The sequence below is a fragment of the Arthrobacter sp. P1_D4 genome, assembly GCF_056406115.1.
Genome location: NZ_JBFUAU010000018.1, coordinates 57,672 through 111,940 on the forward strand (window position 1 = coordinate 57,672; position 54,269 = coordinate 111,940).

Genomic DNA, 54,269 nt, shown 5'->3' on the forward strand with positions numbered 1-54,269 from the left:
CGGTGCCGCGGACAACCAGCGGCGCGGCAACGCTGGAGCCTGCCAGCGACGTCACGGCGTCCGGGGCAGCACGGGGCACACCCGATGGCCAGAGCCGGAGCGAGATAGTGGAGTCGCCGCAGCGGATCGAGGACGCCGTGGTCACCGGGGCCTTTCGCACGCTCCGGCCATCGACGCTGGTGCCGTTCGCACTGCCGAGGTCCATGATCGTGACGTCCGAGTCCGCCACGTCCAGGCGCGCGTGCTCCCGGGAGAGCGCGGCATCAGGGATCACGACCTCGGTGCCGGCGCGTCCGATCCGGAACCTTCCCCGCCGCAGGGCGACAAGCGTGCCCGCGCCGGGACCGCTGTCCACGGCGAGCAGCAACGTGGCAGCGTGCCGTTGGCCCGGCCCGGAGCGGAATGCCGCGCCCGATCCCGTCACGAGCCCAGCACCCTCAACCGGCACAGCACCCTCAACCGGCCCAGCACCCTCAACCAGCACAGCACCCTGGACCAGGGGAGGCACGCCAACGGTCATGACGGCGACCGGAGCTCCCCGGACCGACAGCTCACCGGTCCCGTAGCGCCGGGCGACGGCAGCCTCCAGGTCCGCGCCCGGGCAAGGGTCGGGGACCTCGACGGAGAGCTCAATGAGCTGCCCGTCCGGCGTCGTACCGGCTGCGGGGGCGCGCTGCATCAGGCTGCTGGGCGCGAGAGTGCAGTGGTAAATCATCCGCGGCATCCTTTCCGAGCGGCCGTCCGGTTCCACGGGTCCTGTTCCACGGGTCCGGTTCCACAGTAGGGAGACTCCGGCCCGGCAGTGCCGGGGAAAATGATCCATGTGGAAAACGCTTCGGAGCGGCGCCGCTGCCCCCGCCATGCGGGGCTCCCGGACCCGTGACGGGGGTGGCATCTGATCGCTGGGCCAGCCGCGATTCGCCGGTACCCACAGGGTCTCAGGTAGGCTAGACCAGCAGACAATGCACAACATTGCGCTGCCCGCATTCGAACCAGGAGAGTTTGTGACCGCTGACCTCGTCATCGTAGGGTCGGGCTTTTTCGGCCTGACAATCGCAGAACAGGCCGCCACTGAGCTGGGCTTGAAGGTAGTCGTCATCGACCGCCGGCACCACATTGGCGGCAACGCCTACAGCGAAAAGGAAGAGCAGACCGGCATTGAGGTGCACCGCTACGGTGCCCACCTCTTCCACACGTCCAACGACCGCGTGTGGGAGTACGTGAACCGCTTCACGACGTTCACGAACTACGTCCACAAGGTCTACGGCGTGCACAAGGGCGAGGTCTACTCCCTGCCCATCAACCTGGCCACGATCAACCAGTTCTTCCGGGCCAACCTCACCCCCGGGCAGGCCCAGGAACTGATCAAGGAGCAGGCCGGCGAACTGGCCGGCACCGATCCGCAGAACCTGAACGACAAGGGCATCCAGCTGATCGGCCGCCCGCTCTACGAGGCGTTCATCAAGCACTACACCGGCAAGCAGTGGCAGACGGATCCGAAGGACCTGCCCGCGGGCATCATCTCCCGCCTTCCGGTGCGCTACAACTACGACAACCGGTACTTCAACGACAAATACGAGGGCCTTCCGACCAACGGCTACACGGCGTGGATCGAGAAGATGGCCGAACACCCCAACATCGAGGTGCGGCTCAACACGGACTTCTTCGATGAGTCCCACGAGTACAGCAAGGGCAAGGTGGTCGGCAACGTCCCGGTCGTCTACACCGGACCTGTTGACCGCTACTTCGACTACGCCGAAGGCGATCTGTCCTGGCGCACCATCGACTTCGAAGAAGAAGTGCTCGACGTCGGGGACTTCCAGGGCACGTCGGTAGTGAACTACAACGACGAAGACGTTGCGTACACCCGCATTATCGAGCCGCGCCATTTCCACCCGGAGCGCGACTACCAGACGGAGAAGACCGTCATTATGCGCGAGTTCTCCCGTGCCGCGGAGAAGGGCGACGAGCCCTACTACCCGATCAACACGCCCACGGACCGCGATCGGCTCCTGAAGTACCGCGACCTGGCCGCGGCCGAGCAGGATGTCCTCTTCGGCGGCCGCCTCGGTACCTATAAGTACCTGGACATGCACATGGCGATCGGCTCGGCCCTGACCATGTTCGACAACAAGATCCGCCCGCATTTCGAAGGCGGCGCAAAGATTGAAAGCGGAGGAGTGGACGCATGAGCGCCGCAACCGACACCCAGGTAGATTCCGCCCAGCAGTGGGACACCCTGCAGCGGGTCATCCTGCCCAACGCCAGCCAGATGGACACGGTTCCCCTGTACATGGACATGGGTACCGCGACCGGCATCCAGCTTCCTACGGTCGGCAGCGGCGACGGCAAGAAGGCCCGGGCACAGTCCTTCAGCAGCTCCACCAAGGAAGCCCACGTTGAAGACTTCCTGTCCCGCAGCTCCACCAAGGTCCGTTCGGGGGAGCGGGTATCGTTCGGCAGCTACTTCAACGCCTTCCCGGCGAGCTACTGGCGGCGCTGGACGTCGGTGGACAAGGTCCGGCTTCAGGTCCGCACCCAGGGCGCCGGATCCGTCATCGTCTACAAGTCCAACGCCCGCGGGTCCCTGCAGCGCGTCGACACGCGGCGCGTCGAGGGCTCGGCGGAGAACACCTTTGAGCTGTCCCTTGCGCCCTTCGGCGACGGCGGCTGGTACTGGTTCGACCTCGTGGCGGGCTCCGAACCGCTTGTCATGGTCGACGCCGAATGGCAGGGCCCCGCTGTTGAGAGCACGCCCGGGTCTGTCACCTTGCAGATCACGACGCTGAACAAGACCGACTTCTGCCTCAACAATCTTCGGCTGCTGGCCGAGAACCCCGATGCCCTCAAGCATGTCCAGGAGATCCTGCTGGTTGACCAGGGCACGCAGAAGGTTGAGGACGCGGACGGTTTCGCCGAGGTCCGTGAATCTCTTGGCGGCAAGCTGCGGATCATCAACCAGTCGAACCTCGGCGGCTCCGGCGGCTTTGCCCGGGGCATGTTCGAGGCCGTCGAAAACGGCAGTGACTACGTCCTGCTCATGGACGACGACATCGTGGTTGAGCCTGAAAGCATCATCCGCCTGCTCACGTTCGCGGACCGCTGCAAGACGCCGACGATCGTCGGCGGCCACATGTTCGACCTCTACAACCGGACGGTTCTCCACACGTTCGGCGAGGTGGTCAACCCCTACCGCTTCCAGCCGTCATTGCCGAGCGAGGACATGGTCCTTGGGCATGATTTCCTGTCCTCGAACCTGCGCCAGACCTCCTGGCTGCATCGCCGCTGCGATGTGGACTACAACGGCTGGTGGATGTGTCTGATCCCGACCTCGGTTATCCGGGAAATCGGCCTCTCGCTTCCGCTCTTCATCAAGTGGGACGACTCGGAATACGGGCTGCGCGCCAAGGCGCACGGCTTCCCGACAGTTTCCCTGCCGGGTTCGGCCGTATGGCATGTTTCCTGGATCGACAAGGACGACCTCGTGGGCTGGCAGGCCTACTTCCACGCCCGCAACCGGATCGTGGCGGCGTTGCTCCACAGCCCCTACGAGCACGGCGGCCGCGTGGTGCGCGAATCGCAGTATGCGGACATCAAGCACCTCGTGTCGATGCAGTACGCGACCGCGCACGGCCGCGGCTGGGCGCTTGAGGATGTCCTCAAGGGCCCGACCGACCTGCCGGACCTGCTGCCCTCGAAGCTGCCCGAGATCCGGAAGATGATGGCCGGCTACTCGGACTCGATTTTCCAGGCCGACGCGGACGATTTCCCGACGCCCAAGATGGACAAGCCGCCGCGCCGCGGGCACGGCGTGTCGCAGCCGTCCAGGGTCACCCTCCTTCCCTGGGCCGCCAAGACGGTCGCACGCCAGTTGTTCCGCCCGGTCACCAAGACGAGTGCGGAACGCCCGCAGACCAACATTGCGCACCAGGACAACCGCTGGTGGCGGATCGCGCAGTTCGACAGCGCCATCGTCTCCAACGCCGAGGGAACCGGCGCTTCCTGGTACAAGCGGGACCCCAAGCGCGTGAGGGAAATGCTCACCGAGAGCAGCCGCCTGCACGCTGCCCTGCTCAAGGACTGGCAGTCGCTGAGCAAGCAGTACAAGGCGGCGATGCCGGAGCTCACGTCCCTGGATTCCTGGAAGAAGATCTTCGAAGAACACACCCAGAGCGAAGTGAAATAGCGTGACAACCACGATTTCCGGGGAATTGACCCGCCCGGGGCTCGGTGGTGGATTTCGGGATCTTCGCCAGTCCAGTTTTCTGCTGAAACTGCTGGTCCGCAAGGAACTGAAAGTCCGCTACCGCGGCTCCGTTCTGGGACTCCTCTGGTCCTATGTGAAGCCCGCTGTGCAGTTCCTCGTGTTCTATGTGGCCCTGGGCGTCTTCCTGGGCCTGGAACGCAGTGCACGGAACCCGGACGGCCTCTCGAACTATGCCGTGTATCTCTTCTCCGGAATCGTGCTGATCAACTTCTTCTCTGAAGCCCTCGGGAACTCCGCGCGATCGATCGTGAACAACGGCAACCTGATTAAGAAGATCTATCTTCCCCGGGAGCTGTTTCCGGTGGCGTCGGTCTGGGTCTCGGCCGTGCATTTCTTCCCCCAGCTCGTTGTCCTGGTGATCGGATGCGTCGTCGCCGGGTGGCACCCGGACGCCTTCCAGCTCCTGGCGGCGGTAGGCGGATTCGCCATTGTTGGCTTCCTGGCCACCGGGCTCGGGCTGTTGTTCGGGGCCGCCAACGTGTACTTCCGTGATTCGGAAAACCTCGTTGACATGCTCCTGATGGTGGCGACCTGGGCATCGCCCGTCATGTACTCCTGGACCATGGTGGAAGCAAAGCTGGGACCCGGGCTCTTCGCCCTCTACCAGGCAAACCCCATCACGGTCGGCGTCGAGTTGTTCCACTATGCCTTCTGGTACCCCACAACTGACGGTTCCGCCGCGATGCCGCCGAACCTGTTCAGCCTGTGGCTGCCGGTCGGCATGATCATGTCGCTGGTGGTCCTGGCACTGGGACAGCTAACTTTTCGGCGGCTTGAAGGCCGCTTTGCCCAGGAGCTCTAAATGGCCAACGCGATTGAAGTGTCCAATGTCAGCAAGGAGTTCGTGCTCCGCCACACCCGTTCCATCAAGGAGGCGGTTGTCTGGCTCGTGAAGGGCCGCAAGGGTGATCTTTCCAAGAAGTTCCACGCCCTGAAGGACGTCTCCCTGATGGTGGAGACGGGGGAGACCGTGGCGCTGCTCGGCCTCAACGGCTCCGGCAAGTCCACCCTGCTCAAGCACATCTCCGGCGTGATGCTCCCGGATTCCGGCAGCGTCTATACACGCGGCCGCGTGGCCGGGCTGATCGAGGTCGGGGCGGGTTTCCATCCTGACCTGTCCGGCCGCGACAATGTGTACCTCAATGGAGCGATCCTGGGGATGACGGAGAAGCAGATCAACGAACGCTTCGACGCGATCATCGAATTCTCCGAGATCGGCGAATTCATCGACACGGAAGTCAAGTTCTATTCGTCCGGCATGTACCTGCGCCTGGCGTTTTCCGTGGCAGTCCACACTGATCCCGAGGTCTTCCTGATCGACGAAATCCTCGCCGTCGGTGATGAGCCGTTCCAGCGCAAGTGCATAGCCAAGATTCAGGAACTGGCCCAGCAGGGCAAGACGCTGGTGGTTGTCAGCCACGACCTTGACCTGGTGTCGCGCATCTGTTCCCGGGGTGTCTATCTCGAGCATGGCAACGTATTATTCGACGGACCTATTCATGAGGCCGTTGCCCGCCTCCGGGCGTAGGCGGTACCGCAACCGGTAACGGCAGCGCATCTGTTGGGACCATGTCCACTGGACATGGTCCCAACAGGTTCCGGGCAAGCGCACCCAGTGCAAATTAACGATGACGTTGTTTGAAAACCGAAAGAGAACCGTGACCTCTGAGCCGTCGGCGGCTGTCCTGCCCCAGCCCCAGGGCTCCCCCGAGCGGCCCAGACCCGCCAGCAACAAGGGTGTTACCAGCGCGGGAAGGAACGGCCGGCGACTGGACATCCAGGGGCTGCGCACCCTGGCGGTGGGCATGGTGATCATCTATCACGTCTGGCCCGGTATTCTCCCCGGCGGTTTTGTCGGGGTCGACGTCTTTTTCGTCATCTCCGGCTTCCTGATCGTGGGATCGCTCGTCCAGGAACTGGCGCGTACCGGACACATCCGGCTCTCTAACTTCTACGCGAAACGGATCAGGCGCCTGTTGCCGGCTGCCACCACGGTTCTGCTGGCGACCATGCTGGGCGTCGTGGTCCTGCTGCCGCAGAACCGTTGGCAGTCCATTTCCCTGGACGTCATCATGTCCGCCCTGCAAGTGCAGAACTGGAACCAGGCCTTCAGCGTGGACAGTTACGCCGCGGCGACCGCCCTGGTGTCTCCGGTGCAGCACTTCTGGTCCCTGGCCGTGGAAGAGCAGTTCTACCTGATCATTCCCGTCATCCTGCTGGCGGGAGTGGCCGTCACTGTGAAACGGCGCTTACGGATCGAAACCGTCTCCTTGTGGATCCTGGCGGTGGTGTCGCTGGCGTCCTTCGTCCACAGCGTCGCCTTCTCGTCCTCCCAGCACGACATGGCGTACTTTGCGACCACCACGCGGATCTGGGAGCTGGGCGCCGGGGGCATCGGCGCCTTGCTGATTCCCAAATTGTGCCTGGGCCCGGTGCGGGCGTGGCTTTCGGGTTGGATCGGCCTTGGTGTGATCGTCTTTTCCGCGATGGCACTCTCCGTTGCGATGGACTTCCCGGGCAGCATCGCCCTCCTGCCCGTCGCGGGGACATTGCTGCTGCTCGCCGCCGGTTCGCCGGCGGCCGAACCGGCCACTCCGGGCAGCCCTGCCGGTTACTCGGCAAGCCGGGTCCTCAGCCTGCGGCCAGTGACCTACATCGGCGATCTCTCATATTCCCTGTACCTGTGGCATTGGCCCGTCGTCGTGATCTACGTCTTCCACCTCGGGCGGGTTCCGGGCGTCATCCAGGGAACCGCCATGGTGGCCATCAGCCTGGCCCTGGCGGTCGCCTCCTACCACCTCGTCGAGCAGAAGTTCCGGCACGGAACCCCATCCGCCCAAGGATCGCCGCCCGGACGGTGGGGATTGCTGCGCCGGAATGCCTTCGTCCTGGCAGCAGGACTGATCGTGGCGTCGACGCTGGCAGCGGCGGTGCCGTGGGGCGTCGTGGAAGCCAAGTCGCAGCAGCTGAACGCGGCCATGAACCTGCGCGACTATCCCGGCGCGACGGCGTTTGATCCCGTCCGGCCCGCCGCCGTCCCCGACGGCCTGCCCGTCCGGCCCGATCCCGCCGTCGCCGTGAAGGATGTGCCACTGACCTGGACGGAGACGTGCGGAAAGTTCAACCCGGCCGTCACCGGGGTTGACCAATGCGTTTTCGGCGCGCCGGACGCCACCCAGACGGTGGTCGTCGTCGGGGACTCACACGCCGCGCAGTATGTGGATCCGCTCGTGATTGCCGGCGCAGGCGGGGGCTGGAAAGTACAGGCCATGGTCCGGAACGGATGCCCCTTCACGGCAGCGCCGGCCGCCAATGGCACCACTGTGTACCGCGGTTGCTCCGAACAGAACAAAGCCACGTTGCAGCGCATCCTGACGCTGCGTCCACAGTTGGTGGTGGTATCGGGAATGGCGCCGGCCGGCTACCGCGAAGCCCTCAAATGGACGTGGGCCAGCCCGGAAGAACTCGTCAACGGCTATGTCCAGCTCCTGAAGCCGCTCCGGGAAGCCGGGATCCGTGTGGCCGTCGTGCCCGACACGCCGTATCCGGAATTTTCGGTACCGGACTGCGTCCAGGCCAATGGACCGGGCTCGCCCGCGTGCCAGTTCACCGTATCCGACGCCGGCACCGCCGCAGACCCCCTGCAGCTGGCCGGAGCGCGGGTGCCCGGCGTCGAGGTTCTGGATATGTCCGCCTATTTTTGCCGGCAGGGGATCTGCCCGGCCGTGATCGGCAACGTGCTCGTATACCGGGACAACCATATGACCAACACCTTCGCCAAGACGCTGGCACCGGCGCTGGCCCGGCAGCTCAGCTTTTAGGCAGCGGCTGCGGAACCTGTCCCGCGGGCCGCGGGCCCACGGCCCAGGGACCGGAGCAGCCTTCGGGCAAGGTGCCGCTGCAGGCTGCGGCACCTTGCCCCGCAGCCTGCGGCACGCCGGGGGTTCAGTTCCCGCAGGCGGTGACCTTGTAGAGCTTCGCCTCGCCCTGGCTGTCAATGAGCTGCACGCCGGGGTTCGCTGCGAGGTTGCGCAGCCCGGGGGGAGTGTGGTCTCCGCCGTGGACTTCGACCGGACCGAAGTCCAGGATGTAGAAGGCATTCGCCGCGCGGACTGCCTGGCAGACGCTGGCGTCCGTCGTCACGTTGCCCATCGAATCGTAGATCCGCTTCACATCCGGGGAGACGTAGCTCATGACATGCAGCTGGGCCGACTTCCGCTCACCCAGCGCGTAGGACAGCGCCGCACCGGTATAGGGATTGTCGATCAGCAGGGCATTATCGGGGACAGTCTGGGGCAGGCGCTTCATGAGCTGGAGCTCGTCGGTGGAGACCAGCGGCGAATCGGCGGCGAGCCTGTAGTTCCTCGAGCCCTGCTCAACCTCCAACTCCAGGCCGCCCTGCTGTCCCAGGGCGATAGCGGCCAGCACGACGGCGGCGATGCCTACGGTCCGGTAGGCCGCGGTTCCGGCGCGCCCCCAGCGCGGAGAGCCGTCAAGGGCCACCGCGAGGGCCTTGGACCGGCCGCGCATCGCCAGGACGCGGCGCCCTGCCCAGTCAATGCCGACGGCGACCAGCAGGACCGCAACCAGCGGCAGCAGGGCGGCAATCCGGTAGCTGTCGTTGTACCAGACGCCGGTGAGGACGTCCCGGGTTTCTGACTTGGTAAAGCCGGAGACCACAACGAACAGATAGGTGAACAAGGCGAAGACGGCAGCGATCCACACGCGCTGCCAGCGGTCCTGGAAGCACGCCCAGAGGCCGAGGAATACCAGGGGGGCGACGAGCCAGGCCAGTGCCAGGCCATCGGGGGAGATGGTGACGGCTTCGCCAATGGCCTTAGGAATGCTCTGGTACGGGCCCCAGAACGAAGCCTCGGGGGGTGGGCGCAGATTGGTCCACAGCAGGTCGAATGCGACGGCGTACCCGGCGACCGGCAACGCCAGCCTCAAGACGTACGAGCGGGCGCGGGCCTGCTTCCGCCGAAGGGCGGCGGCAGAGCGCCACACCAGCGTCACCACCATGGGCAGCGTCCACGTCAGCCAGGCCATGAACGTCGTGGGATGGGCGACAATCAGGCCGGTGAGCGCCAGCAGCAGGGCAAGTATCGAGGCGAGATCGCGGCGGACAAGTCCGGGCGTCAACCCGGCACACGCCGCTGCCAGGGCGACGCTGGAGGGCAACACGCTAATGGCCAGCAGGTTGGGATACAGGACCCCAAAGTCCATCATGAGCAGCGGGAAGGCACCCAGCGACGCCGCCGCAATGCCTGCGGCGACCAGCGCGGCCGGGCGTCCTCCCACCACTGACCGCGCCAACAGGAGGCATCCCAACGGCCAGAACACGGCCGCAAGGACGATGCTGGTGATATTGACGGCGAGCGGGACGCTCGCGCCCGTTGCCATGGCGACGAGGGTGGCTACAGCGTTCCAGCCGGCCGGGTAGGCCCCGCCGCCGGTCATCGCACCCAGGGTCAATGACGACGCCTGGCCGGTATCCAGGGCAAACCTGACCGAATTCAGGTGGAAGACGGCGTCATAAGTCTGGGAAATTGCCTGCGGGCTGCCGATCAGATGGACGGTGTGGACGGCGAGGAGCCCGCCGGCGATGACGGCTCCGGCCAGCGCCGCGAGGTCGCCGCGGACGTCCGGCACCCGCAACGGATTCAGACCGGTTGCGGCCGGGCCGGAGGGACGGAACCGCGCCGCCCACAAACCGAGCAGGGACAGAGCCACCGCCACCACGGCCACGGGGAGCAGCCCGAACCTCACCTTCAGGAACGGGGCCAACGTGGAGGTGATGACCACAACACCCACGCTCAAAGCGGGGGCAAGCGCCAGGGCGCTGAAGCCCCTGAATCGCAGTGCAACGGAGATGATCAGCCCGGGCAGGACCAGGACAGCGCAGGCGATCAGGACCTGCGGTAAGACGGACATCCACATGAAGGGTTACGGCTCCAGGAGTTCGAGGAGGTACGCGCCGTACCCGCTCTTGACCAGCGGCTCGGCGCGCTGGCGGAGTTCATCGTCGCTCAGGAAGCCCTGGCGCCAGGCGATCTCCTCCGGGGCGCCGATCTTCAGGCCCTGCCGGTTCTCGACCGTCCGGATGAAGTTCGACGCGTCGTTGAGGTCATCGAAGGTTCCGGTGTCCAGCCAGGCCGTGCCGCGGGGCAGGATTTCGACGCGGAGCTTGCCCCTCTCGAGGTAGGTCCGGTTGACGTCGGTGATTTCCAGCTCGCCGCGGGGCGAGGGCTTCAGGTCCTTGGCGATCCCGACGACGTCGTTGTCGTAGAAGTACAGGCCGGGCACGGCGTAGTGGGACTTGGGCCGCTCCGGCTTTTCCTCCAGCGAGACGGCCTGGCCGGCGTCGTCGAACTCCACGACACCGTAGGCTTTGGGGTTCTTGACCCAGTAGCCGAAGACGGCACCGCCGTCGATGTTTTCATGCTTGCGCAGCTGGGTGCCCATCCCCTGGCCGTAGAAGATGTTGTCACCCAGCACCAGGGCAACGGTCTCGTTGCCGATGTGCTCCTCGCCGAGGATGAAGGCCTGCGCCAGGCCGTCGGGGGAGGCCTGCTGGACGTAGCTGAGGTTGACGCCGAACTGCGAACCGTCGCCGAGGAGGCGCTTGAACTGCTCGGCGTCATGCGGGGTGGTGATGATCAGGATGTCCCGGATGCCGGCCAGGATCAGCGTCGACAGCGGGTAGTAGATCATCGGCTTGTCGTATACCGGGACGAGCTGCTTGCTGATGCCGTGGGTGATGGGATGGAGACGAGAGCCGGTCCCACCGGCAAGAATTATTCCGCGCATGGTATACATCCTCTCCTACCGGTCTGCACTCGGCCAAACCCGTGGACGGCCTGCTGGCCCGCGTGCCCGGTGGTGTCAGGCCGAGTGCCGGCGCCCGGTCCGGCCGCGGAGGCCGTCGGCGGTGCCGCGGAGCGCCGAGCCGAGCCGGGCGGTGCGGCCGGGCGCCAGCAGGGTCACGATCAGCAGGTGCCGCAGATCGCCCCATACCCCGCCAGCCACCCAGGCGGGATACCGGACAGCGTACCGGCGGCCCGTGACGAGGCGGTTCCTGAAGATGTAGTAGTAGCGCCAGGTCGCGGCGGTGCGAACCTGCAGCGGGCGGCCGCCCGCCGGGACTGGCCGGCCAAACACCTTGGCCTCCACCATCGTTCCCAGGGAGTGGTCGAACTCCGCCGCCGCGAGGACGGTGGGCAGGCCCGCGGCGAGTGCGCGGTAATAGTACTCGGTGTCGACCAGGTCGATGAAGAGCTCTTCCCAGAACCCGCCAAGGACGTCCAGCGTGCCGGCCGGGATCAGGAGGCCCGACTGGATCGGCTCCCGGCCCAGGGCGACGCCGTTCCGGGTCCCGGCGCGCAGCACCGGGTTTCCGTGGATCCTGGACGGGGAGATGAGGCCGGGTTCGACGCCGGCGGCCCGCGCGTCCGCGGCGGCACGGCGCAGCGCCTGCACATAACCGGCGGGCAGCAGGGAGTCCTGGTCCACGGTCAGGACGTATTCCGGGTTGCCGTGCCGGCGTGCCGTGCGGATGCCGGCGTTCAGGGCGGCGCCGATACCGGCGTTCTCCGGGAGGCGCACCACTTCTGCGCCGGCCGCGGCCAGCGCGGCGAAGATCGGCTCGAAGCCGGGGCCGCCGCCGTCGTCAACCACCACGACGGCGTCCACCTGCTCCCGCAGCGATTCGACGTTGCCGATCAGCGCAGCCGTCGGCCGGAACGCGGTGACGACGCCGGTGACGCCGGTGGCGCCCGTGGCAGGGACGGGGGATTCGCCGGTCACGTGGGGTTCGCTCACTTTCCGAAGGAATGCCGCAGGAGGATGCCGAGCGTTCCGGAGGCACTTTGCCGGAGCGTGCCGGCGAGGATCAGGAGTGCGTGCGCCCGGGACGTGAGCCGCAGCCGGGCGGCCCGGGCCGCCTTGCGCCAGCCCTTCGCCGTGCACAGCGCCGCGGCCAGGTCGAAGAAGTCGCGTTCACCGACGAACCGGGACCCGTCGACGAGTTTCGCGGACGACGCGCTGTGAGTGTGCCGGCGGTATTCGAAGCAGATATCCGGGACGATCAGCAGCTCGGCCCCGCCAAGCACCATGTCCATGACGAGGGCGAGATCCTGGATGACGGGGAAACCGTCACGGAAGTCGTAGTCCCGGATCCGGTCGCGGCGGAAGGCCAGGGAGGGCCAGTAGAGCCAGTCGCCGTGCAGGAGGCTGACCGCCAGCCGCTCGCCGCCCACGAGCCGGGACCCGGTGCCGCGCGGTTTGACCAGCCGCTGCTTGACGATGTCCACCAGGGGAACGGAGGGTTTGCCGTCCTCGTCGATGATCTGGACGCCGGGCTGGATAATCCAGGCGTCGGGGAATTCGGCGTGGGCGCGCAGCACGACGTCCACGAAGTTCGGCAGCAGAAGGTCGTCGCATCCCATGACCACCAGGACGTCCTGGCTGGCCAGCGAGACGCAGGTCCTGAAGTTCTCGGTGATGCCCTCGTTCTTATCCTTGCGGATATACGTGATCCGGGGATCGTCCGCGGCCTCGACGTAGCGTCTGACGTCGTCGCCCGGGTAGGCGTCGTCAACCACCGTCAGGCGCCAGTCCGGGCTGGTCTGGGCCAGGACGCTGTCGACGGCCAGTTTCATGTAGTTAACGTCGCCCCAATAGGGGATAAAGATGTCCAGTGCCACCGGGGCCTCCTACTTCGTCGTCGGCGTCGCCGGAGCGTCGCCGTCCCGGGAGGACATGTCCTCGACCATGGTCCGGAGGATGGCCACTTCCTCCGCGAGGGTGCGGGTCTCGTCCTCGACCACGGACAGCTCCCAGGACAAGTGCAGGCAGACACCGAGCAGCAGCAGGATGCTGATGATGAACAGCAGATTGGACGGCAGCTGGACGCCGACGCGTTCGGCCACGATCGTCAGCAGACTCGGAAACGCGGCCAGAACCAGCGTGCCGATGCCCACGAAGAGCCAGAGTGCTGCGTATTTCTCGCGAAGCTTCTTTCGGCGGAGCATCTCGAAGACGACGCCGACGATCGCCAGGGCAAGGAAAAAGGCGGGCCAGTTGCCCATTAGACGGCTCCTTTGGGGGCCAGCGCGGGGTCGGAAATGGTGGACCGCTTACGGGTCAGCGCGAACATGAGGGCGAAGACGGACCGGCCCAGGTAGACGGCGGACTTGACGGGGTTGTGGCTGGGAGTCCCGCCTTGGCGCGGGCGCATTTCGACCGGGACCTGGGTCACCCGGCAGCCGGAGCGGATCGCCACCACCAGGGAGTCGATGGTGTCACCCAGATACTCCGCAGGGTAGTGGTCCAGATACTGGTTGATGGCGCGCCCGTTCGCGGCCCGGAAGCCGCTGGTCACGTCCGTGAGCCGGGTCTTGGCCAGTCCTGAGATGACCTTGGCGAGGAGCTGCATGGCCCACTTGCGCGGGCCGCTGACCGAATAATCGCCGCGGTCGGCAAAGCGGGCACCGATGGAGATGTCCGCGTGCTCCAGGCCTGCCAGGACCTCGTGGATATTGCGGGGATCGTGCTGTCCGTCGGCGTCCACCTGGATCACGCGCTGGTAACCGAGGCGCTGGGCGTACTTGAAGCCTGCCCTCATGGCACCGCCGACCCCCAGGTTGAACGGCAGTGTCAGGACGGTGGCGCCAGCGTCTTTCGCGACCGCGGCGGTGGCATCCGCAGAGCCATCATTGACCACCAGGACATCGTAGGGCCGGCCGACGCTCAGCACTTCCCGGACGGTATTCCCCACGGACTCGGCTTCGTTCCACGCCGGCATTATGACCAGCACACGGGTCGAGTCAAGAATTTTCATAGTTCTCCAATATATCAACGGCGCGGAGGCGGCTGACGGAGTGGGCGGCGTCCAGTTCGGGATTCGTGATCATCCGGGGGAATGCGGTGATGACGGCGGCGATCGGCCGTGGGCATCTGGCGATCACGCTGCTGATCCTACCTTCCGGCCCCGGCCGCGGGCGCCCGCGGGCAGGATCCGGAGGGAAGGGCGCAGCAGGCCCAGGAACAGGAGGGCCTCGCTCACGGCCATGCCCAGGGCGATGCCGGGAACGTTGGCCGCCAGCCCGGCCGCCACCATGAGCAGCACGCCGACGACGGCGGAAACCGCGGTCCACATCAGCACCGACTTCTGGCGCTGGGCGGGGATCAGCACATTCCGGATCAGGGGCGTTGATGAAGAGATGAAGAAGAAGGACACCCCGTAGAACAGGCAGGTCAGGGTGTCCGCGCGGACAGCTTCGCCGAACATCACGCCGGAGACCCACGGGCCGAACAGTGTGAGGAAGATCCCGCCCGCGAGCCCCAGGGCCGCGTGGGCAGCCATGGCCGCGAAGTGGCGGCGGCGCGGGTTGGCGGCATCGTGTTCCAGGGTCCAGCCCTGGAACGTGTTGCCGAGCGCCACAATCGTGAAGAGCCCCAGGCGGTAGATGGCGTCCGCCGAGGCGAAACCGGCCGTGGCAGCGGCCGATGGCACCGTCGCGGTGGCGATCGGAACCGGGGACGAGCCGTAGGCGCTTCCCGTGAAGTTGATGCCGGCCGTGCCCGCGGTGGGCACGATCTCCCGCACGACGGTCCGCGGGCTCCGGGGCAGCCAGGTCCGGGGTTCGCCGAACCGGCGGTGGAATGCGATCAATGCCACGAGCGTCGTAAGGACCGAGACCAGCCCGTACGTCCAGACTTGTCCGGTGAGCAGGATGACCGGGGCGCTGATGATGGCCGCAAAGAAGCGGGGGAGGGTGTCGTAGACGGCGAGGATCCGGGGCTGGCCGGTGCCGATGCCGTACCACGCGGGCGAGAAACCGGTCAGCGCCGTGGCCCAGGCCATGGTGATGGCATCGAGGCGGAAACCCTCCCGGGCCACGAGCGCGACGATCACGCTCATGACGGGCAGGACGAGGACCGCGAGCAGGATCCGGGAACGGACGCTCCTGGAATAAAGTGCCGCCCGCAGCGGGAAGGCGCCGGCACGGGCAATCTCGACCGGGCCCGAGATGTTCCAGCTCCAGAGAATGATGGTCGACGCAAAGATGCCAATGGCTTGGCCGGAGGTGATGCTGGACCAGCCGGCGGCCCCCACCACCCGCGAAACGACCGGGAGGAGCAGGAACGGCAGGACCAGCGCCAGCAGCGGCAACAGGGTGAAGCCTGCAAGCCTGAACAGAACGGGTCTCATGCGGTACGGTCCTCGTGCTGGGGGGCTTGACCTAACGATGATACGCGATTGCCCCGCACCGGCCCCTGGCCCGGGAGTCGCCTAGAGTGGTTCGCATGAACGACGAGAATGGCCCCGGCGTGCCGAAGATCAGGGCCAGCGTGTGCATGGCCACCTACAAGGGTGCGGCCTTTGTCCGGGAGCAGATAGCGTCCATCCTCGCCGAGTTGGGTCCCGACGACGAGCTCGTCGTGGTCGATGATGCGTCCCCCGACGAGACTGCCGCGATCGTGGAGGGGATCGAGGATCCGCGGATCCGGCTCGTCCGCTCGCCTGTCAACCGGGGGTACGTGCGCAGCTTCGAGGAAGCGATCCGGCTGAGCCGGGGGGAGTACGTGTTCCTGTCCGACCAGGACGATGTCTGGATTCCGGGCCGGCTGGAGCTGATGCTCGCTGCCTTGTCCGGTTCTATGGTGGTCGCCAGCAATTTCGACATGCTGGGCGGCGGAAACCGGCCCTGGATTCCGCGGCTGAAGTCCGCGGACTCGCGGCGGCACGTGGCAAACTTGTTCGCCATCCTGATCGGGTACCGGGCGTACTACGGCTGCGGCATGGCCTTCCGCCGGGAGGCTGCCCGCTGCTTCACCCCGATTCCTGCTTACGTCCGGGAATCACACGATCTCTGGCTGGCCATCTGCGGCAATGTCGCCGGATCGATAACCCACCTTGACGAGTCGACCATTTACCGCCGGATCCACGAATCGAACCAGACGCCGGCCGGCCTGCGGTCGCTGCCGAAGATCGTCGCGGCCCGCGTGATGCTGGTCCGGCTCATGGTCGAAGCCCTCCGGAGGACCCGCCGGCGGGTCTGAGCAGGCAACGGCCTTTCGGTAAGCTGGCCTCATGCAGAAACTCCTCGTCACCGGCGGCGCCGGCTTCATCGGCTCCAATTTCGTCCACTACGTACTGGAGAACACCGACCACCACGTCACGGTCCTCGACAAGCTCACCTACGCGGGCAATGTGGAGTCGCTGGCGGGCCTGCCTGCAGACCGGTTCACGCTGGTGCAGGGCGACATCTGCGACGCCGCCGTGGTGGAGCGCCTGGTTGCCGGGTCCGACGTCGTGGTGCACTACGCCGCGGAATCCCACAACGACAACTCGCTGCACGATCCGCGCCCGTTCCTGGACACCAACATCATCGGGACCTACACCCTGATCGAGGCCGCGCGGAAGCACAACAAGCGCTTCCACCACATCTCCACCGACGAGGTCTACGGCGATCTCGAACTCGATGACCCGGAGCGGTTCACCGAGAGCACGCCCTACAACCCCTCCAGCCCGTATTCCTCCACCAAAGCGGGCTCGGATCTGCTGGTCCGCGCCTGGGTGCGGTCCTTCGGCCTGCAGGCAACCATCAGCAACTGCTCCAACAACTACGGTCCGTACCAGCATGTGGAGAAGTTCATCCCGCGCCAGATCACCAACGTGATCGACGGCATCCGTCCCAAGCTGTACGGAAAGGGCGAGAACGTCCGTGACTGGATCCACGCCAACGACCACTCGTCCGCTGTCCTGGCGATCATCGCCGGGGGCCGGATCGGGGAGACCTACCTGATCGGCGCCGACGGCGAGAAGAACAACAAGGACGTCGTCGAACTGATCCTCAAGCACATGGGCCAGGCGCCGGACGCGTACGAGCACGTGGTGGACCGGCCCGGCCACGACATGCGGTACGCCATCGACTCCTCCAAGCTGCGCGAGGAACTCGGCTGGAAGCCGCAGTTCTCCAACTTCGAGGCCGGCATCGAAGACACCATCGCCTGGTACCGGAACAACGAGGACTGGTGGCGGCCCCAGAAGGCCGCCAGCTCACAGCGCACGAAACCCCGATCCCCGGCGTTGTCCTCTACGACCTTCCGGTCCACGGTGACAACCGGGGCTGGTTCAAGGAGAACTGGCAGCGGGAAAAGATGGTGGCGCTTGGCCTGCCCGACTTCCGTCCGGTGCAGAACAACATCTCGTTCAACGAATCCGCCGGCACCACCCGCGGCATCCATGCCGAGCCGTGGGACAAGTTCATCTCCGTGGCCACCGGCAGGATTTTCGGCGCCTGGGTGGACCTGCGCGAAGGCCCGACTTTCGGCGCCGTGTTCACCGCCGAGATGGACCCCAGCCAGGCCATCTTCATTCCCCGCGGGGTGGGGAACGCCTTCCAGACGCTGGAGGACAACACTGCCTACACGTACCTCGTCAATGACCACTGGTCCGCCGACGCCCAGGGCCAGTACACGTTCCTGAACCTCGCCGACGAGACCGCGGCCATCAGCTGGCCGGTGCCGCTGGGCCAGGCCGAGCTCTCGGACAAGGACAAGGCGCACCCGCGCCTGGCGGACGTCACGCCGATGCCGCCGAAGAAGGTCCTCGTGGTCGGCGCCAACGGCCAGCTCGGCAAGGCGCTGCGCCGGCAGTACGACGGCGACCCGTCCGTTGAGTTTGCCGGCCGGGACGAGTTTGACCTCGGCAGCGAGGACGCCTTCGCCGGACGGAACTGGAAGGTCTACTCCACGATCATCAACTCTGCGGCCTACACCGCCGTGGATGCCGCCGAGTCGGCCGAGGGCCGCGCGGCCGCCTGGGGGGTCAACGTCACGGCCGTGGCGCGGCTGGCCCGCACCGCCGTCGAACACGACCTCACCCTGGTGCACGTGTCCTCGGACTATGTCTTCGACGGCACGCGCGCCACGCACGACGAATCGGAGCCGGTGGCGCCGCTGGGCGTCTATGGCCAGACCAAAGCCGCGGGCGACGCCGTCGTCAGTGTGGTGCCCCGGCACTACATTGTGCGCACGAGCTGGGTGATCGGCGAGGGCAACAACTTTGTCCGCACCATGGCCTCGCTGGCCGAGCGCGGCATCGAACCGTCGGTGGTTGATGACCAGATCGGGCGGCTGAGCTTCACCGAAGACATCGCCGCCGGCATCCGGCATCTGCTGGAATCGGGCGCCGAGTACGGCGTCTACAACCTCAGCAACGACGGCGAGCAGCAGTCCTGGGCGGACATCGCCGCGGACGTCTACGAACTCTCCGGCAAGCCGCGGGAAGCCGTGACCGGTGTGAGCACCGAGGAGTACTTCAAGGGCAAGGCCGTCTCGCCGCGGCCGCTGAACAGCGCCCTTAACCTGGACAAGATCAAGGCGACCGGGTTCACCGTTCCTTCCGCGGCGGAGCGGCTGAGCGACTACCTCGGTTCCTGATTTAACGGTCCTTAACGGTCAGCCCCAGGCACCACAACGCAGACCGGCCCCCGCAYRTGCGGGGTTGGCACCCCAGCAGGGAATTGTTCAGGCTCAGCATCGAGACCGCGACGCCGTAGGCGCACACCCGGTACTGGCCGCGCTGGGTGATGGGGACCGATGACGTGAAGCCGTGGTTTCCGACCGTGTCGAGGGCCCGGTTGACGTCCGGGCGCTTCTGGTCGGCCATGAAGGCGTACCCCTTCCGGATCCCGTCAGGCGAGGTCACGTAGACGTGGTCCGGGATCGATGAGGCGGGGAAGGACGGATCCAGGGTCCAGCCGGAGGCCTTGATGGAGGCTTTGCCGCTGGCGACCTGGATCGAGGCCGCATCCAGGTAACCCATGGTGGCGGGGGTCGGGGCCGCGCTGATGGACTTGCAGCCCAGCAGGGTGTTGCCGGCCGTGACCGGGGCGATGCCGATGGCATAGGCGCACACGGTGTACTTCCCGGCCCGGGTCAGCGGGACCGAGACCTGGAATCCGTGGTCACCGACCGTCTGCAGCGCGGCGTTGACGTCCGGACGCGGGCGGTTCGCGGTGAAGGCGTAGCCGGGGTTGGTTCCGTTCGGCGACTGGACGTAGACGTGCACGGGCACGCTCTTGCCTGGCTGCACCGGATCCAGTGCCCACCCGCTCACCTGGAAGTTCGCGGCGTTGGGCGCCTGGGTGAGGGACGCCGAATCGTAGGAGCCGAAGGGTGCGGGGTTGGCCTCGACGTTTGTGGTCTTGCAGGACAGCAGCACGTTGGCGTTTCGCCCGATCCCGTAGACGCACGCACGGTACGATCCCGGAACGGTGGCTTTGACCTGGTAGTCGAAGCCGTGGGCCAGCCCCAGGCCCGTCGCGTCCGCGACATCCTTCCGTGCGACGTTGGCCGTCATCCGGTACCCGGTGGTTTTCCCGGCCGGGTCGGTGACGTAGGCGTCGGCATAGCTGGAGGCCGAGGGGTTGGCGAGGTCGGCTGCCCAGCCCTTGAGCTGCAGGGTGACCTTGTCTGCCGTGCGGACCTGGCCGAAGCTGTCGAAGGACCCCGTCGGTGCCTCCACCCCGGTGGCCCGGATGGACTTGCAGTCCAGGAGTGTGTTGCCGAAGGACCCGATGGCGTAGGCACAGACCTTGTACGTGCCCGAAGCCGTGATCCGGACCGTGCCGTCGAAGCCGTGCAACGGACCGTAGCCGAGGGCCTGGTCAACATCGGGCCGGGGCTGGTTGGCCTGCCAGGCGTAGCCTTTCGTGGTCCCGGACGGATCAGTCACGTAAATGTGGGTCTGGATCGAGGAGGACGTCCTCGCCAGGTCTGCCGACCAGCCCCGGGCGCGCAGGGAGACCGCGGCGCCGTCGCGGGTTACGGAGAGGTCGTCGAAGGACCCGGTGGGCAGCGGCGTCCCGGCGAAGCGCTGGAGTGAGGCATAGTCGCCGTTCCAGATATTGGAGTCACCCACGAACGGCCCGGTGCTGCTGTATTGCCACATGCTGAAAACGCTCCAGCTGGAGGGGACGGGCCCGGCGTTGTCCGTGGCGGAGAGCGGGTAGGACGCGACCCACAGCGGGTAGTCGCCGAAGCCCGCCGCGTTGGCCGTGCACTGGTTCCACCACGACGTGTTGGTGTAGATGACGGGAAGGCGGCCCGTGAGGGCCCGCATGGTGTTCCCGAAGTCGCGCACCCAGGACGTCAGCTGCGAAGGGGACATGCCGTAGCAGGTGTTGCCGAAGTAGAAGCCGTTGATGGTTCGGCCGGCGTAAGGGTTGAATTCGAAGTCGAGGACCGGGGGCATGGTCCGGCCGTCGGCACTCCAGCCGCCGCCGTTCTGGACGAAGAAGCGTGCCTGGTCGGCTCCCGATGACCAGTTCGGGATCGCGAAGTGGTAGGCGCCCCGGATCATCCCGACGCTGCGGGCGCCGTCGTACTGGGCGCCGAAGGAATCATTGGTGAAGTAGTTTCCTTCGCTGGCCTTGACGTAGGCGAAGCGGGCCCCCATGTTCCACTGGCTTTGCCAGTTGACGCTGGTCTGGTGGCCGCTGACGTCCAGGCCTTTGACCCCGTACGACGGCGACCACGTGCCCTGCGTGGTGAGCGATTCAATGGCGGCGGACTCGGTGGTCGCCTTCAGAAGTGGCGACGGAACGCTGACCCGGGCGGAGCGCTGGCCCATCTCGGCGCCACCGGGGCCGACCGCCGCGGCCATGGCCGCCCGGTCCTTGACGCCGCCTGCCGGCGCCGCGGACTGTGCCGCCGCCTGGGTTGCGGTCGGTGCCTGCGTTGCGGTCGGTGCCGGCGCCGGGGCGGCCGGTGCAGGTGCCGTGGCGGCCGGGCGGGCCGTTGCGGATGCCGCCGGCACGGTGCTCGTGGCCGTCGGCGACGGGCTGGCAGAAGGGGTGGCAGACGCCGGGGGCGTGGCCGGCTGCTCGACGGCGGTTGCCGGCGACGGAACGCCGGTGATGGCCAGCAGGGTGGCGGCGAGGAGAATGGCCCCTGCCCGGCGGCATCGGTGGCTGGTGGGGGGATAAAGGGTGCGCTTCATGTTCCGCTCCGGGGCAATGGCACGCTGTGGGAGCCGCGCCACACGGTCTCGCGCCCGAGGGGCTACGAAGAGAGCTGGCCGGGCTGAGAGAATGTCTGACTTAACGCGCTCACCCTAACATCGGCCGACATCTGAGACCAGTGATTCAAGAGTTACCAAAGTGAAAGTTGTCATGTTGAAACCAAGCGGTTATCCACATGCACCCACGGCACCCCTTGCCGGACCGGTTGCCCGCCCCTAGTTTTAACCCCATCGCGCCGGCACCGGGGCGGCAGTCATATGGGGGTCTAGGTGGAGGCTGTACGCATTGTTGAGGACGAGGTCCGTGAGCTGATCCGCCGGCGGGGCCTTGACCCCCTGCGGGAGTCCGGCGAAGTCCGGCGCCTGGTCGAGGCGGCTGTCAGCGACTACGACGAACGGGCCCTCCTGGCGCCTTTGCCCCCGCTGGGCCCGTTGGAGTCGGCCCGGAGATTCGTCTTCGACGCTGTGGCGGGCTTTGGTGCGCTCCAGCCGCTCCTGGACGATCCGGGCATCGAGGAAATCTGGCTCAACGCGCCGGTCAACCACGGCGGCGCGAACAACGTAATTTGCCGCATCACAGTGGACGGCGCAGTCATAAGCGTGAACTCGGCAAGCGGTTATGGTTTGGCGTCATGCAAGGGGACTGCGTAGCCAGTTCGCCACGCAGCCCCCTGCCTGCCTGCGATTTGTAGGGTGCCACAGAGAACCCCGTCAGCTATCCATGCGGGCGGGGTTCCTCTTTGCGCCGCTGGGCTCGTGTTGCTTTAGTCGCGTCCTCACGGATGCCAGCCGCATAGTCAGCGACGGTCCTAGGATGGACTCCCACCTGATCGGCGATCTGCTTTTGACTCAGGCCCAAAGCCAGCAAACGAGCTGTTTCGTCCACCCGCGCTTTTCGTTCCAGGGCACTTGTCATGACAACATCCCTTCTTCAATTTCCCCGGCTGTGATCTTTTCTGCTGTGACCCGGTAGGCGTCGGCGATGTAGCACTCTAGGTCAGTGGCGGCGACGCGCCACAGACCGCGCCCACCAATCTGGATCCCTCGCAACTCGCCGGACTTCAATAGCATCCGTACGGTGGGGAGGCCGACGTTCAGGTCTTCGGCTACCTGTTCAACAGTCAGAAACCGGGGCCGTTTGGGCGCTTCCTTAGCTGCACTCATGCGTAGTTTTTCTTCCAGTTAGGAAAAATTTTTGAGTATCGCGCCGAAGTTCGAATGGAGTTCCTTCAGCGCTTCCATATCTAGGTGCAGTGTGGAATTTGGTTCGTCTCCTTCAGTCTCGTAGAACTGGAGGTCCATTACGGGTTGTTCGTCTTCTTCATCTTGAGCTGCGACAAAAGCGATCCACGAGATATCTACAGGCAAACCGCCGAACGCTTTGAATTGAGCGGCTAAGGATCCTTCGGTGGGCTCCGCTTTTTCTTCATCGCCTTTGTCGTAGATCACGAAACGGGTGTAACACTCATCGGCGCCTTGATGGTCGGTACACCACGGCTTGCAGTTCGACGTAGCGGTCATGCGTTTCCCCCTCGTGGACTGTTCTTTAGTGCATAGACTAATGGCTTGCGCTGCCATGTCAGAGCTTCGGTCTAGTGTCCGCTGTGTGGTGACGAGAGACGCGGTCGCTGTGGGCCGGATGCTCACAGGCGGCAGATATGTTTACAGCATGGCAGCGTTCACGCTCGACGGCGAAACGTCCGAGTACTTGAAACCGGATCCGGGACACCCGCCCGAAGAAACCAAATCGTGGGAGTACGGGAACTACTCGAAGGTCATTGCAAGCCCCCCCCTGGCTGACGGCGACACGGTGAGTGTCTACGGCGTCGCGGAACGCTGGAACCCCTCATACACCCTTGTGGGGTGGGCAGGCGAAGCGCGGCACGGGCATTGGGCCTGGATCCCCCCCCGGCGACGTGGAGCGTGTGAGCGATTCGGAATGGGACATCGAGGAGTTTCGACGCTGCCCGGAACACCTACGCGGCATCCGCTGGGCCAACAGGTTGCCGGGATTCCTGCCCGCGTGTCGTCATTCGCGTTGAGACACTGGAGCCGCGTTTCTTAGGGATTGGCGTTGAGATGGTTCGGATGCTATCGGGGGTTGCCTTTGCATCTGAGAAATGATCGGGCGGACAGCATGAGAACATTTGATGATTGCAAAGGTTTTGCGGCGTGAATTTCCCAGGGGGACAATTGAAAAMACGACTCGTTCTATTGGCCATTCCGGCTATGGCGTTGGCGTCCTGCTCGGCACCCTCCGAACCGAGGCCGAGCGGCTCCGCAGCATCGGAGTCCACTGCATCAGAGTCCGCGTCGATAGCGACGAACGACAGAGGTAACATCCCGAAGAAGACAGGGGAAACGGCTGCTATCGGAGGGGATACGGTCGAAGCGTCCGCGGTGCACTTCAAGGTCATGGGGATCAAGCCGTTCAAGTGCACCTATCCAGTCGACGTTCCAGGGAACGGCCAGATGATGGCGGTTACCGTGGCCGTGGAAACCGGAAAGGATCTGCCCGGGCAGATGGGGAGGGACCAGGTGTCCTTCAATGCGTCCGGATGGCGGGGTTACGCTGCCGACGGTACACGTATGAACACTGTGTCTTCTGACTTGGTTTATAACTGCGCGACAGATAGGTCTGTCCTGCTTCCCGACATCGGTCCCGGGGAAAAGGCCTCGGGCATCGTATTGCTCGACGCACCCAAATGGCCCAAGAGCATTTCTTTCAGCTTCCCTCAACAGGAAGGTGGCTGGGAGTGGGAGGTTCCTGCCAAGTAAGAGTTCTCTCGCACTCCCATCTATTGACGATGTGAAAACCCCCGTCAGTCATCACGACTGGCGGGGGTTTCTCTGCGTTGTGGTCAAGCTGGTTGGAACCTGCATTTCAGGGCGGGGCAGAGCTGGCAAGACTCACAACCGGCCTTGGAAATTTCGGCAAAGTGGGAGGCGCTAGCAGTCGGACTTTGAGAAACCTATATCAAATCTTTCCCGAATGAAATCTATGTGGCGCGCAACGGCGAATCGGAACTGACCTCCGTTTCGCTGACGGACCAGCAGGTCCGGGACCTTGTGGAACGGATGCTGAAGAGCTCAGGCCGGCTCCTTGACATTTCCTCCCCATTCGTGGCGGTGGCGCTCCCGGACGGCTCCAGGCTGCACGTCTTGATCCCGGACGTCACCCGGCGTGACTGGGCCATCAATATCCGCAAGTTCGTCGTCAAAGCCAGCCGGCTCGAGCACCGGGTGGAGCTCGGAAAGCTCACCCCGCAGGCGGCCAGGTTCCTCGGCGCGGCCGTCGCCAGCGGCCTCATCATCCTGGTCTCGGGCGCCACGCAGGCGGGCAAGCCCTCTAATCCTGAAAGCACCGTCACGAACTGGGACATTCGTCTGAGGCCTCGTCCGAAGCGTCCCAGCTCCGTTGCTTGGACTTTCGTTCAGACCAGCGCTTCTGCGGGCATGATCTGAGCAGAGGTTCTATTCAAGCTGCAAGCGAGATAGCGCGGAGTCCATTAAGTCCGCCGACAAGTCGTAGGGTAGTGGAGCTATACCTTTCAGGTTGGTGATTGGGGTCTCGATAGAGACTGTGATTCTAGGACCACGACTTTCGTCTGATCCGTGATGTAGGGGGAGTAATGATCGAGATCCCAGATGAGCTTATAGCGTTGGCTGCAGAGCGTCGTCTCATTCCATTCGTCGGGGCGGGCTTTTCTGCAGCTTTGGATCTTCCAAGTTGGGAGACGATGCTGCGTGAGCTATGTGCTGAGATCGATGGGTCTCTAACTTTTGAGGAACTAGAGCTAGCGACTGGGGGTGACTATCTGCAAATAGCTGAGTATCTATTCCTAAAGTGTGACAAGCGAATTGGCCCAATCCGCAGCCAGTTGGAGCGAAGTCTATCGGTTCACAAAAATCCGCTAACTTCAGGTCCGCATGTTGAGCTAGTGAACCTGGGAGCAGCTCAGATATACACCACTAATTATGATGATCTTATTGAGTCAACTTATAAGGCTCTTGATCGCCCCATAAGCACGGTCGTGCTGCCAAAAGATGTAGCTCTGGCAGATACGGAACGAACTCAGATAGTTAAATATCATGGCGACCTAAAGCATGAGAACACGCTCGTGCTTACTGAGTCGGCTTATTATAAGCGCCTCGACTTCGAGTCGCCGATGGACTTGAAGTTTAGATCCGACCTGCTCGGCAAGTCGGTGCTTTTCATGGGCTATAGCTTTCGGGATGTGAACATCCGCATCATCTGGTTCAAGCTGATGCAGATGATGCGCGACATTCCAGAAGCGGACCGTAGGCCCTCCTACATTGTGCGGCTAGAACCGAATCCAGCTTTGGACCAGCTAAACGCTGCCGTTGGGCTCAAGACTATAGTTCTGAACCCAGACGGTCCGGTGGATGACCCTAAGAAGAGAGTCGCGTTATTGGGAGAGTTCCTGCTGGAGCTTGCAAACAAGGCTGCGGAACTGAGACCGCAGCCGCCCGCATTCAAACGACCAGTCGTCTCAGCAGCATTGATCCAGTCTGTTCAGAAACACTACCGGGAAATGGGTGAGTTCTATCCCAAATCGATGAGGTGGCGTCGAGGCTTTAATGTTTTTCAGGCAAGCTCCTCGCAGCTGGACAACTTTCTTCATGGGCTGGTACCTACTCCGTTGAAAACACTTTGGCAACGAGCTTTTCGAGAACTGATTCCGTTCATTGGACTTCCTCAAGATTTTAGCTTTCAGGACTTGGTAGATAAATCTGGTGCGGCCCCCACCCTTACGTCGCTGGTTGTCCAACTGCTTGCAAGCCAGGGCGATAGTGACGCGCGGAAGATGAAGTCTCGCCTGCTATCTGAATTGAATGAAGGAAGTTGGAAGACTGTTTGGGCTTCATCTATTAAACAAGAGGACGTGGAAATGATCCTATTGTTGCTCTCGTCCGAGGTTAATTACCAAGCGACGAAAGGTGCGGACGAGGATATTGCCTTCCTGGCGGAACTTGCCAAGCGCATCGTGCTGGGGCAGCTCGGTCCAGTAGAAAAGGCTGAGGACGTAGAGCGATTGACGGCCCTTCTTGGTCAGGCGGAGGAAATATATCCATCGATTGGCAAGCTCAAACCCAGCAGCTCGCATCCGCCCCAGGTCGATGCGGTCCTCAAAGAAGTGGAGGAGCGAAAGCTGAACTGGGCCCCCGCTCGGCCATCCAAGCAGTTCAAGGGTGGATCGGGCGCTCCACGGAATAGCTGACGTACCGGTGTGTGCGCCTGAGGCACTTCGGCGGTCTAGCCTGACTAGGCCGCCGAAGGCGGCCTAGACTTCACTTGGACTAGCAACATAACTCGGAGGCTGGCTCCGGCTCGGAAGTTGCCGTCCTTAGGTAGTGACAAGCGTGTAATTCATGTTTCAGCCTTAAACGTCGGGGGCCCGACATACTGTTGGTCTCATATACGACAAAAGGGGAACACAGTGGCTTCGACGACCTGCGCTTGGTGTGGCGCTCTAGCAACAATGACCCCGGTGACATCCGGCCATGAGGGACAACGGAAGTCTGGATACAGGTGGGTTCAGGCGGCTTTCAAATGTAATAACTGCGAGAAGATGAGTGTCGGTACCGTTTCCGCGCACCAAAGCGTCGATGCCCCTGTACAAACGTTCGCTACTTGGTGGAACGACAAGGACGTGTCATGGATGCCCGAAAGTGTCGGCGGGCGGGAATTTCCCGATGTCCCGACGCACGTGGCATCTGCTGGCGACGAAGCCTTTAGGTGCCGGAGTATCGGCGCAAATCGCGCGGCGATACTGCTGGCCCGCTCAGTGATTGAAGCCACGTGCAAGGACCACGACATCGAAAAAGGGACTCTGGCTGCCAAGATCGACGCCATGACGACAAAGGGCTACATTCGAGGATTCACCCAGGAAGCCGCGCATGAGTTGCGTCACCTCGGTAACGGCATGGCCCATGGGGATTTCGTTGAGGACGTGGACGGTGATGATGCCAATGCGGTTCTTGAAGTTATGGCGGAAATACTCAATGAGGTTTATCAGGGACCGGCTCGCGTGAGCCGTATGCGGGAGAAACGCCAGGTGCCGGCCGCCCGTTAGCCCTGAAGCTAACTACTGCTGCCGGCGAGTGCTAACGGTCAGTGGCTCCGGCCACGGCGATGGGTGCAGATGTCAAGAGAGGGACATTTCATCCCGCGATGTGCATCGTCGCATGCACCTTCTGTGATTGACTTACCCAACACGTCAGCAAATATGGGGAAATCAATGACAATGACCGTCACTCACACAGTGCCATATGGGTCTCGTCCACAGCACCCAGCTCACTAGCCGCGAAGCGCCAAGCCAGTAAGGCGCTCCACGAACGGAAGGTCCGCGAGCGCCGGACGTCCGCTCACCCAGACAACAACATCCCGCTTCCAGAGGACTACGAGCGGTTAGCCGCTCAGCCGGCCACCGAATCCTGTGGCCGTAGGGAATACGAAGAAGCCCGTGAGCGCGGGGAAGGTTTCCCAGGAGGGGCAAGATGACTGAGACCGATGTAACAATAAATCAGGCACCAGCAGCGTCGAGGCCCCGAGGTGAACTGTTTGACGCCTTCGAGAGTTGTGCTCGAACAGTCCGTGCAGCAAACAGGGAGTTGGACATTCTTCTTGCCCCGGTGGCCGAGAGCGACGGGTTCTCTCCGGACGAGTACCGGTTCTATCTGTTTGCGTGGAACCAGATCCTTCATTCTCCCGGCATGACGCACTACATGCAGGAGGCGTCCAAAGCCAGTCATGCCGGTCGATTCTGGCTCGGCGTACCGATTCTCGTCTCCGTCGAGAGGCTGGTGGAACGCTCCACCGAGACGCTTCGATCGCTGAATCAGCTCGAATCAGTCAGGGGGGATGCCGACCGACTGGGGAATCTCCTGGAATCTGCATTGAGTCAGGCTGGAGAAAGTTTCTTCCATTCCAGTAATGATGAGTTCAATGACTTCGTCATGGAACGAATTGAGAGCGCGGCTGACTCTTTGATGCAGCATCGTTCGGTTAGCTCCATGAAGGAGCGAGCGGCCGTGGAACTCGACGCCATCAAGGGTCTCAAGGTGGAAGCCGAGGACGTTCTTGACGCGAGGAAGGATGTAACGGCCCACGAAGGGGAAGTAGAGCTTTCCAAGCACTACGCCGAGCTGGCCGGCGTCGAAAGCGCCCAGGCCAATGTATTCCGCAGGTATGCGGTAGGTACTCTCATAGTTGCCGTCTCTGCGACGACATTTTTTGTAGGAGTCCAACTCGTCGACGCGCATCTCCTTATCTCGCCGACCACAGACTACGTTTCATTCCTGCAGCGACTGGCGTTCCTCGCCGGCCTCTTTGGTCTTGCAGGGTACCTCGCCAGGCAGGCACATCAACACAGGTCCATGGCAAATTGGGCGGGCGCCCTCGCAGTCCAGCTCAAGACGTTCAATGCGTACATCGCGCCCGTCAGAGACCAAGAAGCCAAGGACCAGTTGCGAAAAGACTTTGCAGCTCGCGTCTTCGGTGACCACCCGGCTATGAAGGGTGAGCCGTCTTTGACGCCTTCTGCTGCGGCGATGGACAGTGCCATGGACTATGCAGCCAAGCTAGTAGGCATCGGAAAATCCGGCGGGAATCCCTAGCCTGGCATCCAACGTTTGACTGGCGACCGGCAGTGGGTCGGAACGGGCGAGGACGTAGTGTCAGAGCCGCGGTGTACCAACGTGTCCGTGTTCCATCCATGGGGAGTCCTTCGAAAGCTGGCCCACATCAGGCTTCTTGGGTACTGATGCCAGACCACGTGCCCGGACGCACAAACGGTGTGGACGTGATCTGGATGGACAAGGGCCTTGAACAGGTCGAACGGCGATGCACCCTAACCCACGAACTGGTTCACATTGAACGCAATCACACCGGCTGCCAGAGGCATCTGTCGAGCTCGAAGTAAGTTTCGAGACGGCGCGCCGGCTAATCCCGATCGAGGATCGGGCCAACGCGCTGCGCTGGAGTAACCGAGCTTACGAGCTGACGGGTGAACTCTGTGTGACGCACGATGTGCTAATGGACCGGCTCCGGGGCCTTACGCCGCACGAGGTTCAGATCCTCGCGGCCACCGAGACTCAACGCCACTAAACGCATTCCCTAACTTCGAGGAATCTATCTGGGCCGCAACGGCGCGTTCGACCGCTTCAGCGCCCTCAGCGTGGCGCCGGCGACGGGCAGCCCGGACGGCGCCACCGCCGTCGTCGTCCTGAGTGCAGCCGTCCACCCGCCGGTGGTGAACTTCCTGGTGCCGGACGGCATCCGGATCGAGGCGACGTCCACGGCGCGCTCCCGCCTCAGCCGGTGAGCTGCTGGCCCGCCACTCCGGTTGCCCTATCTGTAGATGCTGCCAACCAGGCCGTCAGGCATCCCAAAGTGATAGGGCAACCAGCTATCGGGCAACCCAAAGTGAGAGGGCATCCGGCAGGGTCAGGGGGCTATGACACATAGCGTAGGCTTAAAAAACCATGGCAAACATTGATTTTCCCGCTGAAATCCGCGCGCTGCGGGCCACCTACACGTCCATCGAGAACGTCTCGAACGTCGAGGCGCTCAAGGAAGACATCGCCGAGCTCAGCGAGCGGGCCGGTGAACCCAATCTGTGGGACGACCCCGCCGCGGCGCAGGTCATCACCTCGAAGCTCTCGCACAAGCAGACCGAACTCGAGCGGCTCAACAAGCTCGTGGCCAGGATCGACGACCTCGAGGTCCTCGTGGAACTCGGCCAGGACGAGGACGACGCCGACTCCATGGGTGAGGCCGCCGCGGAACTCGAATCGGTCCGCAAGGCGCTGGCCGACCTTGAAGTCGTCACCCTGCTCTCCGGCGAGTTCGACGAGCGCGAAGCCGTGGTGACTATCCGCGCCGGCGCCGGTGGCGTGGACGCGGCGGACTTCGCCGAAATGCTGCTGCGCATGTACCTGCGCTGGGCCGAACGCCACGGCTACCCGACCACCATCATGGATACCTCCTATGCCGAAGAAGCCGGGCTGAAGTCCGCCACCTTCGAGGTCAAAGCGCCCTACGCCTTCGGCACGCTCAGCGTCGAGGCCGGCACCCACCGCCTGGTCCGGATCAGCCCGTTCGACAACCAGGGCCGCCGCCAGACCTCGTTCGCGGCCGTGGAAGTGATCCCGCTGATCGAGCAGACGGACTCCATCGACATCCCGGACAACGAGATCCGCGTGGACGTCTTCCGCTCCTCCGGCCCCGGCGGGCAGTCGGTCAACACCACGGACTCCGCGGTCCGCCTCACCCACATCCCCACCGGCACCGTGGTGTCGATGCAGAACGAGAAATCGCAGCTGCAGAACCGCGCCGCCGCCCTGCGCGTGCTGCAGTCCCGCCTCCTGCTGCTGAAGAAGGAAGAGGAGGACGCCGAGAAGAAGGCGTTCGCCGGCGACGTCAAAGCCTCGTGGGGCGACCAGATGCGCTCCTACGTCCTGAACCCGTACCAGATGGTCAAGGACCTCCGCACCGAGCATGAGGTCGGCAACACCTCGGCCGTGTTCGACGGCGAAATCGACGACTTCATCGACGCCGGCATCCGCTGGCGGACGGACAACCGCAACGCCGAGAAGTAGGCCCGGCGCCCGGCCGGGCGCCTCCACTGGGAGGTCCCTGACAATCGCGCGACACGCCCCGCCGTTCCGGCGGTTCCGCCGTTACCCGTGCGTATAGTCGAGGGGCCGGAGCTCTACTTCCCCCAAACGAAAGCCCTTGCGCCGGCAGCAGAACCGGGCCCTCGCGGCCATGTCCTGCAGGGTACTAAGGGCCATGATCCGTTTCGAAAATGTCACCAAGGTCTATGACCAGAAGGCGCGGCCGGCGCTGGATTCGATCAACCTTGAGATCGACCGTGGCGAATTCGCCTTCCTCGTCGGCGCCTCCGGCTCCGGCAAATCGACCTTCCTGCGCCTGGTCCTCAAAGAGGACCGTGCCTCCTCCGGCGCCGTCTACGTGGCCGGCCAGAACGTCGCAAACATCTCCAGCTGGCGCGTGCCGCGCCTGCGCCGCGGAATCGGCGTCGTCTTCCAGGACTTCCGCCTGCTGCCGCAGAAAACCGTCTTCGCCAACGTCGCCTTCGCCATGCAGGTCATCGGCAAGAGCCGCAGCGTCATCCGCGACACCGTCCCCGAGGTCCTGAAGACCGTCGGCCTGGAAGGCAAAGAAAACCGTCTCCCGCACGAACTCTCAGGCGGCGAGCAGCAGCGCGTGGCGATCGCCCGCGCCGTCGTGAACCGCCCCGGCATCCTGCTGGCCGACGAGCCGACCGGAAACCTGGACCCCACCACCTCGATGGGCATCATGGGCGTGCTGGACAAGATCAACCAGAACGGCACCACCGTGGTGATGGCCACGCACGACGACGACATCGTCAACGAAATGCGCAAACGGGTGGTGGAACTGAAGAACGGGGTCGTGATCCGCGACGAGGCCAAGGCCCTCTACACCTCCATGATTCCCGTCGTGGGCCAGTCGCGCCGCCTGCGCGACGCCAGCGGACGGGACGAACAGCCGCAAGTTATCCCGCCCCGGGCCGGCTCGCGCGCCGAAGCCCGCGCCGAGTTCCGCACCGCAGGGGAGGGCCAGGCGTGAGGCTTGCATTCGTCCTGGGCGAGATCGGCAGCGGCCTGCGCCGCAACCTGTCCATGGTGATCTCCGTGATCCTGGTGACCTTCGTGTCGCTGACCTTCGTCGGCGCCGCCGGCATGCTGCAGCTGCAGATCAACCAGATGAAGGGCTACTGGTACGACAAAGTCCAGGTGGCCATCTTCCTCTGCAGTGACGGTTCGACGGCGCCCGGCTGCGCCACCGGTCCGGCGACGCCGGAGCAGGAGGACAACCTGCGCACGCTGCTGAAGTCGCCCGCGGTGGCGCAGTACGTCAACGACTTCCAATACGAGTCCAAGGACGACGCCTACAAGCACTTCAAGGAACAGTTCTCCAATTCCCCGATCGTTGACTCCGTGACCCCGGACCAGTTGCCGGCGTCCTTCCGGATCAACATGAAGGACCCGGAGAAGTACGAGATCATCAGCGAGACCTTCTCCTCCCAGGCCGGGGTAGAGACCGTGATCGACCAGCGGCAGCTGCTGGAGCGGCTGTTCTCGGCCATGAACGCCGCGTCCCTGGTGGCCGTGAGCATTGCCGGAGTCATGATCATCTGCGCCATTTTGCTGATCGCAACCACCATCCGGCTCTCCGCGTTCAGCCGCCGCCGGGAAACAGGCATCATGCGACTGGTGGGCGCGTCCAAGATGGTCATCCAGCTCCCGTTCATCCTCGAAGGCGTCATCGCCGCGGTCATCGGTGCCGCCCTGGCCTCCGGCACCCTGTGGGCCGTGGCCCGCTTCTTCCTCGAAGGCGTCCTGTCCAAGCAGTATCCGGACACCGCGTTTATCTCACCCGGGCAGACCCTGATCCTGGTACCTGCCCTGATTGGCCTGGGCGTTGTCCTGGCCGGAATTTCCTCCCTGCTGACCCTCCGCCGGTACTTGCGGGTCTAGCTTTGCGCAACGAAAAGGGAATGCTTATGACACCGATGGCCCGCCGCCCCCTCCGGCAATCCCTCCGGCTCCGCCTGGTGGGGCGCCGCAGCCGGATGATCAGCGCCACCCTGGCGCTGGTCCTGGCCGGGACCATGGGGGCCTCGAGTCCGGCGGCATTCGCCGACGACCTTGAGGACCAGCAGGCCGCGCTGCGCGAGGAGGCGGCCCGGGTCCAGCACTCCCTCGAATTCGTGGACGGCAAGATCGCCCAGGCTGCGGCAGACCTGGTCCTGTACCAGGGCCAGCTCCCCGGCGCCCAGCAGGCGCTCACGGACGCCCAGGGCCGGGTGGCCGGAGCGGTCCAGGAAGTGCAGGCCCTCGCGGCCCGTGTGGACCTGGCGCAGCAGAACAAGGCAAAAATCACGCAGCAGCTGGAAGCGGACAAGCAAAAGATCGCGGACACCCGGAAGCTGATCGGGCAGATCGCCACGCAGGCCTACAAGTCCGGTGGCGTCCCATCCAACCTGTCCCTGTTCTTCGGGTCGAACCAGGGCAGCAGCCTGACGGACACCATCGACCTCGCGGACCAGGCCCTGCGCAGCCAGAACTCCGCGATGGACAAGCTCACCCAGCAGAGCGCCACCAACGTCAACGCGCAGGCCCGGCTGGCCGCCGTCGAGGCTGAAATCACCGACCTCAAGGCCAAAGCCGACGCCGCACTGGCCCGGGAAAAGGCCGCCCGGGACGAGGCCGCAGCCAAGAAGGCCGCCGTCGACAAGCTGATTGCCGACACCACCCGGCTCGACGCCCAACTCCAGGCCGCCAAGCCCGGCATCCAGAACCAGCTCGCGCAGGTCAAGGCCCAGCAGGACGCCGTCGCCGCCGAGATCGCCGAACGCGACCGGAAGCTGCGTGAGGCCTGGCTGGCCGAGCAGCGGCGCATTGCCGAGGCCGCGGCGGCAGCTGCCCGGGCGCAGGGACAGGCGGTCCAGCCGTATGTCCCGCCGGCCCAGGGCTCGCCGTCGGCCTTCGGGCTGCAGCACCCGTTCCCAGGCAATATTCCGATCACCTCCGGGTTTGGCTGGCGGGCGACGCCGCCGGGCACCATCGACTTCTACGGCCAGGGCGGCTACATGCACACCGGCATCGACTTCGGTGCCGCCTGCGGCACGCCCGTCTACGCCGCGGCTGCCGGCACCGTCTTCTCGGCCGGCTGGGCCAACGACGGCGGCGGCAACAACGTGAAGATTTCCCACGGGGTGGTCCAGGGCAACTCGCTGACCACGATTTACTACCACAACACTTCCGTGGCGGTCTCGGTCGGCCAGCACGTCAACCAGGGGCAGCTGATCGCCTATTCAGGCACCACCGGCAACTCCACCGGCTGCCACTCGCACTTTGAGACCTGGCTCAACGGCCGGGCCGTGGACCCCATGAACCTGCTGTAGTCCGGCCCGGGCCATCCGGCAGGCCATCCGGCGGGCCATCCGCTGAGGCGGGCGCCCTGCCGTAAACTGGAAAGACTCCGCACCACCTGGCCGGAGTGAACCACCAACAAACCGAGGAGTCCTACCGTGCCCAAAGAAAGTGGCCGTAAGGTAGTGGCCACCAACCGCAAGGCCCGGCACGACTATCACGTCCTTGACACCTATGAGGCCGGCATCGCGCTGATGGGCACGGAAGTGAAGTCCCTGCGCGAGGGCCATGCCTCGATGGTGGACGGCTTCTGCACGTTCTACAACGACGAGCTGTGGATGGAGGGCATCCACATCCCCGAGTATCACCAGGGGAGCTGGACGAACCACGCCGCACGCCGCCGTCGCAAGCTGCTGCTGCACCGCGAAGAGCTCACGAAGATCTCGCACAAGATCCGCGAGTCGGGCTTCACGATCGTGCCGCTGCAGCTGTACTTCGTGGACGGCCGTGCGAAGGTCGAAATCGGCGTCGCCCGCGGCAAGAAGGAATATGACAAGCGCCAGACACTGCGCGAACAGCAGGACAAGCGCGAGGCCCAGCGCGTCATGCGCGAACGCAACCGCCGCTAGCGCGCCGCAGGCTGTCACGGTGCCAGGGAATGTTTCCCGGAGGCGGTGCGTTATGATTGGTAGTCCGGGAAGGATCCGAAAGTGTCCGGTCCGGGTTTGATAAAAAAATACGGGGATGATCGGTTTCGACGATGTTAGTCGCGACAGGTGAAGCGGGCCGAGGATGCAGAATTATCTCGTAAACGCTGTCTGCAAACCAATAAGTGCCGAATCAAAACGCACTGACTTCGCTCTCGCTGCCTAAGCAGTAAGACAGTCCGTCAGCCCGAGGTTGCTATTGCCCCGGATCCTGGCGTCATTTAGATAGCCACTGCTGTTTACCTCCGTCATCGGGGTAAACGGGACTCTTAGATGACTGGGCCCGGATCAGCCAGCTGTTTGCAGCATGGCTGGGGCCGAGAAATTCCAACGCAAACTGCGCCCGGAGAAGCCCTGACAACACGACATCGGACGGGGGTTCAATTCCCCCCATCTCCACATAGGGGCCCGGCAACGGCGCTCCACCCCGTATTGGGTTCACAAAACTCCCCGCCGGCTTCTGCCGGCGGGGAGTCTTGTGCTTAAAGCCAAAGAGGAGGGAAGCGTCTTCCGACACTTCCCTCCTCTTTGCAGTTTCTTGTCACTACATGCCGAGGATCTTCGCCTTCTGGACGCCAAACTCTTGTTCCGTGAGAATCCCTTGATCCTTCAGCGCCCCGAGCTGCTTGAGCTGTTCGAGGGCTTCGTTTGAGATGCCGCCGGCAGCCGGGGGAGGGGGTGGTGGCTGCTGGTAGACCGGCTGCTGGTAGGCCTGCGGCGGTGGCTCCTGCTGGGCCATCTGCGAATCGTAGGCCTCCTGCTGCTTGGCCGCGGTCGCGGCGTCCTTCTCGGCAAACTTGTTGGCCTGGCGGCGCTGGACCCGGCCGCTGACTGCACTGGCTGTCCCGGCAACCACCGCCGTCCGCCCTATACCTCTGAGAAGTCCCATAATTTTCTCCTGTCGGATTGCTTCCTGTGTGTCTTACGCGTCGGGTGCCTGCGACACGGCGGGTGCCGTCGTCTCGGCGTCGAGGGCCTCGAGGGCATCGAGTGCTTCCATCACGTCCGGAGCAGGGATCCGCGTGCTCGCGATGAGTTCGCCCCCGCTGTCCCGAACGGCCGCCACGAACGGTGCCGCCCAGATGTTCTCGTAGACGATCAGCGCGGCCACAGTCCCGGGGAGCAGCGCGGCCGAGGCCTCGGCGATGTCGTCATCGCCCAAGAGCCCGGTCCGGGCTCCCTCGAAGTAGGAGAACCCCGCCGCCGGACCGCCTGGGTCGGTGAGTTCGAGCACCTCGACAGATCCGTCGTCATTCTTCATGACGACGAGGAGATCGAAGAGGCGGATCACGCCCTGCTCGACGAGCTTAACGAGTTCCTCACTCGCCTGTCCCGTCAGTCCCGATACGGGGAACTCCAGGAGTACGAAGTCGACCGGCCCGTGGGCCTCAGTCTCCGGTGTGATTGTCACTGGTATTCCTCCGGTCTGTGTCGAGCACGCTGTCTGGCGCACTGGTCTTAGTGTGGGCGGTCCCCGCCGGGCCGTCACCACCCGCGTCGAATGATTCCGATGGGGGCCGCGCCGCTCAACGGTTGGAACTGCCCCGCGGACATGGCCCCGGAATGGGACCTCTCGGTCGGATTCCAAGACCACTAAACCGCCAACGGGAGATTGTCACATCATCCATTTCGGGTGAGCCCCCAGCCCGCCGCGACGTGTCAGGCCAATACGACAAGAGGCCGGAAGCAACGGCTTCCGGCCTCTCGATATTTCAGCGCTTCTTGATGTGTGCCACTGGGTCGGTGTGGGCATCGACGATGTGTTTCGCCTTCTTCTCTGCCCGTTTTTCCTTGATGGTTTTAACCGACTTCTTCGACACGCTCTGGTGCGGCGTCTTGTCAGGCATGGTGCTCTCCCTCACGGCAGGGGCCAGGGGTAGCCCCGTCTTTTAAGCTACGCCTCGGGAACGGCGGCGTCCACGATCCCTGCGAAACGGCTGCCGACGCCGTCGTACACACTGCGCACGAGCCCGGGCCCGAGCACGGGGATCTCGCGTGCCTCGTGGTGCACGCAGCAGACGTACGTGAATTCCGGCCACCATTTTTTGGGCCGGGCCGCTTCGGAGAATCCGCAGACGGCACAGGTGAGCTGGACCCAGACGGGCCGCTTGCCGGTGCGGTTTGCCTTGGACTGGACCAGCCACGCCGGCGGGTTGTCCAGCAGCTCGCCCAGCTCGGCCTCGGACAGCCGGGGCGGGATGCCGTGACGGTGCGCCATTTCCAGGGGAATGTCGAGGATCTGGGCTGCTTCACGTCGGGTAACCATCCTTCAACGATACGGGAACGACGGCGGCCCGAAGCCACCACGGCGCCCCGGTGTTACCCTCGCCACACCGGCGGAGGCCTGAGGTTTTCAGCCGGCGAGGGCAAGCCCAAGCGCCGCGGCCGCGAGCCCCGCGAGAAGGTTCGCGCCGATGTTGAGCGCCGCCGCCCGGTACCGCTCTTCGCTGACCAGGCGGACCGTCGCGGTGGTCCATGAGCTGAAGGTGGTCAGGCCGCCGGCGAGACCGGTTGCGATCGCGGCGTGCCAGTCGGCGCCCAGCTCCAGGTGGCCGGTCAAGCCGATGGACCAACCGATGATGAAAGATCCGGCGACGTTGACCGTGAGCGTCGCCCAGGGCCAGTGCGGTCGGGAGCCCTGATGGTGCGCGAACCAGGAGTCGACGGCGAACCGCAGGAGTGCTCCCGCCACCCCGCAGGCCCCGACCACCAGCGCGGTCATCATTGGGCACCGCCGCGGAGGTCGGCGATCGCCTTGCCGGTTTTCCAGCCGGCCGCCGCGGCCCCGAGGCCCAGGACGAGCGAGAGCCCGAGGTAGGCCAGCCACGTGGCGTGGTAGCCGCCGCGGATCTGCTGGTCAATGGCGATCACCAGCGCCGAAAAGGTGGTGAAGGAACCCAGGAGGCCGGGGCCGATGCCGGCCCGCAGCCAGAAAGCCGTCTGTGGCCGCGCGATCCAGAGGGTGGTCAGGGTGGCCAGAACGAAACTCCCGGAGACATTGATCGCCAACGTGGTCCACGGCACCGCGCCGGCGCTTTCGGGAAAAATCAGGCCGGCGCCGAAACGCAGCTCGGTTCCGATCAGCCCGCCGACGGCGACGGCGGACCAGGCCTTCCAGCCCGGCACGCCGGGGCGCGGCACGGCCCGGCGCTCGTCCAGCGCACCCTTCACTCAGCTCTCCGTGACGCTGCAGCCGGCGTGCCCGGCATCGCTGTGGACCCAGAGGGCCGAGGCGACCTCGTCGGCGAAATCGAATTCGCGCGGTGCCGGGGCGGAACCGATCCGCACTACCATGGGGCCACCGAAGGGACGCCGGCCCACCACCTCCACTTCGGCGTCGAGGTCGATGTCCTCTGCGGCGAGATAGCGCAGGAGCTCCGGGTTGTCGTCGCTGATCCGGGTGATCCGGCCGGTGTGGCCGTCGTCGAGTTCGCTCAGGCGGTGGGCGGCGGGCATCAGCACCGAGCCGTCGGCTGCCGGGATGGGATCGCCGTGCGGGTCCCGGGTGGGGTTCCCCAGCTTGGCCGCCATGCGTTCAATAAAGGTGTCCGAGACGGCGTGCTCCAGGAGTTCGGCTTCGTCGTGGACCTCGTCCCAGCGGTATCCCAGCTCGCGGACGAGGAAAGTCTCGATCAGCCGGTGCCGCCGGACCATGGACAGGGCGAGCCGGACTCCATCGCTGGTGAGCGTGACGGCGCTGTAGGGCTTGTGGTCTACGAGGCCCTGGTCTTTGAGTTTGCGGACCATTTCCGACACCGAGGAGTTGGCGACGCCCAGGCGCTGCGCCAGCTGCGTGGAGGTGATGGGCTTGCGCTGCCACTCGGTGAACGAATAGATGACCTTGACGTAGTCCTCGATCGAGGAGGAGGGCGTACTGGTCTTCACAGACCTAAGCCTACCGTCAGCTGCCTCCGGAGAAAGTGAGCCACAGCAGGACCAGGTTAAGGGCCACGACGAGCACCACGCTGATGATGGCGGCGACTCGGAGGGCCGGGCCGTCGGCGAACCGGCCCATCAGGGCTTTGTTGCTGGTCAGCACCACCAGCGGGACCAGGACAAAGGGAATCCCGAAGCTGAGGACCACCTGGCTCAGGACGAGCGCCCAGGTGGGGTCGAAGCCCACCGCCAGCAGCACGACGGCGGGGATGAGGGTCACGACGCGCCGGGCCATGACGGGGATCCGGATCTTGAGCAGGCCCTGCATGATGGTGCCGCCGGCATAGCAGCCCACTGAGGTCGATGCCAGGCCGGAGGCGAGCAGCCCGACCGCGAAGATCACGCCGACGATCGGACCGAGATTGGCGGTGATGGCGGCGTGCGCGCCCTCGATCGTGTCCGTGCCTTCTTCGCCGCCGAGGGTGGAGGCGGCCAGGAGCAGCATGCCGATGTTGACCAGTCCGGCGATCGCGAGGGCGGCCACGACGTCGAACCGGGTGGCCCGGACCAGGCGCGCGATGGCCGCCGGGGGAACATGCAGGTGTTCGTCCGGCCGGTGCCGGTCCCGGGACAGGGCCGAGTGGACGTAGATGGCGTGCGGCATGACGGTGGCCCCGAGCATGCTGGCGGCCAACAGGACGGTGTCCGGTCCCTGGAAGCCGGGCATGAGCCCGGCCAGGGCGGCTCCCGGATCGGGCGGGCTGATGAAAAGCCCGGCCAGGAAGCCGACTGTGATGATGCCGAGCAGGAACATGATGATGAATTCAAACGGCCGCTGTTTCTGCCGGGCCTGGACCGCGAGCAGGAGCATCGACACGGCGCCGACAATCAGGGCGCCAAGGGGGAGGGGCAGGCCGAAAAGCAGGTACAGGGCGATTGCGCCGCCCACCACCTCCGCGAGATCGGTGGCGGCGGCGACAACTTCGGCCTGCACCCAGAAGGCGCGGCGCCAGAACGGCTTGAGCCGTTCACCAAGGATCTCCGGAAGGCTCTTGCCCGTGACGATCCCGAGCTTGGCGGACTGGTACTGGACGAGGACGGCCATGACGTTGGCGGCCACGAGGACCCACACCAGCAGGTAGCCGTACTGCGCTCCGGCGGTCAGGTTGGCGGCCACGTTTCCGGGGTCCACGTAGGCGATCGACGCCACGAAGGCCGGTCCCAACAGGCCGATCAGCGCCCTCCGGGCACCCGGGTGTTTGTAAGTGGGGGCGTCCTGCGCCGGTTGCCCGTGTCCCGTTAGCTCCAGCACTGCCAGCTCCTGTGATTGGCGCGTCGGCGTTGACGCGATGATCGGCGCCGGCCGGAAAACAGCCGGTGTCAAAGTTTCGTGTGCCTATAAGAAATTATTAGGCATACCGAAACAATAGGCCTGGCGGGCGCTGCGTGCAATCCGGGGGAATCCGGGGTGAGCGTGCATCAGGCCCGGAAGGCCCGCCACGTCTGGGTCAGGTAGGGCAGCCGGAGCACCTCGCCTGGGGTGTGCCCCAGGTGCTCGTGCAGGTACCAGGCGAGGTTGGCTGTGACCTTGGCCCGGGTGGAGTCCGATGCCGCGAGATAGTAGCTGCGGGACTTGGCCAGCTCCTGGATGTCCTCCGCCGTGACGGAATCCTCCCAGCGCGTCAGGTGGCTCTCCAGTCCGGTGAACTCGGGGCCCACGGCCGGACGGAAGTGTGGCTTGTGGACGTCCCCGGCGTGCATGATCCGGGAGAGCCGGTGCACCCAGGGCACGCTGGTGTCCAGCTGGTTCCAGATCAGGCCCAGCACGCCGTGCGGCCGCAGGATCCGGGCAATCTCGGCGCAGGCCAGGCCTGGGTCGCACCAGTGCCACGCCTGGGCAACCGTGACCAGGTCAAAGGACTCCGGCTCGAGACCGGTGTCCTCGGCGCTGCCCTCGATGGCGGTGACGTCCGGCAGGGTCCGGCGCAACTGCTCAAGCATGTCGGCAGAGGGGTCCACGGCCACCGTGGCCAGTCCGCGTTCTGCCAAAAGGGAAGTGAACTTCCCGGTGCCCGCGCCAATGTCCGCGGCGTCCCTGGCTCCCGCCCGGACCAGCCAGTCGGCCGACTCCTGCGGATAGCCGGGGCGGACGCGTTCATAGTGCTCGCCGCCGTCCTGGAAGCTTTGTCCGAGTTCCTGGCGCCGCTCGCTGTGCAGCTTCGGTCCGCTGTGGAGCCTGGGTCCGGCGCTTGCCACGTGCGATCTCCTTCGGGAAGGTCCTGCTTGTTACAGATACCTTTCGAATTTACCGCACCCGCGCCGGGCCCCGGTCCTGCGCTAGTCGAGGGTGCAGGGCGCAGCGCCGGCCGTGCCCGGGGTGTTCGGCGCCCAGTGGGGGTAGCTGCGGGTATCGTTGGCCGGCACCCAGCGCCCGGCGTCCACCACGTAATCCCAGCCGAGTCCGTTTTGCCGCAGCTGCTGCAGGCCGGCCAGCAGGCGTTCGGCGTCCTCCAGTCGTGAGCCGAGGCCGAAGCTGGCCCGCAGGGAGCCGGCGGGCAGGCCGAGCCGCTTGAGCAGCGGGTGGGCGCAGAAGCGGCCGTCGCGCAGGCCAATGCCGTGTTCGGCCGACAGGTAGGCGGCCACCAGTCCGGCGTCGTAGCCTGCCACGGAAAAGTTCACGACGCCGATCGTGCCGGTGTCCGGCTGATCGCCTCCAGTGGAAGAAGCGGAGGAAGAATCGGAAGCAGAATCGGCAAAGATCCGGTGCACGGTTACCCCTTCGATGCCCTGGAGGCCCTCGACGAGGAAGGACCGGATGGCGTCCTCGTGGGCCTGCCACTGCTCCGAGTCCAGGGCTGCAATGACCTGGGTGGCGCGGGCGAGGGCCGCCGCACCGAGGACGTTCGGCGAGCCGCCCTCGTGCCGGGCGGGTCCTGTGGTCCAGCTGACGGAGTCGAGCCGGGCATCGCGGACCGCGCCGCCGCCGGCCAGGTGCGGGGTGCCGGCGTCGAGCCAGTCCGTCCGCCCCACCAGCACGCCGGCGCCGAACGGGGCGTACAGCTTGTGCCCCGAGAAGGCGAGGTAATCGACGTCGTCCGCGGCGATATTGATCCGCCGGTGCGGGGCGAGCTGCGCGGCGTCGACAACGATCCTGGCGCCGTATTCGTGCGCCAGTGCGGCCAGGGTCCGGATCGGGAGGATCTCCCCGGTGACGTTGGAGGCGCCAGTGACGGCCAGCAGGCTGACGCCGCCGCGGGCGAGTTCGTCGCGCAGGCGGTCCACGGTGGCCGCGAGGGTGGCGGCGGCCACGACGCTGCGGTGCGGGACATTCTGCCAGGGCAGGAGGTTGGCGTGGTGTTCGATGTCGAGGTAGAGGACCTCGCCCGCGGGCCGCCCGTCGCGCAGCGGCAGGCAGCCGGCCAGCAGGTTCAGGGAATCGGTGGTGTTGCGCGTGAAGATCACGGAATCGCCGGGCCGGCCGCCCACGAAGTCCCGCACGATGTCCCGAGCGTTCTCGTAGACGGAGGTGCTGATCTGCGATGCGTAGCCGGCGCCACGGTGCACGCTTGCGTAGTACGGCAGGATTTCGTTCAGGTAGGCCGAGACCACGGACAGGGCCGGGGCAGAGGCGCCGTAGTCGAGGTTGGCGTAGCGCGCGTGGCCGCCGGTGATCAGCGGGGCCTGGATCTCGGCCCCGGTGACGGCTGCCAGCGGGCGGGCCGCGAGGGCAAGCCGTGCATGGAATTCAGGGGCAACGGGGAAAATGGCAGTTGTCATGGGACCTCACTCGAACAGGACCCCACACCGTGGGAATCCGCGCTTGCCGGGTCCGTTCCGGACCGGCCAGGTCGTCACCCGGGGCACCCCACCGCGACTGGAGGGTTGCCGGCCAGCAAACCGGGGTTTAGCGCTGGCACTCGTGACCTGCATCGAGCGTAGGACATCGGCGCAGCCGGGGAAAAGGCGGCCGCCGATTGTGAAGCGGATTATTACGGGCGCGGATCAGTTGTTCGGGTGGGCCTGGAAGAGGTCGTCGAGTCCGGGGTTGAGACGCTTGAGGACTTCCGAGTGCAGGATCGAATTGGTGGCCAGGGCGTTGCCGCCGAAGGGGCCGTCCTCGCCTTCGAGCGAGGTGAAGCGGCCGCCGGCCTCGGTCACGATCGGCACCAGGGCGGCCATGTCGTAGAGATTCAGCTCGGGTTCGCAGGCGATGTCCACGGCTCCCTCGGCCACGAGGCAGTACGACCAGAAGTCACCGTAGGCGCGGGTCCGCCACACTTCCTCGGTCAGGCCCAGGAACTCATCCAGGTTCCCGCGTTCCTTCCAGCCGCCAAGGCTGGAGTAGGACAGCGACGCGTCCTCGAGATTGGAGACGTTGGATACCTTCAACCGTGTGGCGGCGGCGAGCGAGCGGCCGGTGTAGGCGCCTGCACCCTTGGCGGCCCACCAGCGCTTGCCCAGTGCCGGCGCGCTGACGACGCCGACCACCGGCTCGCCCTCATCGACGAGGGCGATCAGGGTGGCCCAGACCGGGACGCCGCGGACAAAGTTCTTCGTGCCGTCGATCGGGTCGATGATCCACCGGCGGGAACCGTGGCCCGAGCTGCCGAACTCTTCGCCCAGGACCGCGTCACGCGGACGTGACCGGGAGAGCTGGCCGCGGATGGCCTCTTCCGCGGACTTGTCGGCATCGGTGACGGGTGTGAGGTCGGGCTTCGTCTCGATCCGAAGGTCGAGCGCCTTGAAGCGGCTCATGGTCTGGGAATCGACCGAATCTGCCAGTACATGGGCAAGGCGCAGGTCATCGTTGTAGCTCGAAGCTGGTTGGCTCATGGTTCCAAACTACCGTCAAACCCGGCTGCCGGGCGGGAGGCCGCGGCTCGGCGCCGCCGCCCCGTTGCCGGTCCGGCTAGGAAACGGTGCCCAGTTCCTTGGTTTCCTGCGCTTCCATCCGCGGGTCAGTGCCCAGCAGCCGGCGCAGGGACGCGAGCCTGGCCGGTCCCGAGGGCCCCGCGTGCCCGGCCGCAACCCACTTGTCGACCCCGCAGTTGACGGCGGTGGAGTCATGCTTGCAGCCGCGTTCGCAATCATCGGTGCCCGGTTCCAGGTCCGGGAAGGAACGCAGGATCCGGTCCGGGTCCACGTGGGCCAGGCCGAAGGACCGGATGCCGGGGGTGTCGATGATCCAGCTCCCGGCCGGGGCATCGTTGACTTTGAGCGCCAGTGCCGACGAGGACGTGTGGCGGCCGCGGCCGGTGACCGCGTTCACGCCTCCCGTGGCCCGCTCGGCCCCGGTCAGGGCGTTGACCATGGTTGACTTGCCGACGCCGGAGTGGCCCAGCATCACGGTGACCTTGCCGTCGAGGTAGTCGCGCAGCTGGGATACCGCGTCCTTGTCGAGCCGGGCGGAGAGCCCGTCGTCGGAGCGGGCGTCGATGCCGGAAGCGGCGGAGTCGGCGGTCTTGGAGATGATGACGGGGAAGTCGAGGTGCTGGTAGTTGGACAGCAGCTCGGCGGGATCCTTGACGTCGGCCTTGGTGACGAGCAGCAGCGGTTCGATGCCGGCGTCGTACGCGGCGACCAGTGCGCGGTCGATGAAACCGGTCCGCGGCTCGGGGTTGGCGGCGGCGACCACCACCACCAGCTGGTCGGCATTGGCCACGACGGCACGTTCGATCGGGTCCGTGTCGTCGGCGCTGCGGCGCAGCAGCGTCTTGCGGTCCTGGATCTTGACCAGCCGCGCCAGGGTGTCGGGCTCGCCGGTGACATCCCCGACCAGGGAGACGAAATCGCCGGCAACCACCGGGTTGCGGCGCAGCTCCCGGGCACGGGCCGCGATGATCTTGCGTTCGTCCGCGGTCCCCTCGCCGACGACGGCGGTGTAGCGGCCGCGGTCAACGGTGATGATGCGTCCGGTGACGGCGTCGTCGTAGCTGGGCCGGTCCTTGGTGCGGGGCCGTGTGCCCTTCTTGTTCGGCCGGATCCGGACGTCGGACTCGTCCCAGGAATCAGTGCTGCGTGCCACCGGCGGTGTCCTCATCTGCGGCGGGTCCCTGGGCCAGCATCGCTTCCCAGAGTTGCGGGAAATCGGGCATGGTCTTGGCCGTGGTTGCGATGTCCTCGACTTCCACGCCGGCTACGGCAAGGCCGAGGATGGCGCCGGCGGTTGCCATGCGGTGGTCCGCATAGCTGTGCACCACGCCGCCGTGCAGCGCGGCCGGGCGGATGATGAGGCCGTCGGAGGTTTCTTCGGCGTCGCCGCCGAGGCGGTTGATTTCGGCGACGAGGGCGGCGAGCCGGTCCGTTTCATGGCCGCGGAGGTGGGCGATACCGCCCAGCCGTGAGGGGCCGGTGGCGAGGGCGCACAGCGCGGCTACGGTGGGGGCGAGTTCGCTGGTCTCGTCGAAGTCGCCGCCCTTGATCTCCGGCCCTCCGCTGACGGTCAGTGTGCCGCCGTCAACCGTCACCGTGGCGCCCATAGCGGTCAGGATTCCGCGCCAGAGATCACCCACCTGGGTGGTTTCCGCGGGCCAGTTCGGGATCCGCACGGTGCCGCCGGTGGCCAGGGCCGCCGCGAGGAAGGGTCCGGCGTTCGAGAGGTCCTGCTCGATCCGGACGTCGAAGGAGCGGATCGGGCCGGGGGAGACAACCCAGTGGTTCGGCACCGAGTCGTCGACCGCCACGCCCACACCGCGCAGAACGGCCACGGTCATGTTGATGTGGTCCAGGCTCGGCACGGGCTTGCCGACGTGTTCGCTGCTTTGATGTTCGAGGTGGAGTCCCTCGGTGAAGCGCGCCCCGGCCAGCAGCAGGGCGGAGACAAACTGGGACGAAGCGCTGGCATCAATGACCAGGTGGCCGCCGCGCACTTCACCAGAGCCGTGCACCGTGAACGGCAACGACGACGCCGGACCGCCGTCGGGTGCGGTGACTGCCACACCCAGGCCGGCGAGAGCCTCGATCATGGTGCCCATGGGGCGTTTGCGGGCATGCGGGTCGCCGTCGAAACGGGACTCACCGCGGCGCAACGCGGCCACCGGCGGCACAAAGCGCATGACTGTACCGGCCAGGCCGCAGTCGATCGCCGTGTCCGCCGACACGGTATCCATGCTGATCGGGACGATTTCCAGGTCGGGGCCGAAGGCGCCGTCGCCGGGCACTTCCGTGACGGTGGCCCCCAACTGCCGCAGGGCCTCAATCATCAGCGCGGAATCCCGGGAGTGCAGGGGAGCGCGCAGCCGGGAAGGTCCGTCCGCGAGGGCGGCGAGCACGAGGTACCGGTTGGTCAGTGACTTGGATCCGGGAACGGTGACAGTGGCATCGACCGGCCGTGCTGCGAAGGGGGCGGGCCAGTGCGTACCGGCGTCGGCTGCATGGGGACCGGCTGCGTGGGGGCCGGCAGGGTGGGACGGGGCAGCTGCAGAGGGGGTGGTGCCAGTCATTACCGTCTTAGGCCCCGGCAGAGTGGTCTGCGGCCTTGCGGACGACTTTGTCGGCCTTCTTCAGCTGCTTGTTGGTGGTCTTGCGGGCATCGGCGGCGAGGTGTCCGGCGCTCTTCCTGGCATCGGCGGCCAGGTGCCCGGCGCGCCAGGCCAGGCTGGGCTTGCCGGCGGTATCGACCGCGGCGAGGAGCACGCCGCCGGTGAGGGAGACGTTTTTCAGGAGCTGTTTGCGGCGGGCGTCGCGGGCTTCCTTCGAGGAGATGTCCGCGCTGCGCCATTCGACGTAGCCGTTCAGGAGCGAAATGACGGCGAGCAGGGTGGCCGCCAGCCGGGCCGACTTACCGAGGGCGAAGCAGACGCCGGCACCGATCTGGGTGCCGCCGATCACGCGTGCCACGACTTTCTCATTTGGCTGGAACGGCAAGGCGTCGGCCGCACGCCGCAACAAGGGGGACAGCTGGGCCGCAGTGTCATCCGCGTTCTTGAGCTTGTCCATGCCGGCGAGGACGAAACTGGAGGCGAGCATGGGCCGGGCGAGAAAGCGGACAAACGACATGAATTTCCTCCTGGATGGACGAACAGCGGCTTCACTGCGGGAGAACCGGTTCTAGTCTTGCACTTTTGCGGAATATTTGCCCGCAGGACGTGGTTGTGAAAGGCAGATCCCAGCAGGCTAACGAAGGCGGAGATTTGACTCTGGTCAAAGACAGGGCGGAACCGGAAGCCGGTTCCGGGCAATCATGGACCCTCGCGCTTGCGTCGGTTCCGGGTGCCCGGCGGAAGGTGACAGTAGACTTGAACGCAATGAGCACCATGGACCCGGCCGTTGCGGCCATGCACGAGGTTGCCGGAAACGACGCCACGCCCACCAAGACACCTGATGCCGGCACGCCCGCCGCTTTGGAGACCGAGGTGGACGGGAAGCCCCTTGATGTCTCCTCCGAGTCCGCGGAAGAGCGCCGGGTGCGCTTTGAGCGTGACGCCATGCAGTACGTGGACCAGCTGTATTCGGCGGCCATGAGGATGGCCCGGAACCCCTCCGACGCCGAGGACCTGGTCCAGGAGGCGTATACGAAGGCGTTTTCCGCATTCCACCAGTACAAGCCCGGAACCAATCTGAAGGCCTGGCTGTACCGCATCCTCACTAACACGTACATCAACCTGTACCGGAAGCGTCAGCGCGAGCCGCTGCAGTCGAATTCGGACACCATTGAGGACTGGCAGCTGGCCCGCGCCGAGTCGCATACGTCCTCGGGACTGCGTTCGGCGGAGGCTGAGGCCCTGGACCACCTGCCCGACTCGGATGTGAAGCGCGCCCTCCAGTCGATTCCGGAGGAATTCCGGCTGGCCGTGTACTTCGCCGACGTCGAGGGTTTCGCGTACAAGGAAATTTCGGACATCATGAACACCCCCATCGGGACCGTCATGTCGCGGCTGCACCGCGGCCGGAAGATGCTGCGGGACATGCTGGCGGACTATGCCGCCGAACGAGGATTCAGGGCCGCCACCGAGTCAAGCGCCGCGGCCGACAGCAACAAACAGGAGAACAGGAAATGAGCGACTGCCAGGGACTGGGCGATTGCGATGACGCCCGGATGCAACGTATCTATGAATATCTGGATGGTGCGCTCACGCGTGCAGACATCGCAGAGATCAAGGACCACCTGGACAGTTGCCCGGAGTGCCTGGAGCAGTACGACCTCGAATGTGTCATCCGCGTGATGGTCAAGCGTTCGTGCACGGAAGCAGCTCCGGAAAACCTCAAGAACTCCATCCTGGACCGGATTCACTCGATCCGGACAGTGGAAGCGTGAGCCGGACCAGGGAAGCCTGAGCCGACATAAACGAATGACCCCGGAATCCGTGAGGATTCCGGGGTCATTCGTTTAAAGCTGTCATTCCAAGCTTTGCTTAGGCGTTGGGGCGCTTACCGTGGTTCGCGCCGCCACGCTTACGGTCACGACGTTTACGTGCACGTTTGCTCATAGCTGGCCTCCTTAATCTTGGTACTCAAAAGAGCTGCCCTCAAGTCTCCCACATCGCGGCACCCGCCGCGAACCGGAGGCCCGTGCTACGGGCCGCGGCCGGTCCGGCCCGGCCTCAGCCCTCCAACGAATTTCGGATCGAGATCCGGGCCTGGTCCAGCACGGTCCTGACCGTTTCGAGCGTGACGGCGGTAACCGGACGGCTCCCGGCATGACGGCGCAGTTCCACCCGCATGTCGTCCCGGAACGCCTGCACCAGCATTTCCGCCTCCTTCAGCCGCCGTTCGCCCTCCGGGGAGTACCGCGGGCTTCCCGCGCCGCCGGCAGTGCCCGTCCCGCCGGCAGAACCGGCGGCGCGGGCCGAGGTCCGGGCCGCCTCCGCCGTGGCCGCAAGGTCGGCCCGGAGGCCGCGCATGTTGACGCGGATGTCCTGGCGCAGGTTGTCGGCAAGCCGGCGGACCGACGCCGAGATGTCGTTCTCGACGCCGGCGAGTTCGTCCCGCCGGCGGTTCAGTTCCGTGAGGCCGGCCGGAGTGATGCTGTAGTTGGTGCGGCGGCCTTCCGTGCGGGTGGCGACGAGCCCTTCCTCTTCGAGCTTGCCCAGGCGCGGGTAGATGGTTCCGGCACTGGGGGAGTACGTGCCGCCGAAACGCTCGCTGAGCGCCTTGATCAGCTCGTAGCCGTGCTTGGGGCCCGATTCGAGCAGGGCGAGCAGGTACAGCCGCAGCGCCCCGTGGGCGAAGACGGGAGGCATCAGAGGGCCGTTTCGGTGTCCGGGCTGGGCTGGCCGTGGAAGAGCGACGTTTTTCCGGAGACCGAGTTGGTCCGGACCAGCATCAGCTTGGCGTCCGGTCCCGCAATGGTCTGCACCGTGCCGCCGGGCTGGACGTACCTCGTGTCATCGATGACCACCGCGCCGCTGGCGGACTTGGCCACGATGTCCACCCCGACGTCGTGCGGCAGCCGGATGGTGACGTCGCCGGAGACCGAATTGGCGCCAAAGTCATGGGTGAAGCCGTGCAGGTCGAAGTTCAGGTCGCCGCTGACGGTGTTCGCCCGGATGTTGCTGAATTCGCCCGAGGCCGTCACTTCACCGGAGACGCTCTTGGCGGTCAGGACGCCGCGGTGGTTGCGGGCAATCACCTCGCCGCTGACAGTGTTGACGGACAGGTTGCCGGCGGTGCCGTCGGCCAGCACGGATCCCGAGACGGTGTTGAGCCGGGTGTGGCCGCTGAGCCCGGAAACCATGCCGTCGCCACTCACCGTCCCGGCCTCGACCTCGACGCCGGCCGGCAGGGCGATGCTGATGACCACCGAGTTGCTGCTGCCGTTGTTGACGGTGCTCATCAGGTTCTTGAACCAGCCCTGCGGGCCGTGCAGCTGGTGGCGGACTTCCAGGCGGCCGTTGACGATCGAAACCGACAGGGGATCGCCTTCGATTTCGGAGACCTCGATCCTGGCAACGTCCTCGTCATGGGTGACGACGTCGAAGCGGCCGCGGACAATCCCGAGTTTGAGGGAGTGGACGCCGTCGACGTCGATGGTCTGCGGGCCGGTCACGGTCCACGTGTTCTCTGACATGGTTCCTCCGGAAAGGCGAAAGGGGCTGGGCAACTAACGATATATCGCGACTATGAAGTCACGATATATCGCGCTTGCCGGCAGGTCAAGATATATCGCGAAATCCCCTGGAGGGTGGGACCCGGCGCGACCGGTTGCCTGCTTACCCGCCTATTCCGGAGTGTCCAGGCCCAGCCACTGGAACCAGCCGCGGTGCAGCACGAGCCAGGCCATGAGGCCATAGCCGGCCTGGCCGGGCGTGCCGCCGTTGGCCGCGAGGTCCTGGCGCCACTGCTCGTGGTTCAGCAGCGGCGAGAACGTGTCGACATAGAGGTGCTTCCGGCGCGTCGTGACGTCGGCGAAGGCGGTGTTGAGCTCGCCGAGCCTGCGGTTCTGTGCGGGGTCGAGCGTGGGCGGCGGGCCCACGACGAAGACCTCGATCTTGTTCTGGGAGGCGGAGTCCAGGATGTTGGCCAGGTTCAGGCGGCTTCGGGCAGTGGACAGGCCGAACTCAATGTCGCGTCCTGACAGGCCGATCACCAGGCGGTTTTCGTGGTGGTTGCCGAATCGTCGGCCCGACTCCTCGAGCCAGCGGGCTGCAAGGCCCTCGGTGCCCTCTTCGGGGCATGGCAGGGAGTAGCACTCCAGGGCCACGCTGTCCTGCGGCGTGCGGGCCAGGACCCGGCCCAGCCAGCCCAAGGCGCGCGGATCACCAAGCCCGGCCAACAGCTCGTCCCCAACGGCTGCGATCCGCAGCTTCCGATCTTCCACGACTACCTCTTCACTTCAACGCTGTCCATCAAGCTGACCACTAATAGTCCATTAAACAGAACCGCCCGGCCGGAGTGTTGTTGTTTCAGTCTCCGGCCGGGCAGTAATGCCGCTATTTACGAGCGAATGCCTGCTTGAGCAGGGAGTCCTGTTCTGCCGCGTGGCGCTTCATCGACCCTGCCGCGGTGGAGGCCGAGGCGGGGCGGGAGATGAGGCGGACCCGGCGGTCCAGGGCGTCCGGCAGGTTCAGGCCGATGAACGGCCACGGACCCTGGTTGGCCGGTTCATCCTGCGCCCAGACCACTTCGGCGTTCGGGTACTTGGCCAGCTCCGCGGCGATCTCGTCGGCCGGCAGCGGGTACAGCTGCTCGACGCGGACGATCGCCGTGGTCTTGTTCTCGGTCTTCTGCCGGGTGGACAGCAGATCGTAGTACAGGCGTCCGGAGACCAGCAGCACGCGTTCGACGGCGTCGGCCTGCAGCTGCGCGTGTTCCGGAATGACCGGGCGGAACGAGCCGGTGGTGAAGTCCTCCACGGAGGACGCGGCGGCCTTGAGGCGGAGCAGCTGCTTGGGCGTGAAGATGATGAGCGGCTTGCGCGGCCTGCTGTACGCCTGGCGGCGCAGCAGGTGGAAGTGCGAGGCCGACGTCGTGGGGTTGGCCACGATCATGTTCTCTTCGGCGCACATCTGCAGGAAGCGCTCGATGCGGGCGGAGGAGTGGTCCGGGCCCTGGCCCTCGTAGCCGTGCGGCAGCATGAGAACCAGCGAGGACCGCTGGCCCCATTTCTGCTCGGCCGAGGAGATGAACTCATCGATGATGGTCTGCGCGCCGTTGACGAAGTCACCGAACTGCGCTTCCCAGAGCACCAACGCATCCGGGCGTTCCACCGAGTATCCGTATTCGAAGCCCATGGCGGCGTATTCGGAGAGCAGCGAATCGTAGATCCACAGCTTCGCCTGGTCATCCGAGAGGTGGGACAGCGGAAGCCACTCGTCGCCGTTGGCGCGGTCGTGGAAGACGGCGTGGCGCTGCACGAAGGTGCCGCGGCGCGAGTCTTGGCCTGCGAGCCGGACGGGGACGCCTTCCATGATGAGCGAACCGAACGCGGCCAGTTCACCGAAGCCCCAGTCGATGCCGCCTTCGCGGGACATCGCCTCACGCTTCTCCAGCAGCTGCTTGAGCTTGGCGTGGACGGTGAAGCCGTCCGGGATATCGGTGTGGGCCTTGCCGATGCGGGCCAGGGTCTCCGCGGAGATCGCGGTGGATACCGGCGCGCTGACGCCGGAATCGGACTGCTGGGCCATCGGGCGTTCCAGGTCCGACACCGCGGCCGAATCGGCCGTGATGATCGGGATCGGGGACGTCTGGGCCGCGTGGGTTTCCGCGAAGACGCGTTCCAGGCGTTCCTGGTAGTCCCGCAGCAGCTGCTCGGCTTCTTCCTCGGTGATGTCACCGCGGCCGATCAGTGATTCGGTGTACAGCTTGCGGACCGAGCGCTTGGCCTCGATCAGGTTGTACATCAGCGGCTGGGTCATCGAGGGGTCATCGCCCTCGTTGTGGCCGCGGCGGCGGTAGCAGACCATGTCGATGACAACGTCCTTGTGGAACCGCTGACGGAACTCGTAGGCAAGCTGCCCGATGCGGACCACGGCCTCCGGGTCGTCGCCGTTCACGTGGAACACCGGTGCCTGGATCATCTTGGCGACGTCAGTGGAGTACGTGGAGGAACGCGAGGACGACGGTGCAGTGGTGAAGCCGACCTGGTTGTTGACCACGATGTGGATGGTGCCGCCGGTGCGGTACCCGCGCAGCTGGGAGAGGTTGAGCGTTTCCGCGACCACGCCCTGGCCCGCGAAGGCGGCGTCGCCGTGCACCATGATCGGCAGCACGGGGAACGCCTCGCCCTGGTCCAGGCGGTCCTGCTTGGCACGGACGATTCCTTCGAGGACGGAATCGACGGCCTCAAGGTGGGACGGGTTCGCGGCGAGGTAGACCTTGGTCTCCTTGCCGTTGTCCGAGGTGAAGGTGCCCTCGGTGCCCAGGTGGTACTTGACGTCACCGGAGCCCTGCACGGAGCGCGGGTCCTGGGTGCCTTCGAATTCGCGGAAGACCTGCGCGTAGGTCTTGCCCGCGATGTTGGTCAGCACGTTGAGCCGGCCGCGGTGGGCCATGCCGATCGCCACTTCGTCGAGTTCGTCGTCGGCGGCGTCGGAGATGATCGCGTCCAGCAGCGGGATCAGGGACTCGCCGCCCTCGAGTGAGAAGCGCTTCTGGCCGACGAACTTCGTCTGCAGGAAGGTCTCGAAGGCCTCGGCGGCGTTGAGCTTGGAGACGATGCGCAGCTGCTCGTCGCGGCTCGGCTTCGAGTACGGGTGCTCCAGCTGGTCCTGGAACCACTTGCGCTCGGCCGGGTCCTGGATGTGCATGTATTCGATGCCGGCGGTGCGGCAGTAGGCATCACGGAGGACGCCGAGGATGTCGCGGAACTTGAGCATCGGCCTGCCGCCGAAGCCGCCGGTGGGCCACTCGCGGTCCAGGTCCCACAGGGTCAGGCCGTAGGTCAGGACATCGAGGTCCGGGTGCTTGCGCTGGACGTACTCGAGCGGATCGGTGTCCGCCATGAGGTGGCCGCGCACGCGGTAGGCGTGGATCAGCTGCTGGATCCGGGCGACCTTGTTGATCTCGTCGGCCGGGTCCACCTGCAGGTCGGGGCTCCAGCGCACGGGCTCGTAGGGGATGCGCAGGGACTCGAAGATCTCGTCGTAGAAGTTCTGTGCGCCCAGCAGCAGCTGGTGCACGAGCTTGAGGAACTCGCCGCTGCCGGCACCCTGGATGACGCGGTGGTCATAGGTGGACGTCAGCGTGAGGACCTTGCTGATCGCGTTCTGCGCGATGATCTTCTCGCTGGCACCCTGGAACTCGGCCGGGTAGTCCAGTGCGCCGACGCCGATGATGGCGGCCTGGCCCTTGGACAGGCGCGGGACCGAGTGGACGGTGCCGATGCCGCCGGGGTTGGTCAGGGACACGGTGGTGCCGGAGTGGTCGTCCGCGGTCAGCTTGCCGTTGCGGGCACGCTTGATCAGGTCCTCGTAGGTGTGCCAGAACTCGGAGAAGTTGAGGGTCTCCGCCTTCTTGATGTTCGGGACCATGAGCAGGCGGGTGCCGTCGGGCTTGGGCATATCGATCGCGATGCCGAAGTTCACGTGCGCCGGCTGGACAGCCACCGGCTTGCCGTCGATCTCGTCGTAGTAGACGTTCATCGACGGGAACTGGGACAGGGCGCGGATGACGGCGTAGCCGATCAGGTGCGTGAAGGAGACCTTGCCGCCGCGGGCGCGGGCCAGGTTGGAGTTAATGACCACGCGGTTGTCGATCAGGAGCTTCGCCGGGATGGCGCGCACGCTCGTGGCGGTCGGCACTTCCAGGCTGGTGACCATGTTCGAGGCGATCGCCTTGGCCGGGCCGCGCAGGACCGAGACGACGTCTTCTTCGGGAGCCGTCGGGGCCTTGAGGTTCTTGGGCAGCTGCGCCGGGATCGGCGCGGTGCCGGGGCCGGCGTCGGAAGTCTTGGAGCCGTCCCGGGCGACGGTGGCCGGGGCTTTCTTGGCGGCGGGCGCAGCCGGGGCGGCGGGGGCTGCGGGCGCAGCCGGGGCGGCGGGGGCTGCGGGCGCAGCCG

Annotated in this window: 50 protein-coding genes, 1 other RNA gene, 3 pseudogenes and 1 riboswitch (1 of these 55 only partly in view); of the genes and pseudogenes, 23 read left to right on the forward strand and 31 right to left on the reverse strand. The window is 65.4% G+C overall.

All coding sequences use genetic code 11. The annotated features are described in order from the left end of the window. Positions 1–715, reverse strand: the 5' end (the start) of a protein-coding gene (locus AC1D0A_RS17690) for an FtsK/SpoIIIE domain-containing protein (protein ID WP_476946411.1). It extends 3,680 nt beyond the left edge of the window; only the first 715 of its 4,395 coding nucleotides appear in the window; the start codon lies at positions 713–715; the stop codon falls past the left edge of the window. Positions 716–1,004: 289 nt separating this feature from the next. Here AC1D0A_RS17690 and glf point away from each other — a divergent pair, with 289 nt between their 5' ends. The 5 genes from glf to AC1D0A_RS17715 all read left to right on the forward strand — a co-directional run bounded on the left by glf (position 1,005) and on the right by AC1D0A_RS17715 (position 8,088). After that, positions 1,005–2,192, forward strand: coding sequence for a UDP-galactopyranose mutase (glf, locus tag AC1D0A_RS17695; RefSeq protein WP_028276014.1), 1,188 nt, complete (start codon positions 1,005–1,007; stop codon positions 2,190–2,192). Further along, positions 2,189–4,186: a glycosyltransferase gene (locus AC1D0A_RS17700; protein ID WP_476848793.1), complete on the forward strand. Its 1,998-nt coding sequence runs from the start codon at positions 2,189–2,191 to the stop codon at positions 4,184–4,186. Before glf ends, AC1D0A_RS17700 begins: the two co-directional genes overlap by 4 nt. A gap of 1 nt (position 4,187) precedes the next feature. Beyond that, on the forward strand, positions 4,188–5,069 hold the full coding sequence (locus tag AC1D0A_RS17705) for an ABC transporter permease (protein ID WP_476946412.1): 882 nt from the start codon (positions 4,188–4,190) through the stop codon (positions 5,067–5,069). Next, a complete protein-coding gene (locus AC1D0A_RS17710) occupies positions 5,070–5,795 on the forward strand; it encodes an ABC transporter ATP-binding protein (protein ID WP_243181203.1) in 726 nt (241 codons plus the stop codon). Positions 5,796–5,925: 130 nt separating this feature from the next. Continuing rightward, on the forward strand, positions 5,926–8,088 hold the full coding sequence (locus AC1D0A_RS17715; RefSeq protein WP_476946413.1) for an acyltransferase family protein: 2,163 nt from the start codon (positions 5,926–5,928) through the stop codon (positions 8,086–8,088). A gap of 124 nt (positions 8,089–8,212) precedes the next feature. On the opposite strand, the gene AC1D0A_RS17720 is transcribed toward AC1D0A_RS17715, so the two are convergent. The 7 genes from AC1D0A_RS17720 to AC1D0A_RS17750 form a co-directional block, all read right to left on the reverse strand. Beyond that, positions 8,213–10,201 (reverse strand): DUF6541 family protein, encoded by a 1,989-nt coding sequence (locus tag AC1D0A_RS17720; protein WP_243181205.1) that lies wholly within the window; start codon positions 10,199–10,201, stop codon positions 8,213–8,215. 12 nt (positions 10,202–10,213) lie between these two features. Beyond that, positions 10,214–11,077 (reverse strand): glucose-1-phosphate thymidylyltransferase RfbA, encoded by an 864-nt coding sequence (rfbA, locus tag AC1D0A_RS17725; protein WP_243181206.1) that lies wholly within the window; start codon positions 11,075–11,077, stop codon positions 10,214–10,216. Positions 11,078–11,152: 75 nt separating this feature from the next. Beyond that, positions 11,153–12,088: a glycosyltransferase gene (locus tag AC1D0A_RS17730; protein WP_476943332.1), complete on the reverse strand. Its 936-nt coding sequence runs from the start codon at positions 12,086–12,088 to the stop codon at positions 11,153–11,155. Continuing rightward, positions 12,085–12,972, reverse strand: a complete 888-nt coding sequence (locus AC1D0A_RS17735) for a glycosyltransferase (protein WP_223916130.1) — start codon at positions 12,970–12,972, stop codon at positions 12,085–12,087. The genes AC1D0A_RS17730 and AC1D0A_RS17735 overlap by 4 nt, the downstream gene beginning before the upstream one ends. Positions 12,973–12,981: 9 nt before the next feature. Next, complete coding sequence (locus tag AC1D0A_RS17740) at positions 12,982–13,356, reverse strand: DUF2304 domain-containing protein (protein ID WP_043435190.1); 375 nt, start codon at positions 13,354–13,356, stop codon at positions 12,982–12,984. After that, positions 13,356–14,108: a glycosyltransferase family 2 protein gene (locus tag AC1D0A_RS17745; RefSeq protein WP_243181208.1), complete on the reverse strand. Its 753-nt coding sequence runs from the start codon at positions 14,106–14,108 to the stop codon at positions 13,356–13,358. The genes AC1D0A_RS17740 and AC1D0A_RS17745 overlap by 1 nt, the downstream gene beginning before the upstream one ends. Positions 14,109–14,231: 123 nt before the next feature. Next, complete coding sequence (locus tag AC1D0A_RS17750) at positions 14,232–15,482, reverse strand: polysaccharide biosynthesis protein (protein WP_243181209.1); 1,251 nt, start codon at positions 15,480–15,482, stop codon at positions 14,232–14,234. Between the two features lie 95 nt (positions 15,483–15,577). On the opposite strand from AC1D0A_RS17750, the gene AC1D0A_RS17755 reads away from it, so the two are divergent. The 3 genes and pseudogenes from AC1D0A_RS17755 to AC1D0A_RS17765 all read left to right on the forward strand — a co-directional run bounded on the left by AC1D0A_RS17755 (position 15,578) and on the right by AC1D0A_RS17765 (position 18,718). Continuing rightward, a complete protein-coding gene (locus AC1D0A_RS17755) occupies positions 15,578–16,333 on the forward strand; it encodes a glycosyltransferase family 2 protein (protein ID WP_243181210.1) in 756 nt (251 codons plus the stop codon). 31 nt (positions 16,334–16,364) lie between these two features. After that, positions 16,365–17,348, forward strand: a pseudogene (gene rfbB, locus AC1D0A_RS17760) (dTDP-glucose 4,6-dehydratase); the annotation flags it as partial. Next, positions 17,309–18,718: a sugar nucleotide-binding protein gene (locus AC1D0A_RS17765; protein WP_476946414.1), complete on the forward strand. Its 1,410-nt coding sequence runs from the start codon at positions 17,309–17,311 to the stop codon at positions 18,716–18,718. The pseudogene rfbB and the gene AC1D0A_RS17765, both read left to right, overlap by 40 nt. 1 nt (position 18,719) lies before the next feature. Here the strand turns inward: AC1D0A_RS17765 and AC1D0A_RS17770 are convergent, their stop codons facing one another. Further along, positions 18,720–21,281, reverse strand: a complete 2,562-nt coding sequence (locus AC1D0A_RS17770; protein ID WP_476946415.1) for a lysozyme — start codon at positions 21,279–21,281, stop codon at positions 18,720–18,722. Positions 21,282–21,572: 291 nt separating this feature from the next. Between AC1D0A_RS17770 and AC1D0A_RS17775 the strand changes: the two are divergent. Continuing rightward, positions 21,573–21,839, forward strand: a pseudogene (locus AC1D0A_RS17775) (CpaF family protein); the annotation flags it as partial. Positions 21,840–22,017: 178 nt separating this feature from the next. Here AC1D0A_RS17775 and AC1D0A_RS17780 read toward each other — a convergent pair. Genes AC1D0A_RS17780 through AC1D0A_RS17790 form a run of 3 tightly spaced genes read right to left on the reverse strand, consistent with a single transcriptional unit; the run spans position 22,018 to position 22,823 of the window. Further along, positions 22,018–22,218, reverse strand: coding sequence for a helix-turn-helix domain-containing protein (locus AC1D0A_RS17780; protein ID WP_476946416.1), 201 nt, complete (start codon positions 22,216–22,218; stop codon positions 22,018–22,020). Next, on the reverse strand, positions 22,215–22,466 hold the full coding sequence (locus AC1D0A_RS17785; protein WP_476946417.1) for an excisionase family DNA-binding protein: 252 nt from the start codon (positions 22,464–22,466) through the stop codon (positions 22,215–22,217). The genes AC1D0A_RS17780 and AC1D0A_RS17785 overlap by 4 nt, the downstream gene beginning before the upstream one ends. Positions 22,467–22,484: 18 nt before the next feature. Continuing rightward, positions 22,485–22,823 carry a hypothetical protein gene (locus AC1D0A_RS17790; protein ID WP_476946418.1) on the reverse strand — a complete coding sequence of 113 codons (339 nt, stop codon included), beginning with the start codon at positions 22,821–22,823 and terminating at the stop codon, positions 22,485–22,487. 879 nt (positions 22,824–23,702) lie between these two features. Here AC1D0A_RS17790 and AC1D0A_RS17795 point away from each other — a divergent pair. From AC1D0A_RS17795 to ssrA, 12 genes and pseudogenes are all read left to right on the forward strand, one after another. Continuing rightward, the gene (locus AC1D0A_RS17795) at positions 23,703–24,080 is read left to right on the forward strand and encodes a hypothetical protein (RefSeq protein WP_476946419.1); all 378 of its coding nucleotides are present in this window, start codon (positions 23,703–23,705) and stop codon (positions 24,078–24,080) included. A gap of 210 nt (positions 24,081–24,290) precedes the next feature. Next, positions 24,291–24,647 (forward strand): annotated as a pseudogene (locus AC1D0A_RS17800) (CpaF family protein); the annotation flags it as partial. Between the two features lie 287 nt (positions 24,648–24,934). Continuing rightward, positions 24,935–26,545, forward strand: coding sequence for an SIR2 family protein (locus tag AC1D0A_RS17805; RefSeq protein WP_476946420.1), 1,611 nt, complete (start codon positions 24,935–24,937; stop codon positions 26,543–26,545). Positions 26,546–26,896: 351 nt separating this feature from the next. After that, entirely contained in the window at positions 26,897–27,400 is a 504-nt protein-coding gene (locus tag AC1D0A_RS17810; protein WP_476946421.1) for a DUF4145 domain-containing protein, read from the forward strand. Between the two features lie 424 nt (positions 27,401–27,824). Continuing rightward, the gene (locus AC1D0A_RS17815) at positions 27,825–28,943 is read left to right on the forward strand and encodes a hypothetical protein (RefSeq protein WP_476946422.1); all 1,119 of its coding nucleotides are present in this window, start codon (positions 27,825–27,827) and stop codon (positions 28,941–28,943) included. A gap of 560 nt (positions 28,944–29,503) precedes the next feature. Beyond that, positions 29,504–29,650, forward strand: coding sequence for a hypothetical protein (locus tag AC1D0A_RS17820; protein WP_476946423.1), 147 nt, complete (start codon positions 29,504–29,506; stop codon positions 29,648–29,650). Between the two features lie 160 nt (positions 29,651–29,810). Next, complete coding sequence (gene prfB / locus AC1D0A_RS17825) at positions 29,811–30,926, forward strand: peptide chain release factor 2 (protein WP_476946424.1); 1,116 nt, start codon at positions 29,811–29,813, stop codon at positions 30,924–30,926. 193 nt (positions 30,927–31,119) lie between these two features. Beyond that, positions 31,120–31,941, forward strand: a complete 822-nt coding sequence (ftsE, locus tag AC1D0A_RS17830; RefSeq protein WP_043435207.1) for a cell division ATP-binding protein FtsE — start codon at positions 31,120–31,122, stop codon at positions 31,939–31,941. Next, entirely contained in the window at positions 31,938–32,852 is a 915-nt protein-coding gene (gene ftsX / locus AC1D0A_RS17835) for a permease-like cell division protein FtsX (RefSeq protein ID WP_028276034.1), read from the forward strand. Before ftsE ends, ftsX begins: the two co-directional genes overlap by 4 nt. Before the next feature lie 26 nt (positions 32,853–32,878). Beyond that, entirely contained in the window at positions 32,879–34,282 is a 1,404-nt protein-coding gene (locus AC1D0A_RS17840; RefSeq protein WP_243181320.1) for a M23 family metallopeptidase, read from the forward strand. 126 nt (positions 34,283–34,408) lie between these two features. Beyond that, complete coding sequence (gene smpB / locus AC1D0A_RS17845; protein WP_026266743.1) at positions 34,409–34,879, forward strand: SsrA-binding protein SmpB; 471 nt, start codon at positions 34,409–34,411, stop codon at positions 34,877–34,879. A 111-nt stretch (positions 34,880–34,990) separates the two neighbouring features. After that, positions 34,991–35,359, forward strand: a transfer-messenger RNA (tmRNA) gene (gene ssrA / locus AC1D0A_RS17850). A 142-nt stretch (positions 35,360–35,501) separates the two neighbouring features. On the opposite strand, the gene AC1D0A_RS17855 is transcribed toward ssrA, so the two are convergent. From AC1D0A_RS17855 to AC1D0A_RS17920, 14 genes are all read right to left on the reverse strand, one after another. After that, positions 35,502–35,846 (reverse strand): SHOCT domain-containing protein, encoded by a 345-nt coding sequence (locus AC1D0A_RS17855; RefSeq protein ID WP_243181221.1) that lies wholly within the window; start codon positions 35,844–35,846, stop codon positions 35,502–35,504. Positions 35,847–35,879: 33 nt separating this feature from the next. Continuing rightward, positions 35,880–36,368 (reverse strand): DUF6325 family protein, encoded by a 489-nt coding sequence (locus AC1D0A_RS17860; protein ID WP_243181222.1) that lies wholly within the window; start codon positions 36,366–36,368, stop codon positions 35,880–35,882. A 301-nt stretch (positions 36,369–36,669) separates the two neighbouring features. Then, positions 36,670–36,804: a hypothetical protein gene (locus tag AC1D0A_RS17865; RefSeq protein WP_018775274.1), complete on the reverse strand. Its 135-nt coding sequence runs from the start codon at positions 36,802–36,804 to the stop codon at positions 36,670–36,672. 47 nt (positions 36,805–36,851) lie between these two features. Beyond that, on the reverse strand, positions 36,852–37,223 hold the full coding sequence (locus tag AC1D0A_RS17870; RefSeq protein WP_243181223.1) for a hypothetical protein: 372 nt from the start codon (positions 37,221–37,223) through the stop codon (positions 36,852–36,854). Between the two features lie 87 nt (positions 37,224–37,310). After that, complete coding sequence (locus AC1D0A_RS17875) at positions 37,311–37,679, reverse strand: fluoride efflux transporter FluC (protein ID WP_243181321.1); 369 nt, start codon at positions 37,677–37,679, stop codon at positions 37,311–37,313. Further along, positions 37,679–38,128 carry a fluoride efflux transporter FluC gene (locus tag AC1D0A_RS17880; protein WP_243181224.1) on the reverse strand — a complete coding sequence of 150 codons (450 nt, stop codon included), beginning with the start codon at positions 38,126–38,128 and terminating at the stop codon, positions 37,679–37,681. The genes AC1D0A_RS17875 and AC1D0A_RS17880 overlap by 1 nt, the downstream gene beginning before the upstream one ends. Beyond that, complete coding sequence (locus tag AC1D0A_RS17885; protein WP_243181225.1) at positions 38,129–38,842, reverse strand: metal-dependent transcriptional regulator; 714 nt, start codon at positions 38,840–38,842, stop codon at positions 38,129–38,131. A gap of 16 nt (positions 38,843–38,858) precedes the next feature. Further along, a complete protein-coding gene (locus AC1D0A_RS17890; protein ID WP_308197245.1) occupies positions 38,859–40,145 on the reverse strand; it encodes an Nramp family divalent metal transporter in 1,287 nt (428 codons plus the stop codon). Between the two features lie 167 nt (positions 40,146–40,312). After that, positions 40,313–41,089 carry a class I SAM-dependent methyltransferase gene (locus tag AC1D0A_RS17895; RefSeq protein WP_243181226.1) on the reverse strand — a complete coding sequence of 259 codons (777 nt, stop codon included), beginning with the start codon at positions 41,087–41,089 and terminating at the stop codon, positions 40,313–40,315. Between the two features lie 81 nt (positions 41,090–41,170). Further along, positions 41,171–42,610, reverse strand: coding sequence for an aminotransferase class V-fold PLP-dependent enzyme (locus AC1D0A_RS17900; RefSeq protein ID WP_476946425.1), 1,440 nt, complete (start codon positions 42,608–42,610; stop codon positions 41,171–41,173). Between the two features lie 34 nt (positions 42,611–42,644). Then, a riboswitch (SAM riboswitch) is annotated at positions 42,645–42,758 on the reverse strand. Positions 42,759–42,835: 77 nt separating this feature from the next. Next, positions 42,836–43,666, reverse strand: coding sequence for a histidinol-phosphatase (hisN, locus tag AC1D0A_RS17905; protein ID WP_028277489.1), 831 nt, complete (start codon positions 43,664–43,666; stop codon positions 42,836–42,838). A gap of 76 nt (positions 43,667–43,742) precedes the next feature. Further along, positions 43,743–44,858: a ribosome small subunit-dependent GTPase A gene (rsgA, locus tag AC1D0A_RS17910; RefSeq protein WP_079553032.1), complete on the reverse strand. Its 1,116-nt coding sequence runs from the start codon at positions 44,856–44,858 to the stop codon at positions 43,743–43,745. Next, positions 44,842–46,275 (reverse strand): 3-phosphoshikimate 1-carboxyvinyltransferase, encoded by a 1,434-nt coding sequence (aroA, locus tag AC1D0A_RS17915; RefSeq protein WP_476946426.1) that lies wholly within the window; start codon positions 46,273–46,275, stop codon positions 44,842–44,844. The genes rsgA and aroA overlap by 17 nt, the downstream gene beginning before the upstream one ends. Positions 46,276–46,282: 7 nt before the next feature. Further along, complete coding sequence (locus tag AC1D0A_RS17920; protein ID WP_476946427.1) at positions 46,283–46,831, reverse strand: DoxX family protein; 549 nt, start codon at positions 46,829–46,831, stop codon at positions 46,283–46,285. A gap of 134 nt (positions 46,832–46,965) precedes the next feature. Between AC1D0A_RS17920 and AC1D0A_RS17925 the strand changes: the two genes are divergently transcribed. Further along, positions 46,966–47,832: a sigma-70 family RNA polymerase sigma factor gene (locus tag AC1D0A_RS17925; protein ID WP_476946428.1), complete on the forward strand. Its 867-nt coding sequence runs from the start codon at positions 46,966–46,968 to the stop codon at positions 47,830–47,832. Further along, entirely contained in the window at positions 47,829–48,089 is a 261-nt protein-coding gene (gene rsrA / locus AC1D0A_RS17930; RefSeq protein WP_018775287.1) for a mycothiol system anti-sigma-R factor, read from the forward strand. The genes AC1D0A_RS17925 and rsrA overlap by 4 nt, the downstream gene beginning before the upstream one ends. Positions 48,090–48,186: 97 nt before the next feature. Here the strand turns inward: rsrA and AC1D0A_RS17935 are convergent, their stop codons facing one another. From AC1D0A_RS17935 to AC1D0A_RS17955, 5 genes are all read right to left on the reverse strand, one after another. Next, positions 48,187–48,261 carry a 50S ribosomal protein bL37 gene (locus AC1D0A_RS17935; protein WP_104061284.1) on the reverse strand — a complete coding sequence of 25 codons (75 nt, stop codon included), beginning with the start codon at positions 48,259–48,261 and terminating at the stop codon, positions 48,187–48,189. 114 nt (positions 48,262–48,375) lie between these two features. After that, positions 48,376–49,014 carry a PadR family transcriptional regulator gene (locus AC1D0A_RS17940; RefSeq protein ID WP_028277494.1) on the reverse strand — a complete coding sequence of 213 codons (639 nt, stop codon included), beginning with the start codon at positions 49,012–49,014 and terminating at the stop codon, positions 48,376–48,378. Next, the gene (locus AC1D0A_RS17945; RefSeq protein WP_243181229.1) at positions 49,014–49,841 is read right to left on the reverse strand and encodes a DUF4097 family beta strand repeat-containing protein; all 828 of its coding nucleotides are present in this window, start codon (positions 49,839–49,841) and stop codon (positions 49,014–49,016) included. The genes AC1D0A_RS17940 and AC1D0A_RS17945 overlap by 1 nt, the downstream gene beginning before the upstream one ends. Before the next feature lie 150 nt (positions 49,842–49,991). Further along, positions 49,992–50,591 (reverse strand): GDSL-type esterase/lipase family protein, encoded by a 600-nt coding sequence (locus tag AC1D0A_RS17950; protein ID WP_028277496.1) that lies wholly within the window; start codon positions 50,589–50,591, stop codon positions 49,992–49,994. A gap of 112 nt (positions 50,592–50,703) precedes the next feature. Continuing rightward, positions 50,704–54,269, reverse strand: a 3,566-nt coding sequence (locus AC1D0A_RS17955; RefSeq protein WP_476946429.1) for a multifunctional oxoglutarate decarboxylase/oxoglutarate dehydrogenase thiamine pyrophosphate-binding subunit/dihydrolipoyllysine-residue succinyltransferase subunit, incomplete at its 5' end; no start/stop codon positions are given.

What these genes read in the sequence shown, in the direction of transcription:
- AC1D0A_RS17700 (WP_476848793.1), top strand. Translation starts at nt 2,189, where the DNA reads ATGAGCGCCGCAACCGACACCCAGGTAGATTCCGCCCAGCAGTGGGAC.
- AC1D0A_RS17710 (WP_243181203.1), top strand. Translation starts at nt 5,070, where the DNA reads ATGGCCAACGCGATTGAAGTGTCCAATGTCAGCAAGGAGTTCGTGCTC.
- AC1D0A_RS17720 (WP_243181205.1), bottom strand. Translation starts at nt 10,201, where the DNA reads ATGTCCGTCTTACCGCAGGTCCTGATCGCCTGCGCTGTCCTGGTCCTG.
- rfbA (WP_243181206.1), bottom strand. Translation starts at nt 11,077, where the DNA reads ATGCGCGGAATAATTCTTGCCGGTGGGACCGGCTCTCGTCTCCATCCC.
- AC1D0A_RS17740 (WP_043435190.1), bottom strand. Translation starts at nt 13,356, where the DNA reads ATGGGCAACTGGCCCGCCTTTTTCCTTGCCCTGGCGATCGTCGGCGTC.
- AC1D0A_RS17745 (WP_243181208.1), bottom strand. Translation starts at nt 14,108, where the DNA reads ATGAAAATTCTTGACTCGACCCGTGTGCTGGTCATAATGCCGGCGTGG.
- AC1D0A_RS17750 (WP_243181209.1), bottom strand. Translation starts at nt 15,482, where the DNA reads ATGAGACCCGTTCTGTTCAGGCTTGCAGGCTTCACCCTGTTGCCGCTG.
- AC1D0A_RS17755 (WP_243181210.1), top strand. Translation starts at nt 15,578, where the DNA reads ATGAACGACGAGAATGGCCCCGGCGTGCCGAAGATCAGGGCCAGCGTG.
- AC1D0A_RS17780 (WP_476946416.1), bottom strand. Translation starts at nt 22,218, where the DNA reads ATGACAAGTGCCCTGGAACGAAAAGCGCGGGTGGACGAAACAGCTCGT.
- AC1D0A_RS17785 (WP_476946417.1), bottom strand. Translation starts at nt 22,466, where the DNA reads ATGAGTGCAGCTAAGGAAGCGCCCAAACGGCCCCGGTTTCTGACTGTT.
- AC1D0A_RS17790 (WP_476946418.1), bottom strand. Translation starts at nt 22,823, where the DNA reads ATGACCGCTACGTCGAACTGCAAGCCGTGGTGTACCGACCATCAAGGC.
- AC1D0A_RS17805 (WP_476946420.1), top strand. Translation starts at nt 24,935, where the DNA reads ATGATCGAGATCCCAGATGAGCTTATAGCGTTGGCTGCAGAGCGTCGT.
- AC1D0A_RS17810 (WP_476946421.1), top strand. Translation starts at nt 26,897, where the DNA reads ATGAGTGTCGGTACCGTTTCCGCGCACCAAAGCGTCGATGCCCCTGTA.
- AC1D0A_RS17815 (WP_476946422.1), top strand. Translation starts at nt 27,825, where the DNA reads ATGACTGAGACCGATGTAACAATAAATCAGGCACCAGCAGCGTCGAGG.
- prfB (WP_476946424.1), top strand. Translation starts at nt 29,811, where the DNA reads ATGGCAAACATTGATTTTCCCGCTGAAATCCGCGCGCTGCGGGCCACC.
- ftsE (WP_043435207.1), top strand. Translation starts at nt 31,120, where the DNA reads ATGATCCGTTTCGAAAATGTCACCAAGGTCTATGACCAGAAGGCGCGG.
- AC1D0A_RS17840 (WP_243181320.1), top strand. Translation starts at nt 32,879, where the DNA reads ATGACACCGATGGCCCGCCGCCCCCTCCGGCAATCCCTCCGGCTCCGC.
- AC1D0A_RS17855 (WP_243181221.1), bottom strand. Translation starts at nt 35,846, where the DNA reads ATGGGACTTCTCAGAGGTATAGGGCGGACGGCGGTGGTTGCCGGGACA.
- AC1D0A_RS17865 (WP_018775274.1), bottom strand. Translation starts at nt 36,804, where the DNA reads ATGCCTGACAAGACGCCGCACCAGAGCGTGTCGAAGAAGTCGGTTAAA.
- AC1D0A_RS17870 (WP_243181223.1), bottom strand. Translation starts at nt 37,223, where the DNA reads ATGGTTACCCGACGTGAAGCAGCCCAGATCCTCGACATTCCCCTGGAA.
- AC1D0A_RS17875 (WP_243181321.1), bottom strand. Translation starts at nt 37,679, where the DNA reads ATGACCGCGCTGGTGGTCGGGGCCTGCGGGGTGGCGGGAGCACTCCTG.
- AC1D0A_RS17900 (WP_476946425.1), bottom strand. Translation starts at nt 42,610, where the DNA reads ATGACAACTGCCATTTTCCCCGTTGCCCCTGAATTCCATGCACGGCTT.
- hisN (WP_028277489.1), bottom strand. Translation starts at nt 43,666, where the DNA reads ATGAGCCAACCAGCTTCGAGCTACAACGATGACCTGCGCCTTGCCCAT.
- aroA (WP_476946426.1), bottom strand. Translation starts at nt 46,275, where the DNA reads ATGACTGGCACCACCCCCTCTGCAGCTGCCCCGTCCCACCCTGCCGGC.
- AC1D0A_RS17920 (WP_476946427.1), bottom strand. Translation starts at nt 46,831, where the DNA reads ATGTCGTTTGTCCGCTTTCTCGCCCGGCCCATGCTCGCCTCCAGTTTC.
- rsrA (WP_018775287.1), top strand. Translation starts at nt 47,829, where the DNA reads ATGAGCGACTGCCAGGGACTGGGCGATTGCGATGACGCCCGGATGCAA.
- AC1D0A_RS17940 (WP_028277494.1), bottom strand. Translation starts at nt 49,014, where the DNA reads ATGCCTCCCGTCTTCGCCCACGGGGCGCTGCGGCTGTACCTGCTCGCC.
- AC1D0A_RS17945 (WP_243181229.1), bottom strand. Translation starts at nt 49,841, where the DNA reads ATGTCAGAGAACACGTGGACCGTGACCGGCCCGCAGACCATCGACGTC.